Annotated in this window: 53 protein-coding genes (2 of these 53 cut by a window edge); 20 read left to right on the forward strand and 33 right to left on the reverse strand. The window is 45.1% G+C overall.

The features are described 5' to 3' along the window. Window positions 1-571 carry the 3' portion of an ABC transporter ATP-binding protein gene (locus AC1RNB_RS13120; protein WP_493083458.1) on the forward strand. The gene continues 80 nt to the left of window position 1, outside the view, so 571 of the gene's 651 nt are visible here — the last part of the coding sequence; its start codon lies off the left edge, out of view; its stop codon occupies window positions 569-571. Between the two features lie 87 nt (window positions 572-658). On the opposite strand, the gene AC1RNB_RS13125 is transcribed toward AC1RNB_RS13120, so the two are convergent. The 3 genes from AC1RNB_RS13125 to gatC form a co-directional block, all read right to left on the reverse strand. Continuing rightward, window positions 659-1222 carry a cob(I)yrinic acid a,c-diamide adenosyltransferase gene (locus tag AC1RNB_RS13125; protein WP_493083460.1) on the reverse strand — a complete coding sequence of 188 codons (564 nt, stop codon included), beginning with the start codon at window positions 1220-1222 and terminating at the stop codon, window positions 659-661. Window positions 1223-1303: 81 nt separating this feature from the next. After that, window positions 1304-2011: an ABC transporter ATP-binding protein gene (locus AC1RNB_RS13130; protein ID WP_493083462.1), complete on the reverse strand. Its 708-nt coding sequence runs from the start codon at window positions 2009-2011 to the stop codon at window positions 1304-1306. A 31-nt stretch (window positions 2012-2042) separates the two neighbouring features. Beyond that, a complete protein-coding gene (gatC, locus tag AC1RNB_RS13135; protein WP_493083464.1) occupies window positions 2043-2333 on the reverse strand; it encodes an Asp-tRNA(Asn)/Glu-tRNA(Gln) amidotransferase subunit GatC in 291 nt (96 codons plus the stop codon). A 555-nt stretch (window positions 2334-2888) separates the two neighbouring features. Between gatC and AC1RNB_RS13140 the strand changes: the two genes are divergently transcribed. Beyond that, window positions 2889-5264, forward strand: a complete 2376-nt coding sequence (locus AC1RNB_RS13140) for a 3-hydroxyacyl-CoA dehydrogenase/enoyl-CoA hydratase family protein (protein WP_493083466.1) — start codon at window positions 2889-2891, stop codon at window positions 5262-5264. Between the two features lie 71 nt (window positions 5265-5335). Here AC1RNB_RS13140 and AC1RNB_RS13145 read toward each other — a convergent pair whose 3' ends face one another. Together AC1RNB_RS13145 and AC1RNB_RS13150 are read right to left on the reverse strand one after the other, a co-directional pair. Next, window positions 5336-5896, reverse strand: a complete 561-nt coding sequence (locus tag AC1RNB_RS13145) for an ATP-binding protein (protein WP_493083468.1) — start codon at window positions 5894-5896, stop codon at window positions 5336-5338. Between the two features lie 36 nt (window positions 5897-5932). Then, window positions 5933-6820 carry a glycoside hydrolase family 16 protein gene (locus AC1RNB_RS13150; RefSeq protein WP_493083469.1) on the reverse strand — a complete coding sequence of 296 codons (888 nt, stop codon included), beginning with the start codon at window positions 6818-6820 and terminating at the stop codon, window positions 5933-5935. A 287-nt stretch (window positions 6821-7107) separates the two neighbouring features. On the opposite strand from AC1RNB_RS13150, the gene AC1RNB_RS13155 reads away from it, so the two are divergent. Both AC1RNB_RS13155 and AC1RNB_RS13160 read left to right on the forward strand, forming a co-directional pair. Then, the gene (locus AC1RNB_RS13155) at window positions 7108-8004 is read left to right on the forward strand and encodes an ABC transporter ATP-binding protein (RefSeq protein ID WP_493083470.1); all 897 of its coding nucleotides are present in this window, start codon (window positions 7108-7110) and stop codon (window positions 8002-8004) included. 15 nt (window positions 8005-8019) lie between these two features. Then, window positions 8020-8844 (forward strand): DUF2705 family protein, encoded by an 825-nt coding sequence (locus AC1RNB_RS13160; RefSeq protein ID WP_493083472.1) that lies wholly within the window; start codon window positions 8020-8022, stop codon window positions 8842-8844. Between the two features lie 5 nt (window positions 8845-8849). On the opposite strand, the gene AC1RNB_RS13165 is transcribed toward AC1RNB_RS13160, so the two are convergent. The 14 genes from AC1RNB_RS13165 to mraZ all read right to left on the reverse strand — a co-directional run bounded on the left by AC1RNB_RS13165 (window position 8850) and on the right by mraZ (window position 26815). Next, on the reverse strand, window positions 8850-9782 hold the full coding sequence (locus tag AC1RNB_RS13165) for a TIGR01777 family oxidoreductase (protein WP_493083474.1): 933 nt from the start codon (window positions 9780-9782) through the stop codon (window positions 8850-8852). Window positions 9783-10151: 369 nt separating this feature from the next. Beyond that, window positions 10152-12041 (reverse strand): cell division protein FtsZ, encoded by a 1890-nt coding sequence (gene ftsZ / locus AC1RNB_RS13170; protein WP_493083476.1) that lies wholly within the window; start codon window positions 12039-12041, stop codon window positions 10152-10154. 70 nt (window positions 12042-12111) lie between these two features. Beyond that, window positions 12112-13482: a cell division protein FtsA gene (gene ftsA, locus AC1RNB_RS13175; RefSeq protein ID WP_493083477.1), complete on the reverse strand. Its 1371-nt coding sequence runs from the start codon at window positions 13480-13482 to the stop codon at window positions 12112-12114. 107 nt (window positions 13483-13589) lie between these two features. After that, window positions 13590-14693, reverse strand: coding sequence for an FtsQ-type POTRA domain-containing protein (locus AC1RNB_RS13180; RefSeq protein WP_493083479.1), 1104 nt, complete (start codon window positions 14691-14693; stop codon window positions 13590-13592). 2 nt (window positions 14694-14695) lie between these two features. Then, window positions 14696-16057, reverse strand: coding sequence for a UDP-N-acetylmuramate--L-alanine ligase (murC, locus tag AC1RNB_RS13185; RefSeq protein ID WP_493083480.1), 1362 nt, complete (start codon window positions 16055-16057; stop codon window positions 14696-14698). Continuing rightward, window positions 16054-17157 carry an undecaprenyldiphospho-muramoylpentapeptide beta-N-acetylglucosaminyltransferase gene (gene murG / locus AC1RNB_RS13190; RefSeq protein ID WP_493083482.1) on the reverse strand — a complete coding sequence of 368 codons (1104 nt, stop codon included), beginning with the start codon at window positions 17155-17157 and terminating at the stop codon, window positions 16054-16056. The genes murC and murG overlap by 4 nt, the downstream gene beginning before the upstream one ends. After that, a complete protein-coding gene (locus AC1RNB_RS13195) occupies window positions 17154-18461 on the reverse strand; it encodes an FtsW/RodA/SpoVE family cell cycle protein (protein WP_493083484.1) in 1308 nt (435 codons plus the stop codon). Before AC1RNB_RS13195 ends, murG begins: the two co-directional genes overlap by 4 nt. 111 nt (window positions 18462-18572) lie before the next feature. After that, window positions 18573-19913, reverse strand: coding sequence for a UDP-N-acetylmuramoyl-L-alanine--D-glutamate ligase (gene murD, locus AC1RNB_RS13200; protein WP_493083486.1), 1341 nt, complete (start codon window positions 19911-19913; stop codon window positions 18573-18575). A 5-nt stretch (window positions 19914-19918) separates the two neighbouring features. After that, on the reverse strand, window positions 19919-21229 hold the full coding sequence (gene mraY / locus AC1RNB_RS13205) for a phospho-N-acetylmuramoyl-pentapeptide-transferase (RefSeq protein WP_493083487.1): 1311 nt from the start codon (window positions 21227-21229) through the stop codon (window positions 19919-19921). A 41-nt stretch (window positions 21230-21270) separates the two neighbouring features. After that, window positions 21271-22734: a UDP-N-acetylmuramoyl-L-alanyl-D-glutamate--2,6-diaminopimelate ligase gene (locus tag AC1RNB_RS13210; RefSeq protein ID WP_493083488.1), complete on the reverse strand. Its 1464-nt coding sequence runs from the start codon at window positions 22732-22734 to the stop codon at window positions 21271-21273. A gap of 67 nt (window positions 22735-22801) precedes the next feature. Beyond that, complete coding sequence (locus tag AC1RNB_RS13215) at window positions 22802-24880, reverse strand: penicillin-binding protein (RefSeq protein ID WP_493083490.1); 2079 nt, start codon at window positions 24878-24880, stop codon at window positions 22802-22804. A gap of 70 nt (window positions 24881-24950) precedes the next feature. Continuing rightward, window positions 24951-25277 carry an FtsL-like putative cell division protein gene (locus tag AC1RNB_RS13220; protein ID WP_493083492.1) on the reverse strand — a complete coding sequence of 109 codons (327 nt, stop codon included), beginning with the start codon at window positions 25275-25277 and terminating at the stop codon, window positions 24951-24953. A 68-nt stretch (window positions 25278-25345) separates the two neighbouring features. After that, on the reverse strand, window positions 25346-26251 hold the full coding sequence (gene rsmH, locus AC1RNB_RS13225) for a 16S rRNA (cytosine(1402)-N(4))-methyltransferase RsmH (RefSeq protein ID WP_493083494.1): 906 nt from the start codon (window positions 26249-26251) through the stop codon (window positions 25346-25348). A 114-nt stretch (window positions 26252-26365) separates the two neighbouring features. After that, window positions 26366-26815: a division/cell wall cluster transcriptional repressor MraZ gene (gene mraZ / locus AC1RNB_RS13230; RefSeq protein ID WP_493083496.1), complete on the reverse strand. Its 450-nt coding sequence runs from the start codon at window positions 26813-26815 to the stop codon at window positions 26366-26368. A 258-nt stretch (window positions 26816-27073) separates the two neighbouring features. On the opposite strand from mraZ, the gene AC1RNB_RS13235 reads away from it, so the two are divergent. Both AC1RNB_RS13235 and AC1RNB_RS13240 read left to right on the forward strand, forming a co-directional pair. After that, window positions 27074-27475 carry a hypothetical protein gene (locus AC1RNB_RS13235; RefSeq protein WP_493083498.1) on the forward strand — a complete coding sequence of 134 codons (402 nt, stop codon included), beginning with the start codon at window positions 27074-27076 and terminating at the stop codon, window positions 27473-27475. A gap of 101 nt (window positions 27476-27576) precedes the next feature. After that, the gene (locus tag AC1RNB_RS13240) at window positions 27577-28803 is read left to right on the forward strand and encodes an S-adenosylmethionine:tRNA ribosyltransferase-isomerase (protein ID WP_493083500.1); all 1227 of its coding nucleotides are present in this window, start codon (window positions 27577-27579) and stop codon (window positions 28801-28803) included. 15 nt (window positions 28804-28818) lie between these two features. Here AC1RNB_RS13240 and AC1RNB_RS13245 read toward each other — a convergent pair whose 3' ends face one another. Continuing rightward, window positions 28819-30159, reverse strand: coding sequence for a sensor histidine kinase (locus AC1RNB_RS13245; protein ID WP_493083501.1), 1341 nt, complete (start codon window positions 30157-30159; stop codon window positions 28819-28821). A gap of 108 nt (window positions 30160-30267) precedes the next feature. Here AC1RNB_RS13245 and AC1RNB_RS13250 point away from each other — a divergent pair, with 108 nt between their 5' ends. Then, entirely contained in the window at window positions 30268-30819 is a 552-nt protein-coding gene (locus tag AC1RNB_RS13250) for a YqgE/AlgH family protein (protein WP_493083502.1), read from the forward strand. Window positions 30820-30991: 172 nt separating this feature from the next. On the opposite strand, the gene atpC is transcribed toward AC1RNB_RS13250, so the two are convergent. The 5 genes from atpC to AC1RNB_RS13275 all read right to left on the reverse strand — a co-directional run bounded on the left by atpC (window position 30992) and on the right by AC1RNB_RS13275 (window position 34075). Next, entirely contained in the window at window positions 30992-31243 is a 252-nt protein-coding gene (gene atpC, locus AC1RNB_RS13255; protein WP_493083504.1) for an ATP synthase F1 subunit epsilon, read from the reverse strand. A gap of 92 nt (window positions 31244-31335) precedes the next feature. Then, window positions 31336-32838, reverse strand: coding sequence for a F0F1 ATP synthase subunit beta (gene atpD / locus AC1RNB_RS13260; RefSeq protein ID WP_493083505.1), 1503 nt, complete (start codon window positions 32836-32838; stop codon window positions 31336-31338). A 251-nt stretch (window positions 32839-33089) separates the two neighbouring features. Then, entirely contained in the window at window positions 33090-33449 is a 360-nt protein-coding gene (locus tag AC1RNB_RS13265) for a hypothetical protein (RefSeq protein WP_493083507.1), read from the reverse strand. Next, entirely contained in the window at window positions 33442-33804 is a 363-nt protein-coding gene (locus AC1RNB_RS13270) for a phage holin family protein (protein WP_493083508.1), read from the reverse strand. Before AC1RNB_RS13270 ends, AC1RNB_RS13265 begins: the two co-directional genes overlap by 8 nt. A 10-nt stretch (window positions 33805-33814) precedes the next feature. Continuing rightward, window positions 33815-34075 (reverse strand): YtxH domain-containing protein, encoded by a 261-nt coding sequence (locus AC1RNB_RS13275; RefSeq protein ID WP_493083510.1) that lies wholly within the window; start codon window positions 34073-34075, stop codon window positions 33815-33817. A 147-nt stretch (window positions 34076-34222) separates the two neighbouring features. Between AC1RNB_RS13275 and AC1RNB_RS13280 the strand changes: the two genes are divergently transcribed. After that, window positions 34223-35311 (forward strand): AI-2E family transporter, encoded by a 1089-nt coding sequence (locus tag AC1RNB_RS13280; RefSeq protein WP_493083511.1) that lies wholly within the window; start codon window positions 34223-34225, stop codon window positions 35309-35311. Between the two features lie 2 nt (window positions 35312-35313). Here AC1RNB_RS13280 and AC1RNB_RS13285 read toward each other — a convergent pair whose 3' ends face one another. From AC1RNB_RS13285 to dut, 6 genes are all read right to left on the reverse strand, one after another. Then, the gene (locus AC1RNB_RS13285; protein WP_493083513.1) at window positions 35314-36021 is read right to left on the reverse strand and encodes an MIP/aquaporin family protein; all 708 of its coding nucleotides are present in this window, start codon (window positions 36019-36021) and stop codon (window positions 35314-35316) included. A gap of 33 nt (window positions 36022-36054) precedes the next feature. Beyond that, window positions 36055-37572: a glycerol-3-phosphate dehydrogenase/oxidase gene (locus tag AC1RNB_RS13290; protein WP_493083515.1), complete on the reverse strand. Its 1518-nt coding sequence runs from the start codon at window positions 37570-37572 to the stop codon at window positions 36055-36057. Window positions 37573-37636: 64 nt separating this feature from the next. Beyond that, window positions 37637-39127, reverse strand: coding sequence for a glycerol kinase GlpK (gene glpK / locus AC1RNB_RS13295; protein ID WP_493083517.1), 1491 nt, complete (start codon window positions 39125-39127; stop codon window positions 37637-37639). Between the two features lie 214 nt (window positions 39128-39341). Beyond that, a complete protein-coding gene (locus AC1RNB_RS13300) occupies window positions 39342-40688 on the reverse strand; it encodes a murein hydrolase activator EnvC family protein (protein WP_493083519.1) in 1347 nt (448 codons plus the stop codon). Window positions 40689-40753: 65 nt separating this feature from the next. Further along, window positions 40754-41593 (reverse strand): lipoprotein insertase outer membrane protein LolB1, encoded by an 840-nt coding sequence (gene lolB1, locus AC1RNB_RS13305; RefSeq protein ID WP_493083521.1) that lies wholly within the window; start codon window positions 41591-41593, stop codon window positions 40754-40756. A 6-nt stretch (window positions 41594-41599) separates the two neighbouring features. Next, on the reverse strand, window positions 41600-42046 hold the full coding sequence (gene dut, locus AC1RNB_RS13310; protein ID WP_493083522.1) for a dUTP diphosphatase: 447 nt from the start codon (window positions 42044-42046) through the stop codon (window positions 41600-41602). Between the two features lie 111 nt (window positions 42047-42157). Here dut and AC1RNB_RS13315 point away from each other — a divergent pair, with 111 nt between their 5' ends. Beyond that, window positions 42158-43108, forward strand: a complete 951-nt coding sequence (locus AC1RNB_RS13315) for a GDP-mannose 4,6-dehydratase (RefSeq protein ID WP_493083524.1) — start codon at window positions 42158-42160, stop codon at window positions 43106-43108. Window positions 43109-43392: 284 nt separating this feature from the next. Here the strand turns inward: AC1RNB_RS13315 and AC1RNB_RS13320 are convergent, their stop codons facing one another. Continuing rightward, the gene (locus tag AC1RNB_RS13320) at window positions 43393-44340 is read right to left on the reverse strand and encodes a class I SAM-dependent methyltransferase (protein WP_493083526.1); all 948 of its coding nucleotides are present in this window, start codon (window positions 44338-44340) and stop codon (window positions 43393-43395) included. Window positions 44341-44640: 300 nt separating this feature from the next. Between AC1RNB_RS13320 and AC1RNB_RS13325 the strand changes: the two genes are divergently transcribed. Beyond that, entirely contained in the window at window positions 44641-45315 is a 675-nt protein-coding gene (locus AC1RNB_RS13325) for a hypothetical protein (protein ID WP_493083527.1), read from the forward strand. A gap of 29 nt (window positions 45316-45344) precedes the next feature. Here the strand turns inward: AC1RNB_RS13325 and AC1RNB_RS13330 are convergent, their stop codons facing one another. Continuing rightward, entirely contained in the window at window positions 45345-45926 is a 582-nt protein-coding gene (locus tag AC1RNB_RS13330) for a hypothetical protein (RefSeq protein ID WP_493083529.1), read from the reverse strand. 126 nt (window positions 45927-46052) lie between these two features. Here AC1RNB_RS13330 and AC1RNB_RS13335 point away from each other — a divergent pair, with 126 nt between their 5' ends. From AC1RNB_RS13335 to AC1RNB_RS13380, 10 genes are all read left to right on the forward strand, one after another. Further along, entirely contained in the window at window positions 46053-46622 is a 570-nt protein-coding gene (locus AC1RNB_RS13335; RefSeq protein ID WP_493083531.1) for a hypothetical protein, read from the forward strand. Then, a complete protein-coding gene (locus tag AC1RNB_RS13340) occupies window positions 46619-47293 on the forward strand; it encodes an acyltransferase (RefSeq protein WP_493083532.1) in 675 nt (224 codons plus the stop codon). The genes AC1RNB_RS13335 and AC1RNB_RS13340 overlap by 4 nt, the downstream gene beginning before the upstream one ends. Before the next feature lie 67 nt (window positions 47294-47360). Next, a complete protein-coding gene (locus tag AC1RNB_RS13345; RefSeq protein ID WP_493083534.1) occupies window positions 47361-48611 on the forward strand; it encodes an oligosaccharide flippase family protein in 1251 nt (416 codons plus the stop codon). Next, window positions 48601-49539, forward strand: a complete 939-nt coding sequence (locus tag AC1RNB_RS13350) for a glycosyltransferase family 2 protein (protein WP_493083536.1) — start codon at window positions 48601-48603, stop codon at window positions 49537-49539. Before AC1RNB_RS13345 ends, AC1RNB_RS13350 begins: the two co-directional genes overlap by 11 nt. 114 nt (window positions 49540-49653) lie before the next feature. Beyond that, window positions 49654-51039, forward strand: coding sequence for an O-antigen ligase family protein (locus AC1RNB_RS13355; protein WP_493083537.1), 1386 nt, complete (start codon window positions 49654-49656; stop codon window positions 51037-51039). Continuing rightward, window positions 51023-52138 carry a glycosyltransferase family 4 protein gene (locus AC1RNB_RS13360; RefSeq protein ID WP_493083539.1) on the forward strand — a complete coding sequence of 372 codons (1116 nt, stop codon included), beginning with the start codon at window positions 51023-51025 and terminating at the stop codon, window positions 52136-52138. The genes AC1RNB_RS13355 and AC1RNB_RS13360 overlap by 17 nt, the downstream gene beginning before the upstream one ends. A gap of 208 nt (window positions 52139-52346) precedes the next feature. Beyond that, window positions 52347-53531 (forward strand): glycosyltransferase family 4 protein, encoded by a 1185-nt coding sequence (locus tag AC1RNB_RS13365; protein WP_493083541.1) that lies wholly within the window; start codon window positions 52347-52349, stop codon window positions 53529-53531. A 33-nt stretch (window positions 53532-53564) separates the two neighbouring features. Then, window positions 53565-54332, forward strand: coding sequence for a WecB/TagA/CpsF family glycosyltransferase (locus AC1RNB_RS13370; RefSeq protein WP_493083543.1), 768 nt, complete (start codon window positions 53565-53567; stop codon window positions 54330-54332). Window positions 54333-54523: 191 nt separating this feature from the next. Continuing rightward, window positions 54524-55927 carry an undecaprenyl-phosphate glucose phosphotransferase gene (locus tag AC1RNB_RS13375; protein ID WP_493083545.1) on the forward strand — a complete coding sequence of 468 codons (1404 nt, stop codon included), beginning with the start codon at window positions 54524-54526 and terminating at the stop codon, window positions 55925-55927. A 289-nt stretch (window positions 55928-56216) separates the two neighbouring features. Continuing rightward, window positions 56217-57671: the 5' portion of a capsule assembly Wzi family protein gene (locus tag AC1RNB_RS13380; protein ID WP_493083547.1), read on the forward strand. 75 nt of this gene lie beyond the right edge of the window; 1455 of the gene's 1530 nt are visible here — the first part of the coding sequence; it begins with the start codon at window positions 56217-56219; its stop codon lies off the right edge, out of view.

The raw sequence follows: 57671 nt of genomic DNA on the forward strand, positions 1-57671 counted from the left end.
GGAAATCGTAAGTATTGTGGGTTCGTCCGGCGCCGGAAAAAGCACCCTTTTACATATACTGGGCACCCTTGACAAGGCTGATGAAGGCCATATCTGGCTGGATGGACAGCAGGTTGACCAGCTGGAGGGCAAAAAACTGGCCGCGTTCCGGAACAGGCATATCGGCTTTGTTTTTCAGTTTCACCACCTGTTGCCTGAATTTTCGGCTTTGGAGAATGTGTCGATCCCCGCCTGGATCGCGGGCCGGAAAAAAAAGGAAGTGGCCGACAGGGCCGCAGAATTGTTAACAACTTTAGGGCTGGCCAACCGCATGGAGAACAAACCCCAGGAACTTTCCGGGGGCGAGCAACAGCGGGTAGCTGTGGCCCGGGCCCTTATTAATAACCCATCGATTGTTTTTGCCGATGAACCTACCGGTAACCTGGACAGCGTTCACGCCAAAGAACTCCACGAATTATTTGTACAGCTGCGCAATGATTTTAAACAGACCTTCCTGATCGTTACCCATAACGAAGAACTGGCGGGAATGAGCGACAGGGTGTTGCATATGAAAGACGGGAAGATAATTTGAGAATGTGGCAATTTGAAAATTTGAAAATGGTGTAATCATTACCCTCTTAACTCCATTTTCAAATTAACACATTTTCAAATTTTCAAATTAAGAAACCCGCGGTTTCCAGGGAATTTCTGCCACCTGTAATAAATGGCCCGCGTATCGGGATAGTACAAACAAATAATCACTTAAGCGGTTCAGGTATTTGATCACGAGAGGGTCTACGAAGAGTTCATGTTCCTGCATGTTCACACATAATCTTTCTGCACGGCGGCATACACAGCGGGTTACATGGGTGGTAGAGATGGCTACATGTCCGCCGGGTAACACAAAAAATTTCATGGGCGGCAACACTTCATTCATGGCATCGATTTCTTTTTCGAGCAGAACAATGTCGGACTCTTTGAGGTCGGGCATTTTCATCAACGGTTCCTTCTCCGGGTCGCAGGCGAGAGAAGAACCGATGGTAAATAAACGGTCCTGGATTTCTTTCAGGATATCTTTGGAATGCTGGTCGGTAAGCAGATCGCTGACCAGGCCAATATGGGAGTTCAGTTCATCTACGGTTCCGTAGGTTTCAATGCGCAGGTGGCTCTTGGGAACTTTGGTTCCGCCGATCAGTGATGTTTTACCGAGATCACCCGTTTTAGTATATATTTTTAATGCCATGTGTTATTGTCGTGAGAATGATACAGGTAAGCAACAAAGCCCGCAAAGAAAAGTTCGGTTTGCTGGTAACCGATCAAACGCTTAGTGATGTATGGTTGAGGCTTCGCGCATGGTATCGCTCTCTACCAAACCATCGCGCAAACGAACTACGCGGTGTGCGTAATGGGCAATGTCTTCTTCGTGGGTAACCAGTACCACCGTATTACCGGCCGCCTGCAGTTTTCCGAAGATCTCCATTACTTCCACAGAAGTACGGGAATCGAGGTTACCGGTGGGCTCATCGGCCAGTAAGATGGAAGGATTGTTTACCAGTGCACGGGCAATGGCTACCCGCTGGATCTGTCCACCGCTCAGCTCATTGGATTTGTGGTGACTCCGATCTTCCAACCCTACTTTTTTAAGAGATTCCAGGGCGCGTTCATGCCTTTCTTTTTTGCTGACACCTGCATAGATCAGTGGCAGTGCCACATTTTCTGCGGCTGTTAAACGGGGCAGCAGATTAAACTGCTGGAATACAAAACCGATCTCGGTATTTCGTACTTCGGCCAGGTCATCATCGGCCATTTTACTTACGTCTTTGCCATTCAGAATATACCTGCCTCCGGTGGGCGAATCGAGACAACCAAGAATATTCATCAAAGTACTTTTACCACTACCAGAGGGGCCCATCAGTGCTACATATTCGTTTTTAAAAATATCCAGCGTAATGCCCTTCAAAACAGGGATGGCCTGGTTACCCATGAAATAACTTTTCTGGATATCTTCTAATTTGATGATAGCGTCACTCATGGTTCTGTTTTGATAAAAGGGTTAGGTGAATTTATTTCCTGATTACTTTGGGAACTTTAAAAAATGTGGTATCGGCTACCGGCGAATTCAGCAAAGCTTTTTCGCGGCTGATAGAGCCGCGAACCTCGTCTTCGCGAAGCACATTGGCCGCATCGCTGATATGCAGCAAAGGAGCCACACCAGTGGTATCTACTGCCTGTAATTTCTCTACAAATGCCACCATCTTCTCCAGATCAGCACGGATGCCCTCCTTTTCCGTTTCAGAGAAACGCAGCCTTGCCAGGTGGGCCAGGTTATCAACCATTGCGGCATCGATCTTCATATAGACAAAAATAACAGAATCAACGGCAAAAAACGGTTGTAATTTTTAAAAGGTCATTAGGCTTAAAGGGCGGTAAATCAATCCCATTAACAGGGTCACAAAGCCTTCAAACTGAGGAAACTAAGGATTTAACAGAGTCTTTACGATAGTTTAACTGACAATTACGCAATTCACATGTCTTAATAAATAATGTTGTAACCGGAAATGTTTCTTTCTGAAAAAGGTCTAAATTAACATCTAAATCCCCCACTATGTTAGTATTCACACTGGTTGTTGTTTACCTGGTCTGCCTGTATATGGCATATAAAGGTGCAGCAACAGCCGAAGAATGACAACCACTGTACTCGCACATCGCGACATGTACGCACCTAATAGTTAACTGCGTTATCCCCCAGGTAAAGCAGTTAACTATTTTCTTTTCAGGGCCTTCCTGCCCCCGTTTATTCCACCCACTTTCCCGCTGAAAGCACCCGATATCAGCTCTCTCAAAAAAAAGTCTACCCATTTCGAGAAATTAGTTGCATAACTAACTATTTTTACACAAAGCATTGTTATATGAAACGTTCTATCCGGAAAGTTGCTGTTTTAGGTAGTGGTGTTATGGGCTCGCGTATTGCCTGCCATTTTGCAGGAATCGGTGTACAGGTACTCTTGTTAGATATGGTACCCAAGGGTGCGGAAGAAAGCACCAAAACTGCTGAGCGGAATAAACTGGTGAATGACGCCTTGCAGGCCGCCGTAAAAAGCAACCCATCGCCTGTATTTACCAAAGACGTGGTAAAACGTATCAGCACAGGCAATTTTGATGATAACATGAAAGATATCGCCAGCTGCGACTGGATCATTGAAGTGGTGGTAGAACGTTTGGATATTAAACAGTTGATTTATGCCAAAGTAGAACAGTTCCGCAAGCCGGGTACGCTGATCAGTTCCAATACATCAGGTATTCCCATTCATATGATGGCCGAAGGAAGAAGTGAAGATTTCAAGAAACATTTCTGTGGCTCGCACTTTTTTAATCCGCCGCGTTACCTGCGTTTACTCGAGATCATTCCTACCCCGCATACCGATCCGGAAGTGGTTGATTTTCTGATGCAGTATGGCGATCTCTTCCTCGGTAAAACAACCGTTCTGTGTAAAGACACGCCCGCTTTCATTGCCAACCGCATCGGGGTATTCAGTATCATGAGCATCTTTCATATCATGAACAAACTGGGTTTAAGTATTGATGAGGTGGATGCATTGACCGGACCCATCATCGGCCGTCCTAAATCAGCCACTTTCAGAACAGCAGATGTGGTGGGTATTGATACATTGGTGAAAGTAGCCAAAGGGGTAGCGGATAATTGTCCGGCAGATGAAGCCAAAGACATTTTCACCATCCCCGCCTGGTTAGATACCGTAGTGAACAATAACTGGCTGGGAGATAAAACGGGACAGGGCTTTTTCAAAAAAACAAAATCTGCCGCAGGCAAAGAAATTCTTACCCTGAACCTGCAGACCATGGAATATGGCGCAAGGGTAAAACCCAAATTTGCAAGTATTGATGCGGCCAAACCGGTAGAGGACCTGAAGCAGCGGATCAAAATGCTGAGTGCTTCGCAGGATAAGGCGGGAGAATTTTACAGGCAGTTCCATTATTCTCTCTTTTCGTATATCTCTCATCGTATTCCTGAAATCAGTGACGAAATCTATCGCTTAGACGACGCGATGATGGCAGGTTTTGGCTGGGAGATCGGTGCGTTTGAAAGCTGGGATACCGTAGGTGTTGTTAAGACCGTAGAAGCCATGAAAGCAGTTGGTTACAAAGTAGCGGCATGGGTAGAAGAAATGATCAGCAGTGGTGCCACCAGTTTCTATAAAGTAGAGGCCGGCAAACGTTTATACTATGATGTGGCCAGCAAAACTTATAAAACCATGCCGGGGGGTGATGCGTTTATCATTTTAAACCATCATGCAGATAAACTGGTATGGAAAAACAGTGCCTGTAAACTCTACGATATCGGCGATGGTGTTGCCGGTTTTGAATGGAGCACCAAGATGAACAGTATTGGCGGCGAAGTGCTGGAAGGATTGAACAAAGCGATCAGTGTGGCAGAAGATAAATTCAAAGGACTGGTGATTGCCAACGATGGCCCCAATTTCAGCGCGGGTGCCAATGTAGGTATGATCTTTATGCTGGCCATTGAACAGGAATATGATGAACTGGATATGGCCATCCGTATGTTCCAGAACAGTATGATGCGGGTACGTTATTCCGCTGTTCCGGTGGTAACGGCGCCGCATGGTTTATCGCTGGGAGGTGGTTGCGAGATTAACCTGCATGCAGATAAGATCTGCGCGGCTGCAGAAACCTATATCGGACTGGTAGAGTTGGGTGTAGGATTGATACCCGGTGGTGGCGGTACCAAAGAATTTGCTTTACGTGCCGGGGATGAACTGCATGAAGATGAACCGGAAACCGTAACCCTGAAGAATCGTTTTTTTGCCATTGCTACGGCAAAAGTAGCCACATCGGCACAGGAAGGTTTTGAGATGGGCATTTTACGCAAAGGACTGGATGAAGTAGTGATGAACAGTGGCCGACGGATTGCAGAAGCGAAAAAATCAGTGATTGAAATGGCTGATCAGGGATATATGATTCCGCAACCCCGCAAAGACGTAAAAGTAATGGGACGTCAGGGTTTGGGTGCCATGCTGGCCGGCATTAACGGTATGTGGCGCGGAGGATACGCTACAGATCATGATGCCGTGGTGGCCCGCAAACTGGCTTATGTAATGTGCGGCGGCGACCTAAGCAGCCAGAGCCTGGTAAGTGAACAATACCTGCTGGACCTGGAAAGAGAAGCTTTTTTAAGTCTCTGCGGAGAAAAGAAAACACTGGAAAGAATTCAGAGCGTTTTAAAAAGCGGTCGGCCTATCAGAAATTAACCTGCACAGTTTGAGATAAAGAAAGCGGACACATGTTAGCATATGTCCGCTTTTTTGTGGTATACCAGCTCTCAGGCCAGTGGTATTTTCAGGTTGAAATAATTACTTCTCTTACCGGAATGGGTATAGATCAGTTCCCCGTTCATTTCTTCCATCAGCTTCCGGCATACGGCTAATACATTGGAGGCCCTTGTTTCGTTATCAACCAACTCCACCACATACGGATCAACCGGCTGGTCTACTTCCAGGATACATTTCTCTTCGCCACGCGTAATCAGCAAAGAGAGTGTTCTCAGACCGGCATGATCTGCGAGATAATGTAATATGGCAGCCATTACAATTCGCAGATAAAAGAGATCAGCAACTACAAGGGTGGTTTCGGGTGGCGCATGTAATTGTATCTCTACCGCATGTTGCTGGGTTTGGAGCAGTGTAACCACTTCCTCCTCTAACATTGCTTTGATATTTAACGGCTGAAGATGATAGGATAGGATCCTTTGTCCGGAGAGCCCCCCTTTTTCCAGTCTCGCTTCCAGCTGGGCCAGGAGCGATTGTTCGTAAACGGAAAGCTCCGCATTTTTCAGGTCATGAATGATGGCCCCAATATCTTTTGTGCGGATGGTGGATGACATGACTCAGTAAGATACAAAATTCATACACAGGTCAGGTCATTTCTTCTGGTAAACCCGAACATAATCGATCAGCATGCTTTGCGGAAAAACACTGTCGTCTACACCCTGTACCCCACCCCAGTTTCCACCGATGGCAATGTTCAGGATGAGGAAAAAATTCTTGAGAAAGGGCCAGGCATCTGTGCCTGCACCGGGATTATTATACACAAAATAAAAATTACCATCCACCAACCAGGTTACCGAAGACTCTGTCCATTCCATACTATATACATGAAAAGAATCCTGGGCATCTTTAATCAATACACTACCACCCTTTTGTTTGCCATTGGCTCCATTATATAATTTGCTATGCGAAGTACCATGGATCACATTTGGATCATAACCCACTTCTTCCATAATATCCAGTTCACCATCATCGGGCCAAACCAGCGGACTGGTAGCTGCCAGTGTCCAGATAGCTGGCCAGGTACCTCTCCCCCTGGGAAGTTTGGCCCTGATCTCGAATTTGCCATAGGTCCATTGGGCTTTGCCTTTGGTAAGCAGTCTTGCAGAGGTATAGTTCTTTCCACCAAAACTTTCCTTTCTCGTTTCAATCACCAGGTTGCCGCCGGTTACCCGGGCATTCTCGGTGCGGGCGTTGGTATAATACTGCAATTCGTTATTACCCCAACCGGTGCCACCTACATCATAGCCCCATTTGGTGCTATCGGGTTCTCCATCTGTATTAAATTCGTCGGACCAAACCAGCTGGTAAGTTAATGATGGCGATGGTGTAGTTGGCGTAACAGGCGTAACTGGCGTAGTGGGCGCGCTGGAGCCGGAGTTTGTTTTACTGCAACCAGCCATTATCAGAACGATCCATAAAGCGAAGCAAAGAGGAAAGGGTTTCATACAGATAGCAGGTATATGTTTAAATGTACTCATTTTACCAGCTGTTTCCGAAATTGTGGAAGCAGAAAAAGCCCAGGCCCGGTTACAATCGAACAAAATTATTGATTGCCCCTACCTGCAGGGCTTGAGGGAGATCAGCTGCCGATCCCGAACAGCTGGACGGACTGTCTGATAACTTACTGAGAAACAATTATCGCAGCGAATTTTCACAGCCATATTCTTTTTTTGCCGTTCGTAAACCTGTTTGGCCGACTTATCAAGATTGGTGCAGAATCGCAGAGAACTGAGTATCTTCGGAATACATCCCTAAACAAGGTTATATGCAACCTGTACTAACGTTGAATGGTATTGCCAAATCCTATGGCAAGATCCAGGCACTGAAAGGTGTTTCTTTTGAAGTTCCGGAAGGTGCCGTATTTGGCATACTGGGTCCGAATGGAAGTGGCAAGACCACGATGCTCAGTATTATCCTCGATATACTGAAAGCAGACTCCGGTAGTTTTGCCTGGTTCGGACAGCCCGGCTCTCCTGAAACCCGCAAACAGATCGGCTCCCTGCTGGAAACGCCTAACTTTTATCATTATCTCTCTGCGGTAGATAATCTCAACATTACCCATGCTATCAGCGGCCGTGGCAATGCGGCAGATATTGACCGGGTACTGGAGATCGTGAAACTAACTGAGCGTAAACGGAGCCGTTTTAGTGCTTATAGCCTGGGGATGAAACAAAGACTCGCCATTGGCGCTGCCCTGCTGGGCGATCCGCAGGTATTGGTATTTGACGAACCCACCAACGGCCTGGACCCGGTGGGTATTGCTGAGATCAGGGAACTGATCAAAGAACTCTCTAAAAGAGGGAAGACCATTATCATGGCCAGTCACCTGCTGGACGAAGTAGAAAAAGTATGTACCCATGTGGCCATCCTTAAAAAAGGGACCCTGCTTACTGCCGGACCGGTAGATGAAGTATTGACCAATGAAGATATTGTAGAATTATCCTGCAGTAACCCCATCCGCCTGCATGATCTGTTGATCAACTTTCCCGGACATACCCATATCAAGTTGGAAGGAAACAAGGTACAGTTATTCTTCCCCATTGGTACGGCTCCGATGGAAGATATCAACCGCTTTTGTTTTGAAAAAGGCATCACATTGAGTTTACTCTTTGCAAAAAAGAAAAGCCTGGAGACCAAATTCTTTGAATTAACCAACGACTAATTAAAACCCTGCCCAATGCTTTCCCTGATAAAAATAGAATGGCTGAAAATAAAAAAATACCCTGCTTTCTGGTGGATGCTAGGTATTGTGGCCCTCACGTATCCCGGCACCAATGCCATGGCGTATGTAGCTTACCTGAAAGCTACCACGGGTAAAGAAATCACGAATAATATTGCCAAAATGTTTCTGGGCAACCCTTTCGCTTTTCCGGAAACCTGGCATTCGGTGGCGTATTTCTCTTCCTTTTTTATTTTACTTCCGGCGATCCTGGTGATTATGATGGTTACCAATGAATATACTTTCCGCACACACCGTCAGAATATCATTGATGGCTGGAGCAGGGGGCAATATATTACCAGCAAACTGTTTGATGTACTGATCATTGCCTTGATCGCCACGCTGGTGTACGTAGCGGTGGCAGCGGGTTTCGGCATTTATGCTGACAGTGCTTCTATCAGTCGCTGGAATGAACAGCTGCAATATATTCCATTGTTTCTGTTACAGATTTTTTCACAATTATCGATCGCTTTTCTGCTGGGATATCTGGTGAAGAAGGCATTTATTGCTTTGGGTATTTTCTTGTTTTATTACCTGATCATCGAAAATATCGCTGTTACCTACGCCCGTTTCAAGATGAATGATGTGGGCCGGTTCCTGCCCTTTGAGGTTTCTGACCGATTGATCCCGGCACCTGCATTTTTCGGTCGATTCGGGAAGGATGCCAAAACCGCGTATGATCATATGCTGGCCATTATACCGGAGCATGTTGCCTATACGATTGTTCTCACAACGATCATTTGGGTGATCTGTTATACGGTGCACAAGAAAAGAGATCTGTAACAGTACTATCGTTGCTGAACCAGTTGTGCGAGTGCTTTTTCGATGGTGGAGTAAGAAAAATCAAATCCGGCCAGTTGAATTTTATGCGCACTCACGTTCGCACTTTTCAGCACTTCTATACTCATTTCGCCAAGCATGATCTTTAACACAAAAGCAGGAACGTACACAGGGATATAAAAACTTCCCCGCATTTGCTTTGCGAGAGAAAGGGTAAGGTCTTTATTGGATACCGGATGCGGTGCCACTGCATTATATACACCATTCAGCGACGTATGTTCGATAGCGAACAGGAACATCCGGCAAAGATCATCTACATGAATCCAGCTTACCATCTGGCTACCATCGCCCAGGATAGAAGCAATGCCGGCCTTCAACGGTTTCATAAATTCTACCAAAGCACCGCCTTGCCTGCTGAGCACGATGCCTGTCCGCAGTTTTACCAGTCTTTTGCCCAGGGCAGTTACCGGTTCAATACTGGCTTCCCAGGCACGGCAGGTATCTCCCAGAAATGCGCCATCGGCGGGATCATCCTCCCTGAAACCTTCTTTACGACTAAAATCTGTATCCGGACCGTACCACCCGATAGCAGAAGCGCTGACCACAGTCTGTACCTGATTGGGATTTTCTTTCAATGCTTTTACAACCAATGCACTGCTTTCTGTACGGCTGTTGAGTATCTCCTGCTTGCGGGCTTCGCTCCATCGTTTATCCGCCACTCCGGCACCCGCAAGGTGAATAATATGATCCGCTTTGGCAATAGCAGCCGCATCAATGGTTTGCTGTTCCACATCCCAACGGGCATAACTCACTCCCGGTAAAGCATGGTTTGTTTTCGGGTTCCTTGTCAGGATAATCACTTCGTATCCCTTGTCTACCAGCATAGCCGTTAAACGCGTGCCGATCATGCCTGTTCCTCCGGTGATAAGTATTGTTGCCATACGGTTCATTTTTCCTGCGTCATCAAAGCTTCGCCAGCCATATTTTCCCGCAAAGGCGAGGAGGCGCGGTTATAAGCTATTACAAAGATGAGACTTAAAAGTTGTAATCGTCTCTTTAACTGAACTACCCATTAGTCGTTTTTGCAGCGTTGGGAAGGAAGGTTCTGGGTTCTAAGTTTTAGGTTCTATGTCTTCTGTTCATCTGTTCCTTGTTCTTCTGTTCATCTCTTCCTTCTTCGGTGTTCGACATTCGATATTCGGTATTCGATATTCAACAGCCTTTCTACTCCCAAATAAAAACCCCCGGTTATTCACCAGGGGTCACAACTAAAATCACCAATGTAAAACACAACTATAGCAAGCAAGGGGTTAGTCTGGTTTCTTACCATCCAGGAACGTATTGATCGTTGAGATCTGTGTCTGATCGTTCTCATCCTTACCAACAGTATATTTACTGTAGAAATTTTCTACAGAAGTCAGCGTATTACCAAACAGTTCCATATTCCTGCGTACATAGGCCGGAACCGCATCGAACTCGTTATTGGCATCTGCTGAATTATTCATGTTGAACGACAGGTTACGGAGTTTCTGGATCCTTTCTGCCGCACGCTTTTTCTGCTCTTCGTTTTCGTCAAAACAATCATCCTGGAAAGCGGCCTGCATGGCAGGATGTGCCACCGGGGCTACCGGAGCCGGTTGTTCTTTCTCCACGATATGTAATTCCATATCCATTTCAGGTTCTTCTACCCTGGTTATGGGTTGTGGTTGTGGCTTTGGCACTTCTGCCACAGGAACAGGTGCCGGGGCCTGCTGTACCGGTATTTCTGGCTCGGCATAGATATTAGCAGGTTTACTCAGAAAACTCATGGTGGTAATCGGCGCCTGCTCTTCTGTTTTTTCGTTAACCTGAAAAGTGGTAAGTTCTTCGATTACGGTTTTGGGAACATGTACTTCTTCTACCGGCTCTTCCACTTTTACTTCCTGGGTGATCTCGGTACTCAGTTCGAACTGTAATACTACCGACTCTTTTTCTTCTTCATAAACATGTACCGGACTGGAAGTAAATTCTGGTTTGCTGAAAACGGTCAGCATATCTTCCAGTGGCATTCTTTCCTGCATACTGGGAGCCATCAGGTCTTTCGGTGCCTCTGCCACTGGAGCAGGGACCGGAGCTGTTACTTCCTGTACAGGTGCGGCAACCACGGCTTTCGGTGTTTCTGTTTCCAGTACCATCACGATCTTCTCTTGCTGTGGTTCTGCTTTTTTGGCCTGCACGGGTTTGGCAAAGGGGTCTTTGTGTTCAAACCCGGTTGCGATCAGGGTGATCCCGATCTTCTTATCCAGTGTGGGGTCGTAACCCATACCTACAATTACGTCTGTATTCTCACCGGCCTGCATGCGCAGGTGGTTGTTGATGATCTCCAGCTCGTCCATGGTGCACTCATGCTCCCCTTCGGCGCTGTTGATATTGATCAGGATCCATTTGGCACCACGGATATCGTTATCGTTCAGTAAAGGAGACGACAAAGCTTCTTCTATGGCACGCTGGGCACGGTCTTCCCCATCCAGCTCTGCTTTACCGAGAATGGCAACACCACCGTTTTTCATCACAGTACATACATCAGCAAAATCCACGATGATATGTCCGCGGCTGTTGATGATATCAGTGATACATTTAGCAGCGGTAGCCAGTACATTATCCGCCTTACCAAAAGCTTCTTTCATTTTCAGGTTACCATACTGCATACGCAGTTTGTCGTTGCTGATCACGAGCAGGGTATCTACATAGGGCTTTAATGCCATGATACCTTCTTCTGCCTGCTGGTGGCGGCGCGGCCCTTCAAATCCGAAAGGAGTGGTTACAATACCCACGGTAAGGATGCCCAGGTCTTTACAGATCTGTGCAATGATAGGAGCACCACCGGTTCCGGTTCCGCCACCCATACCCACGGTAATGAATGCCATTTTGGTATTCACTTCGAGGATACGTTTGATCTCTTCAAGCGATTCTTCGGTTGCTTTTTTACCTACTTCCGGATTGGCACCGGCGCCCAGTCCCTGTGTAAGGTGTGGTCCGAGCTGGATCTTATTGGGAATATTACTTTGTTCGATGGCTTTCGCATCTGTATTACAGATGATGAAATCTACACCTTCGATATTCTGTTCAAACATGAAGTTAACGGCGTTGCTTCCGCCTCCACCCACACCCAAAACTTTGATGATGGATGATTTCTGTTTGGGAAGATCGAAATGAATCATAGCGTACTTTTTTAGTTGATTTAACGGGGTTTCTACAAGGGTTACAGTACTAACGGTTATAAGTACACTTTTATTTTATTACCTGGTCCTCTTCTTCCTTAAAGAGGTCGATCAGGTTGTTCTTGAACTTATCCCAGAACTTTCCTTTTCTCGCTACCACATCTACAGCAGCAACAGGAGCAACGGTTTCAACCGGAGTTTCTGCCACAGCGGTTTTCAGTTTTTGCGGCACTTCCACTTTCCTGAATTTCTCGGTGAACTCTTTGTACTGGTGATCGTAATCACTGTAACCTTTCAGGATCAGTCCCAGACAGGTTGAGTACATCGGTTTCTTCAGTTCTTCAATATGGTTCGGCGCCAGGTGCTCGTTAGGGAAACCGATACGGGCATTCAGACCGGTGGTATATTCTGTTAATTGTATCAGGTGTTTCAGTTGCGAACCTCCGCCGGTTAAAATGATACCGCCATTCAGCATGCGGCTATCGAGGCCTACCTGCTTCAGGTGATAGGTAACAAAATCGAGGATCTCACTCATTCTTGCCTGGATAATGGCTGCCAGGTTCTTCACGCTGATCTCTTTGGCAGGCATACCTTTCAGGCCGGGGATGGTGATATAGGCATTGGCTTTGGCCTCATCGGCCAGGGCAGATCCAAACTGCACTTTCATGGCTTCGGCCTGGCTTTTCAGCACACCCAATCCCATGCGGATATCGTTGGTGATATTTTCTCCTCCAAACGGAATCACGGCCGTATGTTTCAGAATACCTTCATAAAACACAGCCAGGTCGCTGGTACCGCCACCAATGTCGAGGATGGCCACACCGGCTTCCATATCAATCTCGCTCATCACCGCGCTGGCAGAAGCCAGGGGCTGGAGCACGAGGTCTTTGGTAGTGAGACCACTTCTTTCTACGGCACGGTTGATATTACGGATCGCGTTCCTGTCGCCGGTGATGATATGGAAATTGGCCCCCACTTTCACCCCGTTATAACCGATCGGATCTTTGATATTCTGGATATTATCCACATGAAAATCCTGCGGAATCACATCAATGATCTGGTCGCCGGCAGGAATAAAGGTTTTACGCTGGTTATTGATCAACTGTTCGATCTCCGGGCGTTTGATCTCAATATCCGCGTCCTGGCGAACGATATCGCCACGGGTTTGCAGACTCTTGATATGGTGTCCGGCAATACCTACATATACTTCATTGATCTCCAGGTCGGGATTGCTTTCATAGCAGTTTTCCAGCGCCTGCTGGATGGCTTTGATGGTCTGGTCGATGTTCAGTACCTGTCCATGCTGAACGCCATTGCTGTTGGCGCGGCCAAAACCCAGGATCTCCAGTTTGCCATACTCGTTTTTACGGCCGGCAATGGCTGCGATCTTTGTTGTACCGATGTCCAGACCAACAATGATGGGTGATTCGTTGTGGTTCATGTGTTGTGTTTTAGTTGTTTGGTGATTGGTAGTTGTTATTTTATCGTGAGACATGAGTAGTGAGTCGGCTGTTTACTTACTACCGGCTCACGATTCACGACTCACGTTTATCTATTTTTATTCATCACTGCCCTCGGTGTTTTCTTCTTTGCCGCGGGTTTCCTGGTCACCGTTTTCTTCGCTGTCGCTTTCTTCACATTTGATAACGGCTTATTGGTTCCTTTATTGTTTACAACAGGTGTAGAATTTGTATTTGCCACTACTGCTTTTGCAGGAGCTGTTACCGGTCTGGTTTTTACAACACTGTCTTTGATCACTACCGGTCTGTTAAGCGGCACCGGGTTGTTGATACGGGTGCTATCCAGCAGTCCCAAAGCGACGCCTTCCATCATGCCCTGCATAAGAGCATGTACACGTGCCGAATCTACCCGGGCTTTCATGGTTCCTTTGCGGATAGCCACTACCTGGTTATCATATTGGATGTCGAGCCGCTCGTACGTACTGATCCCATGCTGTAGCCAGGCTTGCTGGTAAAAAGTATTCAGCCGGGTGAATTTGCGGTTTAGGTCCTCAGCATCGCCCATCACCACTATATGGTCGCCAACCACCGGTACCAGTTCAAAGCCTGATTGCGGTGTAATATCCACCTGCGCTACCTGCGCCATCCAGAAAGAGTCTGCGAGTATATATTTTCCTACCTGCACCACTTTATCGAGCAAAGCACTGTCTGGTTTGGACAGCACTTCCTTATCGGAGGGGAATCCGGTAAAGATGGGAACGCGGGCCGATAGTTTATCACTCAGCGGTAAGCGCATCGAGTTACTGTCGAGGTAGAAAGAATTTCCGCCCAGTGTAAATACCCTTGCCACAGGCTGGCGCTCTTCGATGCTAACCTGTAATACCTGTGTATTATCCAGGAACATTTCCGCATTTTTCACCCATGGATTCTTTTCCACCATCGATTCCATCTGCCGCAGGTTCAGGGATGCCATACTGGTACCGGTAATAGCACCCATTGTTTTCAGCATCTCCATCACATCTTTCTCATCAATGAACATATGCCGTTCGGCACCGGTGATCTCGATCTTTACCCCTGTACAACGCTTCCGGTTCTTTTGCTGCATGGCTGCGCCCAGGAGCACAATGGCTCCGATGCCTGCCAGCACCCAAAGGGTGTTCACCAGTATTTTTTTCCAGTTGTACTTACGCATAGTTATCCGTTCTGCAACAAATCTTTCACCGGCTGCACCAGTGCATCAATATCACCGGCACCTGCCATTACCAATAATCCGGGTTGGTGTTCTGCCACCCATGTTTTCAGTTCTTCCTTACTCAGTACCTGCCGTTTGGCCACCTGCATTTTACTCATCACCAGTTCACTGCTTACACCCCGCATCGGCAATTCGCGGGCAGGGTAAATGGGTAACAGGATCACTTCATCGGCCATATCGAGACTGATCGCAAATTCATCCGCCAGATCGTTGGTGCGACTGAATAAATGCGGCTGGAATACCAATGTCAGTTTATCTCCGGGGAAAATGCTCTTCACCCCGCTGATCAATGCCCGCAGTTCTTCGGGATGGTGTGCATAATCATCGATCAATACATGTTTTTCGTTTTTCAGTGCATATTCAAACCTTCTCCTCACACCCTTAAAATCGGCAACGGCCGCTTTGATCTTATCATCCGCAATACCGAGGTATTTAGCCACTGTGATGGCTGCCACACAGTTTTCGATATTATGCAATCCACCCATGTGCAATACCACATCTTTGATGGTCCAATCCTCATTCACCACATCAAATACATAACTGCCGTTCTCTACTTTCCTGTTCGCTGCATATACATCTGCCCGAACATCTTCGAAACTATAGGTATAATGATGTGATGCTTTCAGTTCTTCTCCTCTCTCCAGGTCATATTTCGTAACAAGGCAACCACCGGGTTTTACTTTTTGGGAAAACTGGATAAAAGCATTCACCACTTCTTCGGGTGTACCATAAATATCCAGGTGATCGGGATCCATGGCAGTAACGACTGCCACATCCGGAACCAGTTTTAAAAAACTGCGGTCATACTCATCCGCTTCCACTACCACTACATTTTTATCGCTGCTCCAGAAATTGGTGTTGTAGTTGGCAGCAATTCCCCCCAGAAAAGCATTACAACCATAACCCGTATAACGTAACAGGTGGGCGGTCATGGAAGTGACCGTGGTTTTACCATGGGTACCACCCACGCAGATATTAAAAGAGCCTTCGGTGATCCATTGTAATACATCACTCCGTTTTACTACGGTATATCCGTTCTCACGGTAGTAAACAAGTTCAGCATGTTGCGCCGGGATGGCAGGAGTGTAAACGATCGCATCCGCATCTTTGGGAGCCAGATCTACCCGCTCTTCATAATGAATAGCGATACCTGAAGCCTCCAGCTCGCGGGTAAGCGGTGTACTTGTTTTATCGTAACCGCTCACATCAGCGCCTTTGGCTTTGAAATAGCGGGCCAATGCACTCATGCCGATCCCGCCGATGCCGATGAAATAGATCTTTTGTATATTGTTTAATGTACTCACCTGATATGTTTCAATACTTCTTTTGCAATCACTTCATCTGCATCCGGCACAGCCAGCATTTTAGCATTGGTTCGGAACTGTTGCTGCAGCGCCTCATCTTTTACCAGCGCTATCACCGTTGACACCAGTTTACTCTTTGCGTCCTGATCCTTCACAATCCATGCCGCCTGTTTGTTTACCAGGTGCATGGCATTGGATGTCTGGTGATCTTCTGCCGCCAGCGGGAAGGGAACAAACACGGTTGGTTTTCCCACCACACATAATTCGGTTACAGACATGGCACCGGACCTGCTGATCACCACATCGGCTGCGGCATAGGCCATTTCTATCTCTTTGATAAAATCGTTCACCCATACATTTTTCCTACCCGAACCTTTCTGTATATATTCTGCAGCGGTTGTTTTACCGGTTTGCCAGATCAGCTGCAGGTTGTGCTGTTCAAATTCATCCAGGTGTACAGCCAGCGCCTCATTGATGCTGCGGGCACCCAGACTACCTCCTACTGCTAACACCGTTTTTTTAGCAGGGTCCAATCCAAAAAAACGGATGGCTTCCTCCCGGCTAACCACAGATTGTACAATGTTTTTCCTAACAGGATTACCCACGATAAAAAGCCTGTCTTTAGGAAAAAATTTTTCCATCCCCTCCGTAGCTACAAAAACCGCTGTTGCTTTCTTGCCCAGCAGAATATTGCTCTTACCAGCAAAAGAATTACTCTCATGAATAAATGTGGGGATTCGTTTCGACTGCGCATAACGCAATACCGGGAAAGAAGAATACCCTCCCACACCTATCACAGCATCGGGTTGAAACTTGTCTATGATCAGTTTTACCTGCAAAAAACTTTTCATGAGTTTGAATGGCAGGCTGATGTTTTTTAACAGTGACTGTCTGTCGAGTCCGGCAATGTCCAACCCCTTGATCGGATAACCGGCCTGCGGCACTTTCTCCATCTCCATTTTCCCCCTGGCCCCTACAAACAGAATCTCTGTTGAAGGCTCTTCCTGCTTTAACGCATTGGCAATAGCGATGGCCGGGAATATATGTCCACCGGTGCCGCCACCTGCAATGATCACTTTGGTATGTTTATGCGTACTCAAGCTTGTACTGTTTTATTCGTTTCAGTTTCTGCAACCACTACTGGTTGCGGAACAGGTTCCTTTCCTTCCATCTGCTCCACATTTCGCGCCACACTTAATATGATGCCAATAGCGCCGCAGGTAAACAGGAAAGAACTTCCTCCCATACTTACCAGCGGAAGTGTTACACCTGTTACCGGTACCAGATTTACATTTACGGCCATATTGGCAACAGCCTGTATCACCAGCGTAAAACTTAACCCTAATGCCAGAAAGGCACCAAATGCATAGGGACAGCGCCGGAAAATGCGGATACACCGGAATAAAAAAACCAGGTAAATAAAAATCATGAACGCACCGCCCAGCAACCCGTATTCTTCTATGATGATGGAATAGATAAAGTCGTTATAGGCCTGCGGTAAAAAATTCCGCTGGCGGCTATTACCGGGGCCTAGCCCCACCAGCACACTACCATTGGCAATGGCAATCTTGGCCTGCTGTACCTGGTAGGGGGTTTCATTGTCTTTGGCGTACATAAAATCCTGCACACGTTTTACCCAGGTACCGATACGTCCGAAAGATTTTGCCTTTTCGGCTATTCCTGCCTTTGGCACTTCGGTTTTTTGTTTACCATCGTAGGTAAAAACGGCAGCCATAATAATCAATGCTACGGGTACCAATGCCACCCCAATAGTGAGCAGAATATGTTTGATACTGACACGGCCAATGAACATCAGCAACAAAGCCGTAGCACCAGTTAATAAAGCATTGGATAAATTAGCCGGCATGATCAGGGCGCAGATAATCAACACAGCCGTAACAACGGGCAGAAATCCTTTTTTGAAATCCTTGATCACTTCCTGCTTTTTACTCAGCAGGCGGGAAATGTACATGAACAGTGCCAGTTTGGCGAGGTCGCTGGTTTGGATGGTCATGTTGATGATGGGCAATTTGATCCATCGGCTGCCATCGTTGATCTTGGCACCAAAAAATAACGTATACAATAACAAAGGGATCGACACCAGAAACAGTATCGTGGCCACTTTTGAGAAGATGGTATAATTGATCCGATGCAGAAAATAAATCACCAATAATCCCAACAATGAAAAAGACACCTGCTTGAACAGGTACACATTCGTATTGCCTTTATACATTTTATAAGCCAGTGAACCGGTAGCACTATACACCACCAGGATAGATATCAAAGACAACAATACCACAATACCCCAGATGTATTTATCACCCCGGGTACGGTTTACCAGTTGTCCACGCATGCCACCGATGCTCGGCATTTGTGAAAACAGTGTATCTTTTATTTCACCCATACAAGAGATTAATTTGAAAATGTGGCAATTTGAAAATTTGAAAATGGAACATCTTTAACCAAGCAGTTTTCAAATTGCCGCATTTCCTCCCGCCAGGGCGGGATCTGATGATTACAATTCCTTTACTGCGTCTTTGAACTGCCTTCCCCTGTCTTCATAATTTTTGAAGAGATCGAAGCTGGCACAGGCCGGACTCAACAGTACCACATCCCCTTTCTCAGCCAATTTGAAAGAAGCGTTCACTGCTTTTTTGGCAGAATCAGTTTCTACGATTACCGGAACAATATCTTTAAAAGCCTCTATGATCTTTTTATTGTCTACACCCATACATACGATCGCTTTCACCTTTTCCTTTACCAGGTCAGCTATCAAACCATAATCATTCCCTTTATCGGTACCACCCAATACCAATACGGTTGGCTTGTTCATACTCTCCAGCGCAAACCAGGTACTGTTCACATTGGTTGCTTTACTGTCGTTAATGAACTCAACACCTCTTACCATGGCTACAAACTCCATCCTGTGCTCAAGGCTGTGGAAATTCTTAACTGCCTCGCGGATCTTCTCTTTGCGGATGCCGAGTGTTGCGGCTGCGATGCCTGCTGCCATAGTGTTGTAGTTATTGTGTTTACCTTTCAGAGCAAAGTCATAGATACTCATGCTTACTCTTTCTTCCTGGATTCTCAGCATCATCTGGTCGCCCTTGATGTAGCCGCCTTTTTTTACTTCTTGTTTCATAGAGAATGGTAATGGGTTAGTATGAATGGTTAGTAATGGGAGTTTTTGCATGATCACTTCATCATCTAGGCAATAGATGAAATAGTCATTGGTTGTCTGGTTTTCGATGATCCTGAACTTACTGTTGATATAATTCTCGAATTGGTAGTTATACCTATCGAGATGATCTTCGGTAATGTTCAGCAGCATCGCTATATCTGCCCGGAATTCTTTGATATCATCCAGCTGAAAAGAACTTACTTCTACTACATAAATCTCTTTCGGATCTAATGCCACCTGTTTGGCAAAAGAGATGCCGATATTACCTACCATCGCACAATCCAGTCCGGCTGTTTGGCAGATATGATACGTAAGTGCCGTAGTGGTACTTTTACCATTGCTGCCTGTGATGGCCACAATTTTGCTGTTTCCCTTGAAGCGATAAGCGAGTTCTATCTCACTGATCACCGGGATCCCTTTGGCCCTGATTTGTTTTACCATCTCATTCTTTTCAGGAATACCCGGACTCTTCATCACTTCACTGGCCGACAAAATCTTTTCAGCTGTATGCTGTCCTTCTTCAAATTCAATTCCGTTATCAAAGAGCTCTTGTTTATACGAAGCTTTCAGTTGGCCACCATCGCTCAGGAATACTTCATAACCTGCTTTTTTTCCAAGGATGGCTGCCCCTATCCCACTCTCGCCGCCGCCTAGTATGACCAGTCTGTGACTCATTTCCTTTATCTCATTTTCAGTGTTACAATAGACATCACCACACAGATAATGGTGATGATCCAGAACCGAACTGCTATTTTACTTTCGTGAAATCCTTTTTTCTGGTAGTGATGGTGCAGGGGACTCATCAGAAATACCCTTCTGCCTTCACCGTATTTCTTTTTGGTGTACTTGAAATAACTCACCTGAATAATTACACTCAGATTTTCGATCAGGAATACACCACAGAAAATCGGGATCAGTAATTCCTTTCTGACAATAATAGCCAGTGAAGCGATGATGCCACCCAAAGCCAGACTTCCCGTATCGCCCATAAATACCTGGGCAGGAAAAGCATTGTACCAGAGAAACCCGATACAGGCTCCTACAAAAGCACCTACGAATATGGAGAGCTCACCCAGGTTAGGGATGTACATTACATCGAAATAATCGGCAAAAATGTAGTTACCACTTACATATACAAACACACCAATACCTGCACCAATGATCGCACTTACCCCTGCAGCCAGACCATCTAATCCATCGGTAAGGTTGGCACCGTTTGATACCGCAGTAATGATGAACGTTACGATCAGGATATAAATAACCCAGGTATATTTTTCAGCACCGGGTCCGATCCAGCTGATCAGTTTACTGTAATTGAACTGGTGATTTTTTACAAAAGGAATCGTGGTGATCGGTGTTTTTACTTTTACAAACTTTTTCTCGATACCATTCAGTTTACGTACAATGATGTTGGAGTCTTTCGCCAATCTTTCGCCCTGCTGCAGTTGTGCCTGCGGACTGGTGATCACTTCCCGCTCAACCGTTACGGCGTTGCTGAAATACAAAGTGAGTCCGATAATGATACCCAATCCTACCTGACCAATTACTTTTGAGATCCCGGCCAAACCGTCGCTGTCTTTTTTCTTATAAGACTCACCTTTTTCCTGTGCAGCTTTGCGGGCACGGATCTTGAAGAGATCATCCAGAAAACCAATCACCCCCAGCCATACCGTACAAAGCACCATGAGACGGATATATACTTTATCGAGATTGGCAAAAAGCAGTGTTGGGATCAGGATACTTAAGAGGATGATGATCCCTCCCATAGTGGGGGTTCCTTTTTTCTGCACCTGTCCTTCCAGACCCAGGTCACGCACACTTTCACCGATCTGCTTGTGTTTCAGGAAAAGGATGATCCGCTTACCGTATACCGTAGCAATCAGCAACGATAAGATCACGGCCATCGCTATCCGGAAAGTGAGGAACTGGAACATTCCTGCTCCCGGTATGTGAAACTCTTTGTTTAGCCAGTTAAATACGTAATAAAGCATATTGCTTGGTTAAATGGTTTTGATCGGGGTATCCAACCTTCCTATTTTCCTAATAATGCAAACATTTCTTTCAACACTTCCTTGTCATCAAAAGGATGTTTTACCCCGTTGATATCCTGGTATTTTTCATGTCCTTTTCCGGCTACCAGGATAATATCATCCCGGTTGGCAAAACTCACCGCCGTTTTAATGGCTTCTTTCCTGTCTACAATTGAGATATATTTTCTCTTGGCCGAACTGCTCAGACCTTCTTCCATATCTCTCAATATCTGTGCAGGATCTTCTGTTCTCGGATTATCGCTGGTCAGTATCACCCTGTCGCTCAGATCGCAGGCAGCCTGCGCCATTACCGGGCGTTTGGTTTTATCCCTGTCGCCGCCACAACCCACTACCGTTATGATCTGCTCATGGCCCTTACGCAGTTTCTTGATCGTTGCCAGCACATTCTCCAATGCATCGGGGGTATGGGCATAATCAACAATACCGATAATCAATCCACTACTGATACTATAATCAAAACGCCCCTCAGCACCACTCAGCATACTGAGTGTGGTAAGTACCTGCATGCTATCTTCTCCCAAACAAACCGCTGCACCATACACTGCCAGCAGGTTATAGGCATTGAACTCACCAATTAAACGGAAATGAACTTCTTTGTCGTTCACCAGCATTACCAGTCCCGTTAATGCATTCTCCAGGATTTTCCCTTTGAAGGCCGTCATGGTTTTCAGGCTATAGAGATATTTATGTGCCTGTGTATTCTGCAGCATCACTTCTCCACGCTTATCATCCGCATTGGAAATAGCGAATGCAGTAGCGGGTAAATGATCGAAGAATGATTTCTTTACACGGATATACTCATCAAAGGTTTTGTGATAATCCAGGTGATCATGTGTGATATTGCTGAACAATGCCCCAGTAAAATGAAGACCTGTGATTCTGTGCTGATGTATGGCATGGCTGCTGCATTCCATAAATACATGGGTACAACCTTCTTCCACCATCTGGTGCAGCAGCACGTTCAGGCTCACTGCATCCGGCGTGGTATGTGTAGCCGGAATAATGGCATCACCGATCTGGTTCTGTACCGTACTCACCAATCCGCAGCGATATCCCAATTTTGTAAACAGCTTGAATAAAACCGTAGCAATCGTAGTTTTTCCATTGGTACCGGTTACACCAACTAATTTGATTTTGGCAGATGGTTCACCATAAAACTGATGTGCCATATACGCAACCGCTTCATTGGTATTGTTTACCTGTACATACGTAACGCCGTCTGTAAATGCAGGAGGCATTTCTTCACAGATAATTGCATTGGCACCCAGTGAAACAGCTTTATCTATGAACTGGTGCCCATCAGACTGTATACCCTTTATCGCAACAAATACATTTCCTTTGGCAATTTTTCGTGAGTCGACCTGGATAGCATTTACATCAATATCCGTACCGCCCCGAACCTGCTTCAGGTGTACTTTGTATAATATGTCTTTGAGTAGTGCCATATTTTTTAGTTTATGTCGGGACGCTCACAGCGGCCTGACATATAACATAAGAATGATTCCATTTTTTTTAATCCAATGCCACATTAATCATCTGCCCTTTCACCACTGCCTGTCCCGGAGGGATAGACTGTTCTGCTACTTTCCCTTTTCCTCTAGCATTTACTTTTAATCCCATATTCTCACACAGGTACACCACATCTTTCAAACCCATCCCTTTTAACTGGGGCATGGTATTTTTTTCTATCGCTTTTCGGTTCAAGGTCACTACGGCATCTTTCCCATTCATCTCCGTCCACTCATCCAACCGGGTAGTTGAATCAATAAAGGGCAGTCGCAATTTTGTATTGATGAAGGCGATATCTCTTTTATTACCCGCAAAGTTGAATGCACTGCTATCCCTCTTCTTTTGTAAAGAGGCGGTATTGGTTTGACGGATATAAGTACTATACAAACGATCAGCAATCTCTTTAAACACCGGACCTGCCACAGCAGCTCCATAATACACCGGCGCATGTGCTTTGTTCTTGATGATCACTACGCAGGTATATTGCGGATTCTCTGCCGGAAAATAACCGGCAAAAGATGACTGGTAAATCTTATCAGCATACCCCCTGTTACCATCTGCCACCAAAGCCGTTCCTGTTTTACCGGCCACTTTGTAAGCTGCATTCTTGAACAGCGCCTTAGCGGTACCAGCGGTACAAACTCCCTCTAAGCAGGTTTTCAGCTGCTGTAATGTTTGCTGGCTGCAAACCGCTTCATCTGTTACCACCGGTTCAAACTGTTTCAGCAATATGCCTTCTTCTTTTACTGCACTTACCAGGTATGGTTTCATCATCCGGCCGTTGTTGGCAATAGCATTGTACAACACGGTTGTTTGCAGCGGACTCACAGACAGATTATACCCGAATGCCATCCAGGGCAAAGTAGTAGGCCCCCAGAAACGTCCGCCTGGTTTATAGATCACCGGTTTTCTTTCGCCCCTGAGATCAACACCGGAAACCGTATCCATCCGCATTTTCTTCAGGTGTTTGATAAACTGGTTGGGGTTATCTGAATAATGCTGGGCCGCCATTTTGGCCATGGCCACATTGGAACTTAATTCAAATGCATGTTGCACGGTTACATCATTCTCTTTGTGTACTTCCGAATCGTATACGGTTTGTCCGGCAATTTTCCAGGCACCATGTTCCAGTGTAATCATCTGGTTCAGCGATACTTTTTTATCTTCCAGCAAAGCCAGCATGGTAGCCAGTTTAAATGTGGAACCGGGCTCTGTAGGACTGATCGCATAATTAAAATCTTCCCAATAAGTACCATCGCTTCTTTTACCGAGGTTGGCAATGGCTTTGATCTTTCCCGTTTTTACTTCCATTACAATGGCACAACCGTTCTGCGCTTCGTTTTTGATCATCATCTTCATCAAAGCGTTCTCGGTGATATCCTGAATAAATACATCAATCGTGCTTACAATATCTTTTCCTGTCTCCGGCTCAATCTCATAGGTATCATCTACCGGAACAGAAACACCTCCTGCGATCTTTCTCACAAACTGTTTTCCATTTCTTCCTTTTAAGATAGAATCATAGGTCATTTCCAGTCCTACTTTATTGGAGTCTCTTGCCAAACCAATGGTTCTGAAAGCCAGCATCTGGTAAGGGTTGAGGCGGATGGTTTTTTCGTTGGCAATCATGCCGCTTTTATACCTGCCCAGCTTAAACAGGGGAAACCGGCGCAAAGCTTCATACTCACGGAAAGAGATCTTTTTCTTTAAAGGAAAATACCCCTCTTCGTTCCGGTAGCCTTCCTGCAGTAATGCCTTGTACTCTCCGGCAGACATATCCTTGAACAGATCAGCCAGACTTTCACTCAAAGAATCCAGGTTCTCTCTAAACCGCTGACCATTTTTTTCCCTCAGCGCTTCTACACGGAAATCGATATAGATATCAAACTGCGGAATACTGGTGCTCAGCATCTGCCCGTCTTCACTGTAAATCGTTCCCCGCTCGGCTTCAATCTCGTCCAGCTTCTGGTGCAGACTGTCACTCATACTGCGCCAATGTGTTCCCTGCACCTGTTGTATATAAATGGCTTTCCCGAAAATGGCGACACAGGCAAGAACCACCAGTATGTAACTGAGGTACACTCTCCATAATATGTCGCGTTTTACATCCACTTTTTAATTAGTAATTGATAATTAGTAGTTAGTAATTTTTTTAGTGCTTTACCGCTTGCAGACGGGTGGGCATTTCTTTACTTATTTGCAAACCCATGGGTTCTGTTGCTTTTACTACCTGACCTTCTTCGCTGCGAAACATCACTTCACTTTTCAGAGTCTTATATTCAAACTGCAGATCCTTCAGTTCGCTGGTGGTACTGTTGATCTTACGTATGGTTTTATCTGCCCGGTGCCCGTTGGCTATATAGAGTACCGTTAATACAGACAGGAACAGAAAGAACGGAATGTTCTTCACGATCCACTGGTAGTTGAATAAACCTTTCAGCGGGTTCTTGTTTGTTTTATCGGTTACCTGTTCAGACATTACTGATTTGTTTGTTTATCGGTTTGCCTTTCCCGGAATCTTTACTCATAAATCTGTAAAGCTATTCTTTACACCTTCTCTGCAATCCGCAACTTGGCGCTTCGGCTCCTGGTGTTTCTTTTCAATTCTTCCTGCGCTGCCGTGATCGGTTTTTTAGTAATGATCCGGAACACTTCTTCCTTCGCTAAAGACATGAAGGGGTTATCAGGCGTTTCGTCGAAACTGCCCTGGCGGAAGAAATTCTTCACTACCCTGTCTTCTATAGAATGGAAGGTGATGATGGCAACACGGCCACCCGGTTTCAGCACAGCAGGAACCTGCTGCAGCATATCTTTCAACGCACCCATTTCGTCATTCACCTCAATTCGCAAAGCCTGGAATACCTGGGCTAAGTACTTATTAGGATTTCCTTTCACCACCGGACTGATCAGCGCTTTGAACTGCTCTACTGTTTCAAACTGCAGGTGTTTACGTTCGTGCACAATATGTTTCGCCAATGTTTTTGAATTGGTTACTTCGCCATATTGCTCAAACAGTTTATGCAACTGCTGTTCGCTGTAGGTTCTGATGAGATCGGCCGCTGTGGCGCCCTGCCTTCTGTCCATACGCATATCCAGCGGTCCGGAAAAACGGATAGAGAAACCACGGTCGCCCTCATCAAACTGGTGACTGCTAACGCCAAGATCGGCAAGTATGCCATCCACCTGGGTAATCTTATGCAGACGCAGCATACGTTGCAGGTGACGGAAATTCTGCGCCACAAAAATCACACGGTCATCACCGGGCAAATTTTGTTGCGCGTCCGCATCCTGATCAAACGCGATCAGTTTTCCTTTAGCACTCAGTTGCTCCAGTATTCCCTTGCTATGACCACCTCCACCAAATGTGCAATCCACATACACACCATCGGGTTGAATGGCTAAGCCTTGTAAGGTTTCATGAAACAAAACAGGAATGTGATACTCCGATGTCATGAATTTGAAAATTTGAAAATTTGAAAATTTGAAAATTTGAAAATCCCTTTAAATGCGGCGCTTGAAAATTGATTGTGTGTTGTTTCATTCTCCAATTTTCAAATGGCCTCATTTTCAAATTTTTTCCGTCATCACTTCCTGCGCCAGACTACTAAAGGCCTCGGGTGAAAAATCCTCAAAGAGCTGTTTGTACTTACCGGCATCCCAGATTTCGAATCGGTCCAGTGCGGCGGCCAGAACTATGTCCTTGCCTAACCCGGCAAATTCTTTCAGCGTTTGCGGAAGCAACATACGGCCGGCAGCATCCAGCTCTATTTCTGTTGCCCCACCCAAAAACTGGCGGCGAAATTGACGTACTTTGGGGTCGAAATCATTCAACTGGCTGATCTTGGCAATAATCAATTCCCAACTTTTGATCGGATACAACGTGAGACATTTTTCAAAACCGCGGCTGAGGATGAAACGTCCCTCCCCTTCAGGCAACTGTTTTTTCAGTCCGCCGGGAAGCAGGAAGCGACCTTTCGCGTCTACCGTAGCCTCATATTCTCCGTGAAATCCGTTCATTTGGGTATAAATATTTCCAAGTTTACCACTTGTTGACACAAAATAACACTTTTTCCCACTTTTAATTCCATTTTGGAGCGTTTGTATTTATCCACAGAATCCATTGACCTGTAATGCAATACAGCAAAGGGTTTGAAGCCGTTTTTCTGCCAAAAAGCCATATTATCTGTGAATTACTGTGGATAACCCGTGAATACATGAGCGGTAATTGTGCATTACCCGGAGTCAACGAAATTTATCTCCTTATAAATCAAGCAGATGGCAACTTCAGGTTATTCGGGCACTCCCCTTGTGAAAAAACTGGGTATCAAACCGGAAATGAAGGTTTTACTGCTGAACCCGCCAGTAGAGTATGACCAGTTACTGGAGACCGATATCAGGTCACAGGTGGTAAAAAGTGGTAAAGCCGATTTTGTACATCTCTTTGCTGTAAAACGGTCGGAGCTGGAGAAACAATTCCTTTCGCTGATTAAGCAACTGCCTCCTACAGCCATCATCTGGATCTCCTGGTATAAAAAATCGGCTAAAATGCCAACCGATATAACAGAAGACATCATCCGTGAAATCGTACTACCCACCGGCTGGGTGGATGTGAAAGTCTGCGCAGTAAGTGAATTGTGGAGCGGCTTGAAAATTGTACTCAGGACAAATAACAGATAGCAGTATAATTGATCCGGTTATGACAGAGGAATTTAACCAGTTGGTTTAGCTTTGCGTAGATCACCTGCGAAATCATACAAAAATCATATCTGTCTGCGCTCATGCACCCCAAAGAACTTTCCATTATAGATTTCACCTACGAGTTGCCCGATGAACGCATTGCCCGGTATCCGCTGGCAGAAAGGGACCAGAGCAAACTACTCATCTACAGTAATGGCCAGATTTCGGAAAGCATCTACGCAGAACTGACAGAACATATCCCGGCCAACAGTTTACTCGTATTCAATAATACCAAAGTTGTAGAAGCCCGTTTGCTGTTTGAGAAACCCAATGGTGGCAGGATCGAGATCTTTTGCCTGGAGCCGCATGAACAGTATGGCGACATTACCACCGCGATGCTGCAGAAAGGCAAAGTACTATGGAAATGTTTGGTAGGTGGTGCCAAAAAATGGAAGGAGGGAGCGCTGATTTCGCGGATAAAGAAATTTGAGTCTGCTGAAATCACACTGATAGCCCGCAAAATAGAACAGTACGCAGATGCGTACCTGATCGAATTAAGCTGGAACGACCCAACTATGAGTTTTGCAGAACTGCTGCATATAGCCGGTGTTATTCCACTCCCCCCCTATCTGAACCGGGCAGCTGAAGAAAGTGACCAGGAGAGATACCAGACTATTTATGCCAAACACGATGGTTCTGTAGCCGCACCTACTGCCGGACTTCATTTTACCAACAGTCTCTTCGCCAAACTTGCTCAAAAAAATACCCGGCATGCGTTTGTTACCCTGCATGTTGGTGCCGGTACTTTTAAACCTGTGAAGAGCGCAACCATGCAGGATCATGAGATGCATGCAGAGTTTATTGATCTATCCGCCGCATTCATAGAACAACTGTTACAACAAACAGCAGGCCCGGTGATTGCCGTAGGAACCACTTCTCTGCGAACACTTGAAAGCCTGTATTGGCTGGGGGTGAAAACAAAACTGGATCCCCATATCTCTGCCGAAGCACTTACCATAACACAATGGGAACCTTATGAACTGGCTCAGTATAACTTCTCCGCTGTAGAAGCGCTAAGAGCTCTGTTAGTCTGGTTACAAGAGGGCCGCTCAGAGAGACTAATCACCAAAACCCAGATCATCATTGCGCCGGGATATACTTTCAGAATTATACAGGGATTGATCACGAATTTCCACCAGCCGCAGTCAACCCTGCTCTTACTGGTTGCCGCCATCACCCACGATAACTGGAAAAACATATACCAGTATGCACTGGACCATCAATTCCGCTTTCTGAGTTACGGAGATGGGAGTTTGCTTTGGCTCTGATCTGAAAAATAGCTATCAGGCAAGTTCTTCTTCAGGCATCAGGGGCATTTCTACAGTAAAGGAAGTTCCTTTGCCCGGCGTACTCTCTACTTTGATCCTGCCTTTGTGTGCATCGATCACGGTTTTTACATAACTCATGCCCAAACCAAACCCCTTTACATTATGCAGGTTACCGGTATGTGCCCGGTAGAATTTTTCGAAGATCCGTTTCACAGATTCCTTACTCATACCGATTCCGTTATCCGCTACACGAACAATTACATGATTTTTTGTACTATGAGTAGAAATGGTGATCCTTAGTTTATCGTTCGAATACTTGATTGCATTATCGATCAGGTTTGATACCAGGTTGGTAAAATGCACTTCATCCGCACTGATCATATCGTTTTTAGCGTTCAAAAGCAATTGAACATCCGCTTCTTTCTCTTTTAATTGTAACTGGTAATTTTCCAGTACATTCTGTATCACTTCATGCACCTGTAAAGGAACCAGGTTCAGCTGCAGTTCCTGTTTCTCCATCAACGCCGCCTGCAGGATGGTTTCCACATGTTTGTTCATGCGGATATTCTCTTCTTTGATGATATTACTGAAGTATTTCGCTTTTTCTTTATCACTCTGCACTTTTTCGTTACGTAACGCATCCACGGCCAATGAAATGGTAGCCAACGGCGTTTTGAACTCATGCGTCATATTATTAATAAAATCACTCTTGATCTCACTCAGTTTTTTCTGGTTCAGTAATGATTTCACTGTCACATAAAATGCAGCAATGATCACCACCATAAACACAATGGCCCCAAACATCACCCAACGCAGCGACGCCCAGATCTGTTTGTTGAAATCAGGCACTACAATAATGAGATGTTCCAGCGATGGGATTTCTTCTACATCCGGATTATCATTGGGAAGAATAGGTGCATACAAACGCCGGTTATTAACCGTATCGTACAGCTCATTACCAAAATTCTTGCTGAGCATTTCATAATCATCATTCATATCCGTCACCGCAAATTCAAAATCCATGTGTTTCAGGTTCTGCCTGTCCATGGCGCTGCGGATCCGGTTATGCACTTCCTGCGGGGTAAATTTTTCCTGAACGGTAGGCGGTTTAATCACATGCAGATGAAATTCGGAACTGAAAGTCAGGCCACCCCTTCTGGGCAGGCGCAGTACCTGTGTGGCGTTGACGCTTTTACTGAGGTCCATGGAAACCGATTTGCCCACATCCACCAGGTTATCATCGAACTGGTTCCTCGTTACTTCCAACAGATTCTTAAACCATGAAACCTGCAGAATGATCAGGCCGCACAGTGAAAGGGAAATCAGTATGACGATTACGGGGAAAGTTCTCTTCATCCTCACAAATATAATGGGAACCCCATATATCCGCTTCGGATCGGCCAGGTTTATCAGGATTTTAACGGCCGCCCATATCAGCCTAATTTTGTAACTTAATCCCTCCTTATGACCGAACTGACAGCTGGCATATTACTCATCTCAAACCCCTTTCTGAAGGACCCGAACTTTATCCGCTCGGTCATCTTTATCTGCGACCACCAGCAGAACGGGGCCATCGGTTTTGTGATCAATAAACCCATCGAGCCTGAGATCGGCGATCTGATCGAAGAGGCGGAGGGCATCCATTTCCCTGTTTATGAGGGTGGCCCGGTTCAAAAAGAAACCCTGCATTTCCTGCACCAGCGCCCCGACCTGATTTCAGGCGGAACAGAAGTAACCAAAGGCATTTACTGGGGGGGCGATTTTGCCGAGGTACTGACACTACTGCGCGAGAAAAAACTCAGCCAGACCGATATCCGGTTCTACCTCGGCTACAGCGGCTGGGATGAGCTGCAACTGGAAGAAGAGATCAAAGAAAAAAGCTGGATCACCCGTGATGCCAACCCCCAACTCGTTTTTACCAAAGACATCCCCCAACTCTGGAAAACGGCCCTGCAGGAATTAGGCGGCGAATATAGCCAGATGGTAAACTATCCGATAGATCCGCAGCTGAATTAATGAGTAAATGAGTGGGTGAGTGAATGAGTGAATGTTTTGATGGGTAATGCTTGTAAGCTTCTGCACAAGTATATAAAAAAAAACGACCCCGGTTTCCCGGAGTCGTAATCATTTTGCCAGTTCTGAAAATCATTCACTCATTCACCCATTCACTCACCCACTCATTCACTCATTAAATAGCCACTGCTCCTTCCACCAGCACGGTCACCTTATTATTGAGTACTTCTACAAAACCACTCTGGATAGAGTAGAGTTCTGTATCGTTTTTGGCTTTCAGAATTTTCAGGTTGCCTTTTCCCAAAGCACTTACCAGGGGAGCGTGTTTGTCGAGAACCTCAAACAAACCAGTGATGCCGGGTAATAGTACACCGTACACTTCGCCGCTGTAGAGTTTTTTTTCGGGAGTTAATATTTCTAATGTCATACTTAATTAGTAATTAGTAGTTAGTAATTAGTAGTTGCATAATCAGCATTCAATTTTTAATTGCTAATCATTAATTACTAATTATAGCGAAGCTATTTCGCTGCTTCCATCATCTTCTTACCCTTCTCGATTGCATCTTCCAGGGTACCTACCAGGTTGAATGCTGCTTCGGGGTACTCATCCACTTCGCCGTCCATGATAGAGTTGAAAGCACGGATGGTATCGTTGATGTCTACAAACACGCCTTTCAGACCAGTGAACTGCTCAGCCACGTGGAAAGGCTGACTCAGGAAACGCTGTACTTTACGGGCACGCTGTACGGTCATTTTATCTTCTTCGCTCAACTCATCCATACCAAGGATGGCGATGATATCCTGTAACTCTTTATAACGCTGGAGGATCAGTTTTACCCGGTTGGCGCAATCATAGTGTGCATCACCCACAATAGCAGGTGTCAGGATCCTGGAAGTAGAATCCAATGGATCCACCGCAGGATAGATACCTAAGTCAGCGATCTTACGGCTTAATACCGTAGTAGCATCCAGGTGGGCAAAAGTGGTTGCCGGAGCCGGATCGGTCAGGTCATCCGCAGGTACATACACCGCCTGTACAGAAGTGATAGAACCGTTTTTGGTAGAAGTGATACGCTCCTGCATCAGACCCATTTCAGTTGCCAGTGTTGGCTGGTAACCTACCGCAGATGGCATACGGCCCAACAGCGCCGATACCTCAGAACCTGCCTGGGTAAAACGGAAGATATTATCTACGAAAAACAGGATGTCTTTACCTTTGCCGGTACCATCTCCGTCACGGAAATATTCCGCAATGGTCAGACCGCTCAGCGCCACACGTGCACGTGCTCCCGGAGGTTCGTTCATCTGTCCGAATACGAAAGTTGCTTTAGAATCTTTCAGACCTTCCATATCCACTTTGCTCAGGTCCCATCCGCCTTCTTCCATGCTGTGTTTGAAAGCATCCCCATATTTCATGATACCTGCTTCAATCATCTCACGCAACAGGTCATTTCCTTCTCGGGTACGCTCACCCACACCGGCAAATACCGACAGACCACCGTGGCCTTTGGCGATATTGTTAATCAGCTCCTGGATCAACACGGTTTTACCTACACCCGCACCACCAAACAAACCGATCTTACCACCTTTTGCATAAGGCTCGATCAGGTCAATTACTTTGATACCGGTAAATAATATTTCAGAAGTAGTACTTAAGTTTTCAAACAACGGTGGTTTGTTGTGGATAGGGCGGCCACCTTCTTTGCTCAGTTGTGGCAATCCATCGATAGCATCACCGGTTACATTAAACAGACGGCCATTAATACCTTCACCTACAGGCATCGCAATCGCTTTTCCGGTATCGATCACTTCCATTCCACGTACGAGGCCTTCTGTTCCGTCCATCGCAATAGTACGTACACTGTCTTCACCTAAATGCTGTTGTACTTCCAATACCAGTTTTTCACCGTTCTCCCTGGTAATTTCCAGGGCGTTGTAAATTTCAGGAAGTGATTTACCGTCGGGGAAATGAACGTCAACTACCGCACCGATAATCTGTTTGATCTTACCTTTCGTAGCCATATCAGGAGATATATTATGGTTTTAAAATGAGCTCTTTTACGCCAGAAAACCGGGGTTTTCCGACTTGGCGGCAAAGGTAAGGGGATGCGCCTGAAAAATGCCAAAAACAGTAACTGAAACTGGAAAATTGTGGGTAAAAAGCGGGGATTTTTGCATTATCCGGGCAGGAAGTGGCAGGGCAAAGGAATAGAATCCTGGTTTACAGGGCTAAAATGGGCTTTTGGATAGCCGGATAGGCTGGCAATGGGCTACTATTTCCCCCTCCATAACCCGAACAATAATTTCAGGGCACCGAAGATACCCAGTTTTTTGGCTCCGCCCAGCAGGTCTGTTTTCCAGTCGCCGGATGCACCGGACTGGTCGCCCGATTTCCGGCTTTTAATCAGTTCAAAAGCTCCTTTGGCCAGTTTCCAGGCGCCGGAAGCCAGTTCGCCTCCCAGAAAAAGCGGAACAATGCCCCCCACGGTAGCTTTTAACGCTTCGCCCGGAAGCTGGTGCAGCCGCTCCGTTAAACCGGCTTCTTTCTCTTTCAACCTGTTCTTTACCTCGTACATTTCTGTACGGAGGTCTGACAGGGAACCTATCGGTTTTGTATTCATCTGGTTATTCATCCCCTTCCTGTGTTTTGGCGAAGAAAATACGGATCACGGTATCGATCACTTTCGCTTCTATCTTTTTACGTCCCAGTACAAGCGCTACCAGTAATACAATATAAAAACCGGTTACGATACCAAAACCGGCAAACAGGCTACCCGTGATCTCTGAAAAATAATAACCTGCCATAATACTGAGAAACAGCAATACAAAAAATGCCAGCAACCCGATCATAATGATCGATACCATGGCCGCCATGAGTTGTGCCATTTTTTCGCCTGCCTGCAGCTTCAGCAGCCAGATCCTGTCACGCACATATGATTCCACCTCTTTTCGCGAAGCAGAAAAAAAGTCTTCTTTAGGCTCTTCCATTGTTTTCTGTTTAGGCACCTGTTCCGGTACCGGTTTGCTGCGCTTTTTGTTCCAGGTCGCTGATAAATGCTTTTCCCTTATTCAGCAGGTCATTCACCGCTGTATCAAATTCATGCAGTTTCTCTTTCAACTCATCCTGCACTTTATCTGCGCCTTCCTGAACATCGCTTAGTATTTCCTGGCCTTTTTCCGTTTTCATGAACAGGGCCAGTGCTGCACCAGCTACTGCACCCAGCAGTAAACCAGCTATGAATTTTTGATTATCTGTCATATAAACCCGTTTAGTATAGTGCGGAGGAGGCAGATGCCAGGAGGGGACTTTTGGTAAATTCTCGACTAACATCCGGTATTCCGTGAATGAAATCCGCTTTTTCTTGGTTATCTTCACCAGACATTCAGATTTCACTATACAAGGTACATGGAAAATCAACAAGATCACAAGATTAACCGTTATATTTTCCTGGCGATCATCCTGATTTTTGCCGGATTCCTCCTCTACAGTCTGGTAGAATTTTTCACCGCTTTCCTCGCGGCAATCATGTTCTATGTGTTAAGCAAACATTTTGTGGAATGGCTGATCAAAAAGAAGAACTGGAGTAAGTCCGCAGCTGCGGTACTGGTGATCGTGATTTCCTTTTTTATCATCCTGGTGCCCATTTCACTGATGGCAGCCATGTTATTTAAAAAAGCCCAAAACATTGGTACCGACGTACAGGGTATTGTAGTGCAACCCCTGCAGCACCTGGACGCTGTTTTGCAGGAGCATTTTCATGTAAAACTGATCACCGATAAAACGATCGCAGAAGCACAGTCGTTTGTAACCTCGCTGATATCTTCCCTGTTAAGCCAGGGATTGAACCTGCTGGGTACCATTACCATGATGTATTTCTTTCTCTACTTCCTGATCGTTAATATTAACCGGATGGAAGCCGCCATTATTTTTTACCTCCCGTTCAACCGGAAAAAAATTGAACTGTTTGGCCATGAGCTGAAAGCACAAACCTTTAGCAATGCCGTAGGTGTACCACTGGTAGCCATCGCGCAGGGAACAGTAGCTTATATTTCTTACCTGATAGCAGGTATTGAAGAGCCTGGCTTCTGGGCGGTATTTACCGGTTTCGCTTCTATTATACCCATTGTGGGTACCGGTTTGATCTGGGTGCCTATGAGCATTATTATACTCGCCAACAATCATATCTGGCAGGGTATTTTCCTGTTAAGCTGGGGGTTGATCATTTTAAGCAGCGTAGACAATGTGGTTCGTTTTGTACTGGCCCGGAAAATGGCCGATGTACATCCCGTGGTAACTATTCTGGGCGTGATTGTGGGAATCCGGTATTTTGGTATTACAGGCCTGATTTTTGGCCCGTTGATCATTTCTTATTTTATTATTTTATTACGGATCTATTACCTCGAATACCAGAAACCGCTGCCGCTGATCCGGAAGAAACCTTTGCCCAAACCCTATTTCAATATGCCTTTCCTCAGTACCAAAAAGAAAGGCTGAGTTTACGCAATCCACTGATATAATAAAGCAGCCAGTACAGCACCCACTAATGGACTCACCACAGGGTTCCAGCTGTACCACCAATCGCTTCCGCCTTTGTTTTTGATGGGAAGTAAGGCATGCATGATACGCGGACCCAGATCACGAGCGGGATTGATGGCGTAACCGGTAGTTCCACCGAGGCTAAGACCAATCCCCAGTACCAGCAGCGATACTGGTAACGCATCCAGTGCCCCCAAAGAATTCTGCGATTTGGTAATAAACAATATGGCAAGGATAAACACAAAAGTTCCGATCAGTTCAGAGAGAATATTATCTACCGGATTTTTAATGGCCGGACCGGTACAGAAAACAGCCCTTTTGGTATCTGCATCTTCCGTGGCATTAAAATGCTGCCGGTACACGACCCATACGATCAAAGCACCCAGCATGGCACCGAGTAACTGCGCCAGCAGGTAGCCAGGCACCAATGCCCAGTCAAATTTTCCGATGGTTGCCAGTGCAACGGTTACGGCAGGATTGAGGTGCGCCCCACTGATACCTGCTGTAGCGTATACACCCACAAAAACCGCAATGGCCCAACCAAACGTGATGGCAATGAGGCCTCCGTTGTTTCCTTTGGTTTTGTTAAGCACAACATTGGCCACTACCCCATCTCCGAGAATAATGAGTAAGGCAGTACCGGTGAGTTCGGCAACAAAAGCAGTCATACGGCAAACATTTAGAATTAAAAGATAGGAAAATTATACAAGCAAATATTGTTTGGCCAGCAATGTAAAACCGGTAACCTGTGCTTCCCGCCATGCATCATCTTTACCCAGCTCCTGCCCGATAAATGCCGCTACCGCCGGTGCAAGGGTGATAGCAGCCTCCGCATCCAGCAACAATAAACGGGTTCGGCGGGCAAGCAGGTCTTCAGCGGTCTGCGCCATTTCATAACGGATGGCATAAAGAATCTCTGCCCAGGTATAGGGATAAGCCGGATGTAATGTTTCTGCCAAAGCCGCATCGTCCGCAATTAAGGCTGCCAATATCTTTTCACGCCCCGCCGGGTCTCCTATCCGCAGATCGCGGGTGATACATTCTCTTTTGGCCAGTTTGGCAACAAACACCGCATTGTCTACCGCATCTTCTGCCATCTTGCGATAAGTAGTCCATTTACCGCCGGTAATGGTTACCAGTCCGCTTGCTGCTATCAACAAAGTATGATCACGCGATAAAAGTGCCGTGTTACCCGTTCCGCTTTTTTTTACCAGTGGACGCAATCCAACAAACACCGATTTTACATCGCTGCGGCGGATGGTGAAACTGCCGTAGCGGTTAATATGATCGAGTATGAAGTTGATCTCTTCTTCCAGCGGTTTGGGTTCAATCACAGCGGTTTCGATCGGGGTATCCGTGGTGCCCAGAACAACCTGCCTATGCCAGGGAACGGCAAATAATACCCTTCCATCATCGGTTTTGGGGATCATCATAGCATCATCTCCCGGAAAAAAATGTTTATCCACCACCAGGTGTATACCCTGCGAAGGAGAAACCATCGCTTCGCGGGTATTATCATCCATCTGCAGCAAGGCATCTGTAAAAACACCTGTGGCATTGATCACGGACCTTGCGGGCACCGTATAATGATTGCCGGTAAGTGTATCTTCCAGTTGCACGGCCACTATTTTTTCTTTCTCCTTTTCAAACCCCACTGCTTTGCAGTAATTCATAAGACTGGCTCCGTAATTAATGGCGGTAATGGCAAGATCGGTACAAAGGCGGCTATCATCAAACTGTCCATCATAATATAAAACACCACCGGAGAGTTCCTTGGTGCTGATAGCCGGTAAACGGCTGATGGTTTGTTTGCGGGAGAGAATTTTGGTTTTACCGAGCGACAGTTTACCAGACAACAGATCATACATACTCAATCCAATGGCATAGTACGCTTTCTCCCACCAGCGGAAAGCAGGAACAATAAAAGCTTGTATGGAAGTAAGATGAGGCGCATTTTTCAGGAGGTACCCTCTTTCGCGCAGCGCTTCCCGCACCAGTTTGATATTTCCCTGCTGCAGGTATCGTACCCCGCCATGCACCAGTTTGGTAGAGCGGCTGGATGTTCCTTTGGCAAAATCATATTGCTCCACCAGCAGGGTTTTATATCCCCGCGAAGCGGCATCTACGGCTGCTCCAAGACCCGTGGCACCTCCCCCGATGATCACCAGGTCCCATTGCGAACCGGAACTGAGTTGTTGGAGGGTGGAGGGGCGGTGCATGGGATTAATGAGTGAATGAGCGAATGAGTGATTGAGTGATTGAGCGAATGATAGAATTTGTTTTTTAGAGGCTCCAGGAGATGGTGGTGTTGATGGCGCGTTTCCAGCCTTCGGAGAGTTGGGTGCGTTCTTTTTCGGGCATGGAGGGAGAAAATACACGTTCTATCTGCCATTGTTCCTGGATTTCGTCGGTACTTCTCCAGTAACCTACGGCCAGTCCGGCGAGATAAGCAGCACCCAGGGCCGTAGTTTCTACTACGGTAGGACGAACCACTTTGGTATGTAAGAGATCACTCTGAAACTGCATCAGCAGGTTATTGGCTGTGGCACCGCCATCCACCCTTAATTCTTTAATGGCAATGCCGGCATCTGCTTCCATCGCTTTCAATACATCCATGGTTTGATAGGCGATACTATCGAGGGCGGCGCGTGCAAAATGCGCGCCGGTAGTGCCCCGGGTAATACCCACAATGGTACCGCGGGCATGCTGGTTCCAGTATGGGGCACCCAGGCCGGCAAAGGCGGGAACCACATATACACCTTCACTGCTGCTCACTTCTGCGGCCAGTGTTTCTACTTCTGCTGATGTGCGGATGATCTTTAACCCATCCCGCAACCATTGTACCACGGCCCCGGCTATGAATACACTTCCTTCCAGTGCATAATGGGTTACCCCATTCACTTTCCACGCTACGGTAGTAAGCAGGTTATTGGTAGAAGGCACGGCTTTCTCGCCGGTATTCATGAGCATGAAACAGCCGGTTCCATAGGTGTTCTTTACCATTCCGGGTTGCGTGCACATTTGTCCAAACAGTGCGGCCTGCTGATCACCGGCAATGCCTGCAATAGGGATATTATGGGCAGTTAATACATTTTGTGTATAACCATACACTTCGCTGCTGCTGCGTACTTCGGGTAAGATAGCAGCGGGTACATCAAACAGCGCTAACAGTTCTTCATCCCATGCCAGTGAATGAATATTGAAAAGCATGGTGCGCGACGCGTTTGACACATCTGTGGCATGCACCTGTCCATTCGTAAGTTTCCATAGCAACCAGCTATCCACCGTACCAAAGCAGAGTTCTCCCTTTTCTGCTTTTGCCCTCGCCCCCGGCACCTGGTCCAGGATCCATTTCACTTTGGTGGCAGAGAAATAGGCATCTATCACCAGCCCCGTTTTCTGCTGTATCAATGTATGCTTACCTGCCGCTTTTAACTCGTCGCAAAAAGAAGCCGTTCTGCGGTCCTGCCACACAATGGCATGATGGATGGGCATACCGGTATGTTTATCCCAAACCACCGTTGTTTCGCGCTGGTTGGTGATACCGATGGCAGCTATATTTTGTACGGTAAGTCCTGCTTTGGTAATGGCTTCTGCTGCTACCCCCAGCTGGGTGCTCCAGATCTCATTGGCATCATGCTCCACCCAACCCGGTTGCGGGAAAATCTGTGTAAACTCTTTCTGCGCCACTGAAATAATGGCCCCCTTTTTATCAAATACAATAGCCCGGCTACTGGTGGTTCCCTGATCGAATGACAAGATATACTGGTTCATAAAAAGCAATCATTTCATTGAAGTTAGGGATTTTGGAAATTGCGTGGCACGGAGGGTGTGAGTGGTGAATGGTGAATTGTCAATATACCGATCATCCCCCCTCTTTGCGCAGCAGAGAGGGGCCGGGGGTGAGTCGTGAATAGTGAGTGGTGAGTGGTGAATAGTAAATTGTCAATCCGCTAATCCGACATCCATTAATCCGCTAATCCCCTCTCTATCGCTTCGGCTTCAACCAATTCTCCGGATCCTGCTGAACACTTTTATCGTTCATGATAGAGAAGAGCAAAATGCCTTCCCCATCAATGGATATGCCGGATTTTCCCAAAACAGAACCGGCTTTTACTTCCTGGTCTCTGCTAACTGAAACGGAAGACAGATTCTGGTATCCGCAAAAATATTTACCATGTTGTACTACCAGCACCTGCTGACCATCCACTTCGCCAGCATAGATCACTTTGCCATCAGCAACTGATCTTACAGCAGACCCTATCGGAAGAGAGATCTCAATGCCATCCGTACGGCGGCTCAGTTTCGTTCCGGCGATTTTCTCAATGCCATAATGGGCCGTAACCACACCCGTTGACACCGGCCAGGGTAAACGACCTTTGTTATTTTCGAAATTGATAGACATTTCCCGTCCCTCGGGTGTAGATTCCAATGGGGTATAGGCCCGGTCGCGGGCCGGAGCTGCCACACCTGTTACCGGTTCATTACTGAGACTGGCAGAGGGTTTGGTCGGCTTGGCGGCAGTGTTATTTTTGGCAAGGTCTGCCGCAGCTGCTTTTTTCTGATCATCCAATGCTTTTTGACGTGCCAGTTCCCTTTTCTTCGCTTCTTCGATCTCGCGGCGGATAATGGCGTTAAATGCCTGTTGCACACGCTGCCGTTGTTTTTCCTTATCACTTACCTGGCGGGCCAGTTCTTTTTCTTTTCCTTTTAACTGGGCCACTACCTGGTCCTGTTCTTTTTTATCGGCTTCCAGTACTTTTAATTGCTGGCTCTGTGTTTGCAGAACCCCCAATCTTTCTTTTTTATTGGAGCTGAGTACACTGATCTTTTCCTGCAGCAACTGATCCGATTGCATGATGGCATTGGCCTGTGTTTCGCGGTTCTGGCGGTAGCTTTTGAGATAGGTTATCCGCTTGATGGCATCATTAAAACTGCTGGCGGAGAAAAGAAAGTTCAGATATTCGTAACTGCTTCGGTTTTTATAAGCAAAAACAATGCTTTTGGCATACTTGACTTTCAGGGTGTCCAGTTCTTTACGCAGCCGGTAGATATCACGCTCATTGGTAAAAATCGTTTCATCCATCTGCCTAACCTGTCGGTTGATGCTGTTCACGAGTTCTTCCCGCTTATTGATCTTGCTTTTGATGATGGCCAGCTGTTTTAAAGAGATCTTCTTGTTGTTCTGTGTTTCATTAATCATCCGGTTCAGATCGGCGATCTCTTTTTGCAGTTCCTGTTCTTTTTTCTGCAGTTCTTCCCTTGTATTCTGCGCAAAAGCACAGAAACTCATCATGATCACAAGAAAGAAAACAGAAAAAAGTCTTTTACGCATAACAACTGAATTTAAAGGTACAACCCACCTGCGGTCTACTATAGAACGGCTAAGTTGCAGGTAAATTACTTACGCTTGTATTTTTTAGGCGGTTCAAAATTGTATTTTAACGGTTCATTTAGGTTAAACTCTTTAAAATCAAGGTAAATATCCAGCTTAGACTTTTCTGCCACTGAAATACTACGGTAAGTAGCAAACCGGTAGGCTCCCATGGGCTGGTAATTCCCAAAAGTAATATCACAGGTACGGTTTCGCTGCAGATCCACATCGTCCAGTTTACTGTGGAGCACTTTAAAATCGGTATTATCTAGCGTCAGAAGGTGTTTGAACACATCTCCTACCATCAGTACCAGCAACTGACTGGAGCCTGCTTTGTAAGAAATCACATTGCCATCTATAAATATAGGGTTACCAATCAGGATATTCTGGATGGTAGCAAAATCGAAAGGGATCTGTGTTACTTCCGGCAGGTAATTGATAGGGCGGTACATAACATATTTTTCTCCGGCATGCCGTACGATGGTAACACTGTCTTTTTTAATCTTGGCTTCCAGTCCCAGACCCGGTATTCCCAAAAAGGTGCCGGTAACTTTTATGAGTATAACACTGTCTTTTTTCATACTCAGGTACACCGTATAATTATCACTTTTTTCAGCCCCTTCGTAAGACACTTTTATTTTAGCATTAAACGTGTTGAAATCAATCTTACTGGTAGCTACTTTTCCTAGGATTTCTTTCACAATGGCTACTGAATCCACATGCGGGGATTCTTTGATAACGATGGTCTGTGCCGTATCTTTTTTGGTGATGGCTTCCTGAATCACCTGTGTCTTTTTTACGGTTGTGCAGGAAACTGTTGCAAGCACCACAGTAAAAAAGACCAGTAATAATTGTTTCATACGCATGGGGGATTATTTTCCGGTGTGCCCGAATCCGCCGGCACCTCTTTCGGTTTCGGAAATTCCGGTTACGGGTTTCCAGTTAATTTTTTCTACTTTCTGTAATACCATCTGGGCAATTCTGTCACCGGTTTTGATGGTTTGCGGTTCCTGGGAAAGATTAATGAGAATTATTTTGATCTCGCCCCTGTAATCGGCATCAATGGTTCCCGGGGTATTCAGGCAGGTGATACCCTGTTTTACAGCAAGCCCGCTACGGGGGCGGATCTGCACTTCAAACCCATCCGGAATTTCCAGAAACAGTCCGGTAGGAATCAACGTCCTTTCCATGGGCTGAAGCACCACTTCGCCTTCCAGAAAAGCTTTTATATCCATTCCTGAGGAACCAGCAGTTGCATATTCCGGCAAGGGATGATTTGAGTGATTGATAATTTTGACAGGAATGCTATTTAAAGACATAGCTGCAAAAATAGTCCATCCCGGTTAAGATTTGCTATTTTTGGTCATACGGTCGAAATAGAGGCTATCCTGCTGTGCAGAATGGCCAGGCGCCGGACAATACTATTCCTTATGAAAAGAGCACTTATCTGCGGCGTTTCCGGTCAGGACGGGTCTTACCTCGCCAGGCTTTTATTAGAAAAAGGATACGAAGTTTTCGGCGGTTCCCGCGATGCGCAGTCCGGCTCTTTTAAGAATCTGGAAACACTGGGTATCAAGGCATCAGTCCGATTACTTTCTATCAATATAACCGATTTCAGAAGCACCCTGCAAACCATTCAGCGGGTGAAACCGGATGAAATTTACAATTTGTCGGGGCAGACTTCTGTGGGACTTTCTTTTGAGCAGCCGGTAGAAACGCTCGAAAGTATCGTGATGGGAAACCTGAATCTGATAGAAGCAATCCGTTTTGTTGCTCTTCCCATCAAGTTATACAATGCCGGATCAAGCGAATCTTTTGGAGATACATTAGGCATTGCGGCAGATGAAAATACACCTTTCCGGCCGCGCAGTCCTTATGCGGTAGCCAAATCCACTGCATTCTGGCAACTGGCCAATTACCGCGAGGCCTACCATCTGTTTGCCTGTACCGGTATCCTGTTTAACCACGAATCGCCTTTGCGCAAAGAAAATTTTGTTACCAAAAAAATCATTTCTACTGCCTGCCGCATCTATAAGGGCAGCCAGGAAAAATTATACCTCGGTAACACAGATATCTATCGCGACTGGGGCTGGGCACCTGAATATGTTACCGCCATGTGGTTAATGATGCAGCAGGAAAAAGCAGAAGATTATGTGATCGCCACCGGCAAAACACATTCGCTGAACGAACTGATCAATATTACTTTCGAAAAATTACAACTGAACCCTGCAGAGCATGTACTAACCGACCCTGCCCTCTTTCGTTTAACCGATCTGCACGGAGGTATGGCCAACCCCGCCAAAGCAGCAAAACAACTGGGCTGGAAAGCAACGGTTTCGTTTGAACAGGTAATAGAGCGGATGATTGAGGCGGAGCTTTGAAATAATTTGGCGAATTAGCGGATGACGGATTAGCGGATTGACAATTTACTACTTACCACTTTCGGTCTTTAGTCTTTGGCGCATTAGCGCATTGGCTACCTACTCACAGCTCATAGCTCGTGGCTTTCACACAATAGTAGCCCACTCACGACTCACCCCCCGGCCCCTCTCTGCTGCGCAAAGAGGGGGGAATGATCGGTATATTGACAATTCACCACTCACTACTCCCGGTCTCTGGTGTATTGGGTTTGAGCATTCACTCATTCGCTCATTCACTCATTCACTCATTGTTTTGTGCCCATTGACCACTCCCGTCTCTCCATCCAGAAAGAAGAAGGTTCATCTTTTTCCTCCAGATGCGTTAGTGTTTGTCTTACTTCAGCTGAATAATCTTTTGCGAGATAATTCAATGAATAACGAATGGTGAATGCGGTGTTTTGGTAGAGAAAAGCTTCCAGCAGGTACTGTTCGTTCCAGAAACGAAAGAGGCCGTTCAGCCAATCCTGCCTGTAATGGCGGGGGGTGAAGATATCATGAATATGGATCAGTACTCCCTTGGCCAGCACCGGTAGAATCTGCTGGTAAATAAACAATACATCATTACCCGGCCGTATGATATGGGAAGAATCGATAAACAGAATATCCTTCTCCTGCAGGCTTTTGAACAATGAAAGATCCAGGTTTTCCACGGGTTCTCTGATAAACTGAATGCCGGCGGTATTGTCGGGAACAATGGTCTCAAAAGGGTCTATACAGAAAAGTCCCCCCTTTCTCCCATCAACAATATTCCTGTTCAAAGCCTGAAGCGCAATCAGACTGCTGTAACCACTGCCAATTTCAATAATCCGGGCGGGTTTCAGATTGCGTATCAACAGGTAATACAGATCGGCATCCCCCGGTCCGAAGTTGGGATTATTTACGCCTTGTAGAGAAGCAAGTTCTTCCTGATAAGATAGGGTTTGCAATGACGCCAATTGATCGGCTATCTGAAAATCAAGCGGCAGCTCTCTTTTTTTTCCGGCATCAAAAGTAGCCGGGTAGCGGAAACGTGGTTCATAAAAATGGTCCCGGACGGGGAAAACACCTATCCCCAGAAAACTCTTACGGTGCAGTGGAAAATATTCGACTCCAAAACGTCTGATCCATTTCAGAAAAGGCAGGAGCAATAAAGTGAAGGGCAGTAGTAGTATATCGATGATGCCAAATACCGTCTTTTTGATAAACATCTTCATAGCTGCCATTTCAAAATGCAAGATGATGTAAATATAGGCCCCATTTTGTACCGGAACTACTAATCATGACAGGCCCCGGGTTCAGCCACCCGTTGAGTTATGAACTAATCTCTTTTGGCCGTGCCCGTTAAAGTTTATGCCAATGGGGTATTACAGGGCTGGCAAAGATGCCTGGCCGGGTGTTTTTTTACCGTAAACCCTTGAATCAAGCCCTATAATGATGCCTGATAAGATAAATAAGTGGCAGAAGCCTTACATTTGAAAAATATCTGATTTACCGGTATACTTTAATGCATTTTTATGATAAATGGCAGGTCATTGGTTATGGTTTCATTGATGGCGCTCACCGCATTTGTATCATTGAGCGGATGCTTTAAAAACCTGCCTGTAAAAAATGAAGTGTATTTCAATGATTTTGAAGGTGGAAGTGACAGGAATCTGTCGGTATATGATCATTACGGAAAGGTAGACACACTGAAAATTGTAGAATTTAACAACAATAAGGTATTTGGATTCTTTAATAATAACAGGTTCGATCTGCTGGTGGAGAATTTACCTGAACACAATGCCATCAAAATAGAGTTTGATCTGCTGATCCACGACAAATGGGACGGGGACTATCTGATACCCGGAAGTTCAGTACCCGATGCATGGCAGATGCAGCTGGAAGGTCGTCCTATTTATATAACTACGTTTTCAAACGGAACTTACGGACAATCATATCCCTATAATCATGTTGCCGGTTATACCCCCAATCCGGCAAGGGCCAATGCCTGGAACCCCAACCTGCCGGGGGTATGTGCACTCAAATCGCAACCCAATGGAAGTTCTTTATACAAAATAGAATACACAACCGCGCATACAGCTTCTACCGTTTCACTGGCCTGTAACGATGCTTTACAGCCCTATCTGAGTTATTGCCTCAAAAGCTGGTCGGTAGATAATCTTCGGGTAACTGCTATCAACTATAAATAATAGCTCTCCCACTCACCGCAACTGCTTAATTATAATTTCGCGAAGTAACCCCCAATATCAAATTTAACCTGCATATTGATGGATCCGTTCTCTGAAGGAATAAAACGGGCGGGATCTACCAGACGGAAATCGACTGAAACACGGGTTTCGTCAGAGTTGTTCTGTTTATTGCCATGAAACAGATTGGCACCATTAAAAACAAGGATTTCACCATATTGCACAGTATAGGCTTTGAAATCTCCCTTATCTTCTTCGCTCTCCATCCAGATAGTATTAAACTCATTTGTATCTACAAAAGGCATCCAGAAATTGAGTTCTGAAATACCATGATTGTAGGTTTTGTCTTTATGCCATTCGCCCACTGCAATATTACCATTTGCGAGTTGCACCCTGAAAGTGGGTATTTGCTGGTATATAATTTCATTGTATCCGAAATGCTTTTTCAGCTCATCAACCAGTGCCAGGTACGAAGCACGGAAATCAGCAACAAAACGATCATAATACAGTTTATGCCAGTCTGTTTTTTGATCGTTCTCCCTTTTTACCAGCTCATACTGTTTTAGAAGATGCAGCTCTTCCAGTTTCCTGTTCTCCCCGGATAATCCAAGCATGTTGGATACTATATCGCGAAACGGGTATTTGGTTGTATCGTAAGTTATTTTGTAGGGTGCCTGCTGGTACATCATAAAACAAAGAAAGATTTTACTGCAAAAATGTCGTTTAAATGATTTGAAACAATGAAGATAGTTCTTCAGATGGGAATCTTAGCGCAAAATTATCATTTTCAGGTATCGTCCCACTTTGAAAAATCAAATCCGGACAAAGTCAGCTGCAAAGGCTTCCCGCAAACGGTGATTCTTTCGATTTTTGTTGGTAAAAAGAGGGATACGACCTGGGGACGTCAGTCCCAATTGATATCGGCTTTTACTAAAAAATCAGTATTTTTGATTTTGCCTGATTGGCAGGTGCAACAGAATACAGATTTTATGAAAGGATGTAAGGCCTTCTCCGCCATTCCAACAGTTCTTTTCTTAACAATTCCTGTGTTCCTGATAGGTTTTAAGACGCTTTCACCTTCAAAAACTGGCCTGTTTGTGAATGATTCCAGGTATAAGTCTCCCCCCCGCTTTTCTTTTACACTGCCATGGGAAATACTTACTTTTCAGCAGCCTAACCCGTACACTACCTGTTATACTATGCGTTTATTCAAATCCGTTTTCATACACAGCATTGAGCAAGCAGCCATTTTACCGCAACATGGATACAGTATAATAGATGTTTCACTATTGATTAAACAGACCGTATGAAAAAAAATATCTCTTTTCTGAAAGCTGTTTGGCGCGCGAATCCTAAGACTATCTATTTCAATTTCCGCTACTTGCCCTGGCAGCAGGCAATGCGTTTCCCCTTCTGGATCTCCTCAAAAACATACCTGCGTAAAACAAAAGGAAGTATCATAATTAATGGTGAGCTGCACACGGGTATGATAAGAATTGGCTACGGCGATATTGGCATTTTTGATAACAAAAGATCCAGAACCATCTGGGAAGTTGCCGGCAAAGTCATTTTTGATGGTTATGCTGAAATAGGTCATGGTTCAAAGATTTCCGTTGGTGAAACCGGACAATTACAGATGGGCAGGAACTTCGCCATTACTGCCGAAAGCGCCATCGTAGCCCATAAAAAAGTAGCATTTGGAAATGATTGCCTGCTTTCCTGGGATATTTTAATCATGGATACCGACTTTCATCCGATCACCAATGCACAGTCAGAAATTCAGAACCCACCCGCAGAAATCATCATTGGGAATAATGTCTGGATCGGCTGCCGATCACTGATCCTGAAAGGTTCCGTTATACCCGATGGTTCTGTTATAGCCGCCAATAGCCTGGTTAGTAAAAAACTGTCGGGCACCAACCAGGTATTTGGCAGTCAACCTTTAACGGTACTTGCAGAAAACATTCGTTGGCATAAATAATCACAAACCTGTTATTTTACTACATTAAATATTTCCGGCAATGCCCAATATTGGATATAAAAATAAAATGCAGCTGATTAAATCCAATATGCCATTTCTTTCCAATTTTTTTAACCTGGGTTTTATACAGGTATCCAATGCCGTTATACAGATCCTTCTCTTTCCGCTGATCATTCATGTGGTAGGTTTAGGCAATTTCGGATTGGTAATGGTGGCCAACTCAGTAGCCTCACTTGCCGGACTCATCATTAATTACGGAACAGGTTTATCAGGCATAAAAGATGTAACCATTCATAAAGAAAACCCATCTACCCTTTCTAAAACAGTATATACCATTTTTTTTACAAGGTTATCCTTGTCTATCCTTTGTTTATCAGCCCTGCCTGTGTTATATCTCGCTAATTACAATCTTACCTACCTGCTACTTGCTACACCGATATTATTGACAGAAATTGTGAATCCCCTCTTTTTTTTTACGGGTATTGAAAAACTATTTCTGTATAATCTCACGAATTTAATTTCGAAACTGATGGCTGCTGCTTTTATCCTTTTTATGATAAAAACACAGGAAAATGCCCCCTGGGTAAATTTCTATCTTGGCATCTTCAACCTGTTCTTTTATCTCCTACTCGGGATCTACACCATCAAAAAATACAGTTTGGGCAAGGTTAGTCTTCATCTCTCAGCTGTATGCTCCCTGCTGAAGCAAAATTTTTATCTTGTTGGAAATAATATCTCCGTTCAATTACAGCAATCTTTTTTTCTGTTTACCATCGCTACCACCCACAATCCATTACTGTTGGGCGCCTACTCATTATGCGATAAAATCGTATGGTCTTTCCGGTTATTACTTACCGCTTTTTCAGGTGCCACATTTCCTAAGGCCGTACGCCTTTACCAGGAAGGTGAATCGCTTTGGTATGCCTATAAAAGAAAAACCAACCAATACCTGGCGGGATTTTTTTTACTGGCAGGATTCTCGCTGTTTTTTTTATCGCCAACGATTACAAGAATACTAACCGGTAGCAACGATGCCCTCACCAGTTCTTTTATCCGCGCAGTCAGTTTTGTTCCCTTCGTATCGTCAATGAATGTGCTTAATGTACTGGATCTGCTCATCAAAAACAGGTATAGCGATATATTTAAGATTTCCATGATATTACTCTCTATTACCATACTAACCTCCCTGCTGTTAATCACCTTCAGTTCTGCCAGCTATTTCGGATATTATCCCTTAATAATAGAGTCCTGTGCTATTCCTCTTTATCTTTACGCCATAAAGAGATCTCCTAAAAACGCCTATTCGAATGAGTACTAAAAGAATTGCGATCATCCTGATCAACTGGAACAGTTTTGGCACAACCAACGATTGCATTAATTCACTGAAAAAAGTAACTGACCCTGCATTTGACATTATTGTGGTAGACAATGCTTCTGCGGATGGCTCCGCCGACAGGTTATGGGAAATTCATCCGGAAATTATTTTAATCAAATCTCCTGTCAATACCGGCTTTACCGGTGGAAACAATATTGGATTTGAGTATTCGATGAACAATGGTTACGAATACTCGCTCATGCAGAACAACGACACTTTTGTGGAGCCTGATTATTTGACACACCTTGTTAACCATATGGACAATCATCCGGAAACAGGTGCCGTACAACCCCGGATCTTCTATCATCACGACAGAAGCCTGATCTGGGATGGAGGATCTTATTTTAACCGTTTTCTGGGTCATACCTATACAAAAGGAGTAGGAAAGCCAAAAGGTGATACGTATAATGTTGAGAAAGAAGTGGACTGGATTACCGGTTGTGCTTTTTTTGTACGAAACAGCATTCTGAAGCAAACCGGTGTACTGGCAGATAATATGTTCATGAATTATGAGGATGTGGATCTTTCTTTCCGGATCAAAAAACTCGGGTACCGCCTGGACTATGTTCCTTCATCAGTGATTTATCACATAACCAGTATGTCGCTCAAATCAAGTACAAAAGGCGCCGAAGGATTTTTGAATCCTGCTGCCCATTACCGTAATATCAGAAACAGGATATGGATACTAAAACGCTATACTCCCTGGTATTTTGTTCCATCTACAACCGTTTTTAATTTTTTTTACATTTCACTGGTTATAGGGTATTTTGCGGTCAGGAGGCGTTTTACAAAAATGAAAGCTGTTGTAAGGGCCGTTCGGGATGGTTTAAAGGGATCCATCGAGTACCAATCCACAGGTATGGCTGGTTAGAAAGGGATCCCGGTTAACAGATTGACCCAAACAGCAGCGTCCGTGATACAGGGTTTCGGGAAGTAAGTACCTGAACCCCTACATCTATCCAGTTTCTACTGCTTAAAATCTCATATGTTTATCTTCCCCAGCCTTTATATCATAGCTTTCTTTACTGCAGTATACCGGCTATTAAAGGGGAAACAGGATGCCATCCTTCTTTTTTTATTAGTTGGCCTCCCCATTTACATCACCAGTTTATCGGTGGCCAATATGTACGGCCTAACAAAGCTGATTCCTGTATTACAGACTTTCAAAGAGATACTGATACTACTGGCACTCGTTACCTTTACATGGAAGTATCAAAAAAAACTGAATCTTCATATCGTTGACTGGCTAGTTATCAGCTACCTGGTATACACCCTTCTCTATGTTATGTTACCCATCGGCACATATAGCTTACTCGAAAAGCTGATTGCCTGTAAGGGCATCTGTTTCTTTCCCTTTGTTTACTTTACGGGGAGGTTTTGTAACCCCAGGCAGATTAACCTGAATAAATGGTTTTACTATATATGTGTGCTGGCCATCCTTTCCGGGATTGTGTTGTTGTTTGAAGTTATTCCTTACCAGCATTTACAAACCTATACCGGTTACGCAGACTATAACGAGATCTTCTTTAACGTAGAACCCGCCGGTAATTACGGGCTCACCTGGACCTTCGAATCTATTAATGGTATCAAACGATTCGCCAGTTTTTTTTCCATGCCGCTGGAACATGCAGCAGCATCCCTGATCAGTATATCCGTTCTTGCTGCATTGGCTACGGATAAGAAAAACAGGATCAGACTAAACTATTTCCTGCTCATTACTTTTGCATTTACCTTATTGTCTATCACTTTTGCGTTTTCACGTGCAGCATTTGCCAGTTACTTTCTGATGATTTATATGTACATGCTGATTACCCGGAATAAAACATGGCTTAAAATGATTCACTGGGGTATAGCAGCAGCTATTGTAGCGGTACTTGTTTGGCTCGAAGGAGATATTTACGAAGTCATTACCACTACCATCGATTTTTCGGATAGCTCCAGTGTGAGTCATTTGATAGAATGGCTGGCGGGCATACAATCCATCGGTAATAATCCCATGGGGTTGGGATTGGGTTATTCCGGCCGGATTGCCGGCAGTTTCGGAGAAAATATAGGTGGCGAAAACCAGCTGATCATTATCGGCGTACAAACCGGTGTGATAGCCATTCTTTTGTACATCACCATCTATTGGCTTATCATCAAAAACGCCTTTCAGATATTTATCAGCAGTAAATCCGGCAAAGAAAGAAAACTGGGTTTACTACTCGTTTTATTAAAAATGGGGATCATTATTCCCCTTTTAACTGCAGAAGTTGAAACCTATCTTTATATCAGCTATTTTATCTGGTTCTTTTCCGGTTTGCTGATCTCAATTGTCAGCATGAAAAAGGAGAACAGTAAACCTTACACTATCCATGAAGTTAGGAATTGATATCAGGGACCTTAAAACCTCCACAACAGGGCAAAAAACATACCTGGAAGAACTATGCTTGGCATTCAAAAAACAATCTGGCAAAGACCTCCAGATCTGCCTGCTTGATACTTCTATTCCTGCTTTCCGGGGAAACAGTAAGTTTATTAAAATACTGGAGCAACTTAACCTGCATTTCTGGAAACAATGTATACTACCGGTGAAAGCGGCTCTTAGCGGGTGTGATGCACTTTTATGCACCGATTATTTTGTCCCTTACTTTCACCTGGGATACAAAACAGTCACCGTTTTTCATGACGCTTTTTTCTTTGAGAATAAAGAGCATTACCATCCACTCTTTATTTGGCTTTTTAAACAGATTGCCCTGCCGTCTGCAAAACGTTGTGCCTATATCATCGTTCCTTCCGATTATGCAAAACAGCAGGTGATCAGATATTATACCTGTCTGCCTGCAGAAAATATTATCACCATCCACGAAGGACCGAAAACACTGCCTATTGGAGAAACTATTGCAGCTACCGATACTATCTTAGACAGATTGCATCTCAGAGAGCATCCTTATCTACTGCATGTAGGTGTAATGAATAAAAGAAAGAATATTCCTTTTCTGCTCCGCAGTTTTGCAAAGTTTCTCGAAAAGGGATACCAATATAAACTGGTGCTGGCGGGTTCTTTGCAAACATCCCAATACATTTCAGATGCACAAAACATTCTCGATACCATCAAAGCCTATCATTTGGAAGAGGAGGTAATTTTTACCGGTTATCTTTCCAATGAAGACCTTTCGCTGATTTACCAGCATGCTGCCATATATGTTTTCCCCTCACTGAATGAAGGGTTCGGACTCCCTGTTCTGGAAGCTTTTAAGTTTGGCCTACCGGTCCTGGTGGCCAATAATACCTGTTTACCCGAAATTGGTGGCGATGCTGTTCTCAGCTTTGATCCACAAAATGAAGCCGATCTGCTGGATAAACTAAGTATGGTTGCAGACAACCCTTCTCTAAGAGACCAACTCAGCCAGCAAGGAAGAAAAAGGCTCCAGGATTTTTCCTGGGATGAGACTGCGAAGCAAATCATCAGGTTATTATCCGGTAGATAAGTGTACAACTGTTCTGTCGTGAGTCGTGAGACGTGAGACGTGAATGGCTATTGCAAATAAATCCCCCCTCTTTGCGCAGCAGAGAGGGGCCGGGGGTGAGTAGTGAATGAATCGCCAACACGCCAAATACCCATAAAACCACTCGTCCATTAAACTCCTGCAACCCGGGCTCATCCGTTTCAAAAATTGTATCTTTATTTTTTAAGTGATGCAACTACCCGAGCCAGCAAATACCAACCTGCTTTTTATCCATAATAAATATCTCAAAACCGGAGGGGAAGATAGTGTGGTCTCAAACGAGATCAGTCTGTTAAGAAAACATGGGTATACCGTATGGTTAAAAGAATTTGGGAATGAAAATTTTCAATCAACCAATCCCTTAAAACCATTCCTGGCCGGTTTCAATTTTTTCTTTAACCTGTCTGCTTTTTTTTCCGTTTACCGACTGATCAAAAAACACAAGATCAGCGTTCTTCACACACACAACTTTTTTTACACTGCTTCTCCTGCTGTTTTCTGGGCTGGAAAATTAGCCGGCGCAAAAACAGTAATGACCATCCACAATTACCGGTTATTCTGTCTGAATGCGCTTTTTTACAGAGAAGGGGGTACTTGTATGGACTGTGTAAATTCACGCTCATTCAGGCCCGGTATCCGTTATGCCTGTTTCAAAGCTTCTCCCACCCTGTCTGCGATCCTGGCGGCTTCGCTTCAATTTCACAGAAAAGCGGGCACCTGGCTTCATAAGGTTGATAGATTTATTGTACTCAACCCTTTTACCAAGGAGTTATTACAGGGTATCGGGGTAAACGAAGAAAAAATCACGGTCAAGTCAAACTTTATTGCCGATACAGCTTATGCAGATTATCAGAACCGGAATAATACTTACTTATATGCCGGAAGGATTGAAGAAGAAAAAGGAATTCGCCACATGATGGAGGCCTTTCAGCAGTCCGGCAGAAAACTATTGATTGCAGGGGATGGGAATATGGTCTCTTATGTAAAAGAAAATACTTCCGAAAACATCCAATATATAGGTCAGCAAACCCAGGAACAAATCGCTATCCTGTTTCAGCAATGCAAAGGATTGATATTTCCTTCTTTACTCACAGAAGGGATGCCTATGACCTTGATAGAAGCATTTGCGGCCGGCGCTGTACCTATTGCAGCAGCCTCTGTGAATACCAGCAGCATGCTAAGCGATGGTGTAAACGGGTTCCTCTATGAAGGAGGTAATGCTTCATCCCTCAATCGGGCCATCGGGCGTTTGGAAGAACTCGATCTTTCTGCTTTACAAATCCTTTCAGGGAATGCCAGAAAAAGGTATGAGAACCATTATCACGAAAGTATTCATCTTGTAACAATCCGCAACATCTATGCAAACGAGGATTGACCCGGATACGCTATTTTTGTGAAAAGTTTTCCTATGAACCAGGAAATAGCAGATAAAGTCAATATCATTGGAACAGGCATAAGCAATATTTCCCTGGAAGAAACTATCAGTATTTTCAACGGCTGGATCGAAAAAAACGAAAAGAAAAGGGTATGTGTTACCCCCGTAAACTGTTTGTTATGGGCAAACGACAATGAAGAACTCCGAAAAATTTATAATTCAGCAGACCTTACCTTATGCGATGGCGTTCCGCTTTTATGGGCCGCCCGTATGCTGAATTCGCCCCTTAAAGAAAGAGTTACCGGCCTTGATCTTTTACCACGATACATAGAGGAATGTTATCACAGAAATTATTCCCTGTTTTTTATGGGTGCCAGCGAGGGAGTGGCCGAAGCCCTGAAAAGAAAATGTGAAGCCATGTATCCCGGTATCCGGATAAAGGGTACGTATTCTCCTCCTTTTGCAGAAAAGTTTAGCGATGAAGAGAATATCAAGATCTGTTCCCTGATCAATCAGGCCGCTCCGGATGTACTCTGGGTTAGTTTAACTGCCCCCAAACAGGATTTCTGGATTTATGAGCAGCTACAGAACCTGAATGTGCATATTGCCATTGGTGTGGGCGGTGCATTCGAAGTAACATTGGGAAGTATTCAACGGGCCCCGGTTTTTATGCAGAAAGCCGGTCTCGAATGGCTATACCGGCTCCTGAAAGAGCCCCGCAGGCTTTATAAACGGTATTTACTGGAAGCACCCCGGTTTATCCCCTTGCTTATCAAACAGAAACTGAAAAATATGGGATAGCGGGCATCAGACAGGCGAAGAAACCGATCCTGTAGCTGTCAAAATCCTAAAATTAGCAATCAGATGGGCATTTTTTTAAATATTACCTATTTTGTGACCGTATCTGGAAAATGAGACACCTCGGCATCGAGGTAAAGATCATTAACGATCAACCACTTATGTGCAAAAGTCCAGTAGGCCTGTAGAAATCTATGAATAAGAATTTCAATCGATTTACACTAATCCGCTATATCATAGATGCCCCTGTGATAATGTTGTCTTTTATCGCAGCTATCAGTTTTGTGCGTAAAATCAACATTTTAGCCCTTCCCTATTCCCACCAGCTTTTTGCACTTATTGCCTTAGTTACCTGGTATATAGCCACTTCCTTTTCAAAATTATACGCCGACAGACGTTCGAATAAGTATTCGGAGGAAATGGTATTCATTGTGTATTCACTGATTATTTACGCAATCATTTTAAGTTCCGTCAGTTTTTTCCTTCAAAGCTACGTAGAGATCAGTAGTGCAGAACTGTTTGTCTTTATGATGATTCTTTTAGTTACGCTGACTATTACCAAGTACATCATACGAAAGAGTCTGCACTCCGCCATATTTCAGGGCAAGGTATTGGATAACCTGCTACTGGTAGGTGCCACCAACAGCGCACTCGATTTTTATGAAACCATCAATAAATATTACTATTATGGTTATAAATGCATTGGATTTATCGACGATCACATTCAGGTAATGAATGGCTGTCCGTATAGAGGCAGCCTGAAACAGTTGCCCTCTTTGCTTGCATCCAAACAGATAGACGAAGTGGTGATTGCCCTACCCAACTCTCAGAATAAGGAAATTCAGAAATGTGTGGAGGTATGTGATTATTATTCTGTAAAAGCCCGTATCGTTCCTAATCTTCATCAGTTTGCCCTGTCACCGTTACAGGTAAATAATATCGGCCAGTTATCTGTTCTCAGTATCCGGTCCCTGCCTCTTGATAAACAGGAGAACAGATTCCTGAAAAGGGTTTTCGATATTCTTTTTTCATTGCTTTTTTTTGTTTTGATCGGTATCTGGTTGTTTCCATTGATTGCACTGCTGATTAAGATAACTTCCCGCGGCTCCGTTTTCTTTCACCAGGAAAGATGGGGTTTGAACAATGAAAAAATCACCTGTTATAAATTCAGAACCATGATACACGACAGTTCTGATCTTGATGATGATGGAAATTATCAACAGGCAAAAAAGAATGATCCCAGGGTAACCACTTTGGGAGCTTTGCTCAGAAAATCAAACCTGGACGAGCTTCCTCAATTCTGGAACGTACTACTCGGGAACATGTCGGTGGTAGGTCCACGCCCACATCCTACCCCACTTAACCTGGAAGCGATGCATACCATTGATAATTATATGCTTCGGCACATTATCAAACCAGGCATCACCGGGTGGGCACAGGTGAATGGCAGCAGGGGCGAAACCAGAATGCCCGGAGCCATGCAGGAACGTGTTAACTTTGACCTCTATTATATTCACAGATGGACATTCTGGTTCGACTGCCAGATTATCCTGCAAACAGTTATCAATATTTTCAGAGGTGATCAGAATGCGTATTAAGCGGGCGCAGTGAGTAGTGAGTGGTGAGTTGTGAATAGGCAATGGGCAATGAATACGACAAAGCTATGAGCTGTGAGCTTTGAGCTGCGAGTAGATAGCCAATGCGCCAAATGCTAAATGCCAAAGACTAAATGCCAAAGACTAAAGACCAAAACCCAACCTAACCATTCACATGCTAAAAAAAGGCTTACTTCTCAGTTCACTGGTTTTCGTCCTCTTTACTAGCCGCCTGGCGGCCCAGGGAGTTTGGGAAAATCAAAACAGTGAAATCTATCATTTCCTATATAGAATGGCACAAAAGGGGTTGATTCATTTTGATGACTATATCAGACCTCTTAGCCGGATTTATCTGGAGCAATGCCTCGACTCTCTCGCAGCAAAAGAACCCGCATTAAGCAACATAGAAAAAAAAGAGCTTCTTTTCTACAAACGGGAATTCAGCGATGCACTGGCATTGAATACGGATCAATCAAAAGCCAAAACAGCCATGTTTGCCCAGGATGCGTATCATCGTTTCCGGGCAATTTCTACCACCGCAAACAACTTTCTGATGCGGGTAGACCCCATACTTTCCGCTTCTATTATTCAGGGATCTGGTAAAAACATTAAACAAACCAGTTCCGGGTTTAATTTATATGGGTATGCCGGTAAACAATGGAGTTATTATTTTTCCTTTAACGATGTAAATGAAAACGGGTCAGGATTGGATACCTTACGGCAATTCACTCCTGCCACTGGTATTATCAGTAAAATTGCTGCCAATGGCAAAAGCCATAATTACAGCGAACTCAGGGGTGGTATCACGTATAGCTGGAAAAATGGTTCTTTCAGTTTTGTTCAGGATCAGTTGCTAAACGGTTACGGTGAAAACGGGCGAATTATACTCTCTTCCAAATCACCTGCCTACCCCTATATCAGGCTGGATTATACCCCTTTTCGCCAGCTCAGCTTTACTTATACCCACGCATGGCTCAATTCCAATATCCTCGATTCTGCCGCCTCTTACCCAACCGGAAGCGGTGCATTCGGGAGCAGGAGGGAGATCTATATCCCCAAATTCATGGCGCAGCACAGTATCCGTTTTACCCCTACCAAAGGTCTGGATATTGTGGTGGGAGAATCCATGGTTTACAGCGACAGGTTAAACGTAGGTTATTTGATACCGGTACTCTTCTTCAAAGCATATGACAATCTTATCAATAACAACAATATCAATGCTGGTTCCAACGGACAGTTATTCCTGCAGGTAAGTTCCAGAAATAACCTGCGCAATACGCATTTGTATGGTTCACTGTTTATTGATGAGATCAGGGTCTCTACCCTTTTTAACCCTGCCAAAAGTCGTAACCAGCTGGGATACACCCTGGGCGGATCGGTAACCGATCCAGGATTATCCTACCTTACCCTTGGCCTGGAATACACCCGTATTAACCCATTTGTATACCGGAACCTCCTGCCAGCTCAGAACTACACAAACAATGATTATCTCCTGGGAGATTGGATGGGTAGTAATGCAGATAGATGGATCGCAACTGTTAAATACACACCCGCCCCCAGGGTAAAATGCCTTTTGAGGTATCAGACCGTTCGAAAAGGGGCAATGGGTACTATTGACCAGCAGTATTTCCAGGAACCACAACCTCCATTCCTGTTTGGATTACAAACCCAACAACAGGAATGGCATTTTCAATGTTCCTATGAGTGGTTACCTAAATTATACCTCATGGGCTACCTGAATTCCTTA

Source organism: Sediminibacterium sp. GW821-FHT12F12 (assembly GCF_058806635.1).

Bases quoted from the DNA above. Each gene is read 5' to 3' on its own strand.
- dut (WP_493083522.1), bottom strand. From the start codon at position 42,046: ATGTCTTTAAATAGCATTCCTGTCAAAATTATCAATCACTCAAATCAT.
- AC1RNB_RS13290 (WP_493083515.1), bottom strand. From the start codon at position 37,572: ATGCACCGCCCCTCCACCCTCCAACAACTCAGTTCCGGTTCGCAATGG.
- AC1RNB_RS13180 (WP_493083479.1), bottom strand. From the start codon at position 14,693: ATGCGTAAGTACAACTGGAAAAAAATACTGGTGAACACCCTTTGGGTG.
- ftsA (WP_493083477.1), bottom strand. From the start codon at position 13,482: ATGAACCACAACGAATCACCCATCATTGTTGGTCTGGACATCGGTACA.
- AC1RNB_RS13145 (WP_493083468.1), bottom strand. From the start codon at position 5,896: ATGTCATCCACCATCCGCACAAAAGATATTGGGGCCATCATTCATGAC.
- AC1RNB_RS13210 (WP_493083488.1), bottom strand. From the start codon at position 22,734: ATGGCACTACTCAAAGACATATTATACAAAGTACACCTGAAGCAGGTT.
- AC1RNB_RS13125 (WP_493083460.1), bottom strand. From the start codon at position 1,222: ATGGCATTAAAAATATATACTAAAACGGGTGATCTCGGTAAAACATCA.
- AC1RNB_RS13320 (WP_493083526.1), bottom strand. From the start codon at position 44,340: ATGAAGATGTTTATCAAAAAGACGGTATTTGGCATCATCGATATACTA.
- AC1RNB_RS13275 (WP_493083510.1), bottom strand. From the start codon at position 34,075: ATGACAGATAATCAAAAATTCATAGCTGGTTTACTGCTGGGTGCAGTA.
- AC1RNB_RS13285 (WP_493083513.1), bottom strand. From the start codon at position 36,021: ATGACTGCTTTTGTTGCCGAACTCACCGGTACTGCCTTACTCATTATT.
- AC1RNB_RS13160 (WP_493083472.1), top strand. From the start codon at position 8,020: ATGCTTTCCCTGATAAAAATAGAATGGCTGAAAATAAAAAAATACCCT.
- AC1RNB_RS13240 (WP_493083500.1), top strand. From the start codon at position 27,577: ATGCACCCCAAAGAACTTTCCATTATAGATTTCACCTACGAGTTGCCC.
- mraZ (WP_493083496.1), bottom strand. From the start codon at position 26,815: ATGAACGGATTTCACGGAGAATATGAGGCTACGGTAGACGCGAAAGGT.
- atpC (WP_493083504.1), bottom strand. From the start codon at position 31,243: ATGACATTAGAAATATTAACTCCCGAAAAAAAACTCTACAGCGGCGAA.
- mraY (WP_493083487.1), bottom strand. From the start codon at position 21,229: ATGCTTTATTACGTATTTAACTGGCTAAACAAAGAGTTTCACATACCG.
- glpK (WP_493083517.1), bottom strand. From the start codon at position 39,127: ATGAACCAGTATATCTTGTCATTCGATCAGGGAACCACCAGTAGCCGG.
- rsmH (WP_493083494.1), bottom strand. From the start codon at position 26,251: ATGACATCGGAGTATCACATTCCTGTTTTGTTTCATGAAACCTTACAA.
- AC1RNB_RS13235 (WP_493083498.1), top strand. From the start codon at position 27,074: ATGGCAACTTCAGGTTATTCGGGCACTCCCCTTGTGAAAAAACTGGGT.
- AC1RNB_RS13155 (WP_493083470.1), top strand. From the start codon at position 7,108: ATGCAACCTGTACTAACGTTGAATGGTATTGCCAAATCCTATGGCAAG.
- AC1RNB_RS13300 (WP_493083519.1), bottom strand. From the start codon at position 40,688: ATGCGTAAAAGACTTTTTTCTGTTTTCTTTCTTGTGATCATGATGAGT.
- AC1RNB_RS13355 (WP_493083537.1), top strand. From the start codon at position 49,654: ATGTTTATCTTCCCCAGCCTTTATATCATAGCTTTCTTTACTGCAGTA.
- AC1RNB_RS13315 (WP_493083524.1), top strand. From the start codon at position 42,158: ATGAAAAGAGCACTTATCTGCGGCGTTTCCGGTCAGGACGGGTCTTAC.
- AC1RNB_RS13150 (WP_493083469.1), bottom strand. From the start codon at position 6,820: ATGAGTACATTTAAACATATACCTGCTATCTGTATGAAACCCTTTCCT.
- AC1RNB_RS13345 (WP_493083534.1), top strand. From the start codon at position 47,361: ATGCAGCTGATTAAATCCAATATGCCATTTCTTTCCAATTTTTTTAAC.
- atpD (WP_493083505.1), bottom strand. From the start codon at position 32,838: ATGGCTACGAAAGGTAAGATCAAACAGATTATCGGTGCGGTAGTTGAC.
- gatC (WP_493083464.1), bottom strand. From the start codon at position 2,333: ATGAAGATCGATGCCGCAATGGTTGATAACCTGGCCCACCTGGCAAGG.
- AC1RNB_RS13335 (WP_493083531.1), top strand. From the start codon at position 46,053: ATGAAGATAGTTCTTCAGATGGGAATCTTAGCGCAAAATTATCATTTT.
- AC1RNB_RS13340 (WP_493083532.1), top strand. From the start codon at position 46,619: ATGAAAAAAAATATCTCTTTTCTGAAAGCTGTTTGGCGCGCGAATCCT.
- AC1RNB_RS13130 (WP_493083462.1), bottom strand. From the start codon at position 2,011: ATGAGTGACGCTATCATCAAATTAGAAGATATCCAGAAAAGTTATTTC.
- AC1RNB_RS13140 (WP_493083466.1), top strand. From the start codon at position 2,889: ATGAAACGTTCTATCCGGAAAGTTGCTGTTTTAGGTAGTGGTGTTATG.
- lolB1 (WP_493083521.1), bottom strand. From the start codon at position 41,593: ATGCGTATGAAACAATTATTACTGGTCTTTTTTACTGTGGTGCTTGCA.
- AC1RNB_RS13270 (WP_493083508.1), bottom strand. From the start codon at position 33,804: ATGGAAGAGCCTAAAGAAGACTTTTTTTCTGCTTCGCGAAAAGAGGTG.
- AC1RNB_RS13165 (WP_493083474.1), bottom strand. From the start codon at position 9,782: ATGGCAACAATACTTATCACCGGAGGAACAGGCATGATCGGCACGCGT.
- AC1RNB_RS13375 (WP_493083545.1), top strand. From the start codon at position 54,524: ATGAATAAGAATTTCAATCGATTTACACTAATCCGCTATATCATAGAT.
- AC1RNB_RS13245 (WP_493083501.1), bottom strand. From the start codon at position 30,159: ATGAAGAGAACTTTCCCCGTAATCGTCATACTGATTTCCCTTTCACTG.
- AC1RNB_RS13220 (WP_493083492.1), bottom strand. From the start codon at position 25,277: ATGTCTGAACAGGTAACCGATAAAACAAACAAGAACCCGCTGAAAGGT.
- AC1RNB_RS13265 (WP_493083507.1), bottom strand. From the start codon at position 33,449: ATGAATAACCAGATGAATACAAAACCGATAGGTTCCCTGTCAGACCTC.
- AC1RNB_RS13325 (WP_493083527.1), top strand. From the start codon at position 44,641: ATGATAAATGGCAGGTCATTGGTTATGGTTTCATTGATGGCGCTCACC.
- ftsZ (WP_493083476.1), bottom strand. From the start codon at position 12,041: ATGATTCATTTCGATCTTCCCAAACAGAAATCATCCATCATCAAAGTT.
- AC1RNB_RS13280 (WP_493083511.1), top strand. From the start codon at position 34,223: ATGGAAAATCAACAAGATCACAAGATTAACCGTTATATTTTCCTGGCG.
- AC1RNB_RS13330 (WP_493083529.1), bottom strand. From the start codon at position 45,926: ATGCTTGGATTATCCGGGGAGAACAGGAAACTGGAAGAGCTGCATCTT.
- AC1RNB_RS13195 (WP_493083484.1), bottom strand. From the start codon at position 18,461: ATGGGTGAAATAAAAGATACACTGTTTTCACAAATGCCGAGCATCGGT.
- murD (WP_493083486.1), bottom strand. From the start codon at position 19,913: ATGAGTCACAGACTGGTCATACTAGGCGGCGGCGAGAGTGGGATAGGG.
- AC1RNB_RS13370 (WP_493083543.1), top strand. From the start codon at position 53,565: ATGAACCAGGAAATAGCAGATAAAGTCAATATCATTGGAACAGGCATA.
- AC1RNB_RS13360 (WP_493083539.1), top strand. From the start codon at position 51,023: ATGAAGTTAGGAATTGATATCAGGGACCTTAAAACCTCCACAACAGGG.
- AC1RNB_RS13250 (WP_493083502.1), top strand. From the start codon at position 30,268: ATGACCGAACTGACAGCTGGCATATTACTCATCTCAAACCCCTTTCTG.
- AC1RNB_RS13365 (WP_493083541.1), top strand. From the start codon at position 52,347: ATGCAACTACCCGAGCCAGCAAATACCAACCTGCTTTTTATCCATAAT.
- AC1RNB_RS13350 (WP_493083536.1), top strand. From the start codon at position 48,601: ATGAGTACTAAAAGAATTGCGATCATCCTGATCAACTGGAACAGTTTT.